This window comes from Staphylococcus sp. HMSC069E10 (assembly GCF_001809205.1).
Taxonomy (GTDB): Bacteria; Bacillota; Bacilli; order Staphylococcales; family Staphylococcaceae; genus Staphylococcus; species Staphylococcus hominis.
Genome location: NZ_KV796495.1, coordinates 73264 through 130934, shown reverse-complemented (window position 1 = coordinate 130934; position 57671 = coordinate 73264). Strand labels below are relative to the sequence as shown.

The 57671-nt window shown below is 32.6% G+C and carries 50 protein-coding genes, 2 tRNA genes, 5 pseudogenes, 1 riboswitch and 1 other annotated feature (1 of these 59 running past the window's edge); of the genes and pseudogenes, 31 read left to right on the top strand and 26 right to left on the bottom strand.

All coding sequences use genetic code 11. From position 1 onward, the window contains the following. The 14 genes from HMPREF2561_RS09925 to serS form a co-directional block, all read right to left on the bottom strand. Positions 1-604 carry the 5' portion of a YycH family regulatory protein gene (locus HMPREF2561_RS09925; protein WP_049382264.1) on the bottom strand. It extends 728 nt beyond the left edge of the window, so 604 of the gene's 1332 nt are visible here — the first part of the coding sequence; the start codon lies at positions 602-604; the stop codon falls past the left edge of the window. Continuing rightward, positions 594-2420, bottom strand: a complete 1827-nt coding sequence (gene walK, locus HMPREF2561_RS09920) for a cell wall metabolism sensor histidine kinase WalK (RefSeq protein ID WP_048679004.1) — start codon at positions 2418-2420, stop codon at positions 594-596. The genes HMPREF2561_RS09925 and walK overlap by 11 nt, the downstream gene beginning before the upstream one ends. 12 nt (positions 2421-2432) lie before the next feature. Then, positions 2433-3134: a response regulator YycF gene (yycF, locus tag HMPREF2561_RS09915; protein WP_048787705.1), complete on the bottom strand. Its 702-nt coding sequence runs from the start codon at positions 3132-3134 to the stop codon at positions 2433-2435. A 478-nt stretch (positions 3135-3612) separates the two neighbouring features. After that, positions 3613-3685 (bottom strand) — tRNA-Asp (locus HMPREF2561_RS09910). Between the two features lie 5 nt (positions 3686-3690). Beyond that, positions 3691-3765, bottom strand: a tRNA-Glu gene (locus HMPREF2561_RS09905). Between the two features lie 390 nt (positions 3766-4155). Further along, a complete protein-coding gene (locus HMPREF2561_RS09900; protein WP_017175614.1) occupies positions 4156-5439 on the bottom strand; it encodes an adenylosuccinate synthase in 1284 nt (427 codons plus the stop codon). 279 nt (positions 5440-5718) lie between these two features. Continuing rightward, entirely contained in the window at positions 5719-7119 is a 1401-nt protein-coding gene (gene dnaB / locus HMPREF2561_RS09895) for a replicative DNA helicase (protein WP_002449507.1), read from the bottom strand. Positions 7120-7227: 108 nt separating this feature from the next. Continuing rightward, the gene (gene rplI / locus HMPREF2561_RS09890) at positions 7228-7674 is read right to left on the bottom strand and encodes a 50S ribosomal protein L9 (RefSeq protein WP_002488452.1); all 447 of its coding nucleotides are present in this window, start codon (positions 7672-7674) and stop codon (positions 7228-7230) included. Continuing rightward, the gene (locus HMPREF2561_RS09885; protein WP_017175615.1) at positions 7671-9638 is read right to left on the bottom strand and encodes a DHH family phosphoesterase; all 1968 of its coding nucleotides are present in this window, start codon (positions 9636-9638) and stop codon (positions 7671-7673) included. The genes rplI and HMPREF2561_RS09885 overlap by 4 nt, the downstream gene beginning before the upstream one ends. A 27-nt stretch (positions 9639-9665) precedes the next feature. Beyond that, positions 9666-10577 (bottom strand): YybS family protein, encoded by a 912-nt coding sequence (locus tag HMPREF2561_RS09880; RefSeq protein ID WP_017175616.1) that lies wholly within the window; start codon positions 10575-10577, stop codon positions 9666-9668. A gap of 89 nt (positions 10578-10666) precedes the next feature. Next, positions 10667-11635: a homoserine O-acetyltransferase MetX gene (locus tag HMPREF2561_RS09875; RefSeq protein WP_017175617.1), complete on the bottom strand. Its 969-nt coding sequence runs from the start codon at positions 11633-11635 to the stop codon at positions 10667-10669. A gap of 71 nt (positions 11636-11706) precedes the next feature. Continuing rightward, a riboswitch (SAM riboswitch) is annotated at positions 11707-11807 on the bottom strand. Positions 11808-11892: 85 nt separating this feature from the next. Continuing rightward, on the bottom strand, positions 11893-12222 hold the full coding sequence (locus tag HMPREF2561_RS09870) for an AzlD domain-containing protein (RefSeq protein WP_048680094.1): 330 nt from the start codon (positions 12220-12222) through the stop codon (positions 11893-11895). Beyond that, positions 12219-12914 carry an AzlC family ABC transporter permease gene (locus HMPREF2561_RS09865; protein WP_017175619.1) on the bottom strand — a complete coding sequence of 232 codons (696 nt, stop codon included), beginning with the start codon at positions 12912-12914 and terminating at the stop codon, positions 12219-12221. Before HMPREF2561_RS09865 ends, HMPREF2561_RS09870 begins: the two co-directional genes overlap by 4 nt. A 286-nt stretch (positions 12915-13200) precedes the next feature. Further along, positions 13201-14484, bottom strand: a complete 1284-nt coding sequence (gene serS / locus HMPREF2561_RS09860) for a serine--tRNA ligase (protein WP_070468739.1) — start codon at positions 14482-14484, stop codon at positions 13201-13203. A gap of 75 nt (positions 14485-14559) precedes the next feature. Further along, positions 14560-14763 (bottom strand) — a binding site (T-box leader). Positions 14764-15033: 270 nt separating this feature from the next. On the opposite strand from serS, the gene HMPREF2561_RS09855 reads away from it, so the two are divergent. Beyond that, positions 15034-15846, top strand: coding sequence for an NAD(P)H-hydrate dehydratase (locus tag HMPREF2561_RS09855; RefSeq protein ID WP_002488487.1), 813 nt, complete (start codon positions 15034-15036; stop codon positions 15844-15846). Positions 15847-15894: 48 nt separating this feature from the next. Here the strand turns inward: HMPREF2561_RS09855 and gyrA are convergent, their stop codons facing one another. From gyrA to dnaA, 6 genes are all read right to left on the bottom strand, one after another. After that, the gene (gene gyrA / locus HMPREF2561_RS09850; protein ID WP_070468737.1) at positions 15895-18558 is read right to left on the bottom strand and encodes a DNA gyrase subunit A; all 2664 of its coding nucleotides are present in this window, start codon (positions 18556-18558) and stop codon (positions 15895-15897) included. Positions 18559-18599: 41 nt separating this feature from the next. Next, positions 18600-20534: a DNA topoisomerase (ATP-hydrolyzing) subunit B gene (gene gyrB / locus HMPREF2561_RS09845; protein ID WP_019834694.1), complete on the bottom strand. Its 1935-nt coding sequence runs from the start codon at positions 20532-20534 to the stop codon at positions 18600-18602. 9 nt (positions 20535-20543) lie between these two features. Beyond that, positions 20544-21659: a DNA replication/repair protein RecF gene (gene recF / locus HMPREF2561_RS09840; RefSeq protein ID WP_017175622.1), complete on the bottom strand. Its 1116-nt coding sequence runs from the start codon at positions 21657-21659 to the stop codon at positions 20544-20546. Continuing rightward, a complete protein-coding gene (yaaA, locus tag HMPREF2561_RS09835) occupies positions 21656-21898 on the bottom strand; it encodes a S4 domain-containing protein YaaA (protein ID WP_170999996.1) in 243 nt (80 codons plus the stop codon). Before yaaA ends, recF begins: the two co-directional genes overlap by 4 nt. Positions 21899-22257: 359 nt before the next feature. Then, complete coding sequence (dnaN, locus tag HMPREF2561_RS09830) at positions 22258-23391, bottom strand: DNA polymerase III subunit beta (RefSeq protein ID WP_025987126.1); 1134 nt, start codon at positions 23389-23391, stop codon at positions 22258-22260. Positions 23392-23680: 289 nt separating this feature from the next. Next, on the bottom strand, positions 23681-25033 hold the full coding sequence (gene dnaA, locus HMPREF2561_RS09825; RefSeq protein ID WP_002488122.1) for a chromosomal replication initiator protein DnaA: 1353 nt from the start codon (positions 25031-25033) through the stop codon (positions 23681-23683). Positions 25034-25724: 691 nt separating this feature from the next. On the opposite strand from dnaA, the gene rpmH reads away from it, so the two are divergent. The 9 genes from rpmH (at position 25725) to HMPREF2561_RS09780 (ending at position 32843) form a co-directional block, all read left to right on the top strand. Beyond that, positions 25725-25862 (top strand): 50S ribosomal protein L34, encoded by a 138-nt coding sequence (rpmH, locus tag HMPREF2561_RS09820; RefSeq protein WP_000240855.1) that lies wholly within the window; start codon positions 25725-25727, stop codon positions 25860-25862. Positions 25863-25960: 98 nt separating this feature from the next. After that, a complete protein-coding gene (gene rnpA / locus HMPREF2561_RS09815) occupies positions 25961-26305 on the top strand; it encodes a ribonuclease P protein component (protein WP_017175623.1) in 345 nt (114 codons plus the stop codon). Positions 26306-26445: 140 nt separating this feature from the next. Next, positions 26446-27825 (top strand): tRNA uridine-5-carboxymethylaminomethyl(34) synthesis GTPase MnmE, encoded by a 1380-nt coding sequence (mnmE, locus tag HMPREF2561_RS09810; RefSeq protein ID WP_049419852.1) that lies wholly within the window; start codon positions 26446-26448, stop codon positions 27823-27825. A gap of 70 nt (positions 27826-27895) precedes the next feature. Further along, positions 27896-29773 carry a tRNA uridine-5-carboxymethylaminomethyl(34) synthesis enzyme MnmG gene (gene mnmG / locus HMPREF2561_RS09805; RefSeq protein WP_049419851.1) on the top strand — a complete coding sequence of 626 codons (1878 nt, stop codon included), beginning with the start codon at positions 27896-27898 and terminating at the stop codon, positions 29771-29773. Beyond that, positions 29773-30495 (top strand): 16S rRNA (guanine(527)-N(7))-methyltransferase RsmG, encoded by a 723-nt coding sequence (rsmG, locus tag HMPREF2561_RS09800; RefSeq protein ID WP_049419850.1) that lies wholly within the window; start codon positions 29773-29775, stop codon positions 30493-30495. Before mnmG ends, rsmG begins: the two co-directional genes overlap by 1 nt. Positions 30496-30548: 53 nt before the next feature. Then, positions 30549-31388: a nucleoid occlusion protein gene (gene noc / locus HMPREF2561_RS09795; RefSeq protein WP_049419849.1), complete on the top strand. Its 840-nt coding sequence runs from the start codon at positions 30549-30551 to the stop codon at positions 31386-31388. A gap of 170 nt (positions 31389-31558) precedes the next feature. Further along, positions 31559-31921 carry a DUF3147 family protein gene (locus HMPREF2561_RS09790; protein WP_019834696.1) on the top strand — a complete coding sequence of 121 codons (363 nt, stop codon included), beginning with the start codon at positions 31559-31561 and terminating at the stop codon, positions 31919-31921. An 18-nt stretch (positions 31922-31939) separates the two neighbouring features. Beyond that, the gene (locus HMPREF2561_RS09785; RefSeq protein WP_017175629.1) at positions 31940-32335 is read left to right on the top strand and encodes a DUF3147 family protein; all 396 of its coding nucleotides are present in this window, start codon (positions 31940-31942) and stop codon (positions 32333-32335) included. Beyond that, positions 32301-32843: a TetR/AcrR family transcriptional regulator gene (locus HMPREF2561_RS09780; protein ID WP_017175630.1), complete on the top strand. Its 543-nt coding sequence runs from the start codon at positions 32301-32303 to the stop codon at positions 32841-32843. The genes HMPREF2561_RS09785 and HMPREF2561_RS09780 overlap by 35 nt, the downstream gene beginning before the upstream one ends. 42 nt (positions 32844-32885) lie before the next feature. On the opposite strand, the gene HMPREF2561_RS09775 is transcribed toward HMPREF2561_RS09780, so the two are convergent. From HMPREF2561_RS09775 to HMPREF2561_RS09760, 4 genes are read right to left on the bottom strand one after another with little or no spacing between them, the layout of a single operon-like run. Beyond that, entirely contained in the window at positions 32886-33077 is a 192-nt protein-coding gene (locus HMPREF2561_RS09775; protein WP_070468735.1) for a VraH family peptide resistance protein, read from the bottom strand. 26 nt (positions 33078-33103) lie between these two features. Continuing rightward, a complete protein-coding gene (locus tag HMPREF2561_RS09770; protein ID WP_070468733.1) occupies positions 33104-34984 on the bottom strand; it encodes an FtsX-like permease family protein in 1881 nt (626 codons plus the stop codon). Then, on the bottom strand, positions 34974-35732 hold the full coding sequence (locus HMPREF2561_RS09765; protein ID WP_070468731.1) for an ABC transporter ATP-binding protein: 759 nt from the start codon (positions 35730-35732) through the stop codon (positions 34974-34976). Before HMPREF2561_RS09765 ends, HMPREF2561_RS09770 begins: the two co-directional genes overlap by 11 nt. 23 nt (positions 35733-35755) lie before the next feature. Then, positions 35756-36163, bottom strand: coding sequence for a YxeA family protein (locus tag HMPREF2561_RS09760; RefSeq protein WP_070468729.1), 408 nt, complete (start codon positions 36161-36163; stop codon positions 35756-35758). A gap of 206 nt (positions 36164-36369) precedes the next feature. Here HMPREF2561_RS09760 and lepB point away from each other — a divergent pair, with 206 nt between their 5' ends. Continuing rightward, positions 36370-36942 (top strand): signal peptidase I, encoded by a 573-nt coding sequence (gene lepB / locus HMPREF2561_RS09755; RefSeq protein ID WP_070468727.1) that lies wholly within the window; start codon positions 36370-36372, stop codon positions 36940-36942. Between the two features lie 228 nt (positions 36943-37170). On the opposite strand, the gene HMPREF2561_RS09750 is transcribed toward lepB, so the two are convergent. Next, positions 37171-38745, bottom strand: coding sequence for a BCCT family transporter (locus HMPREF2561_RS09750; protein WP_070468725.1), 1575 nt, complete (start codon positions 38743-38745; stop codon positions 37171-37173). 183 nt (positions 38746-38928) lie between these two features. Here HMPREF2561_RS09750 and HMPREF2561_RS09745 point away from each other — a divergent pair. From HMPREF2561_RS09745 to HMPREF2561_RS09680, 15 genes and pseudogenes are all read left to right on the top strand, one after another. Then, positions 38929-39114: pseudogene (locus tag HMPREF2561_RS09745) on the top strand (RimJ/RimL family protein N-acetyltransferase); the annotation flags it as partial. Between the two features lie 88 nt (positions 39115-39202). After that, positions 39203-39643: pseudogene (locus tag HMPREF2561_RS09740) on the top strand (GNAT family N-acetyltransferase); the annotation flags it as partial. A 189-nt stretch (positions 39644-39832) separates the two neighbouring features. After that, positions 39833-40225, top strand: coding sequence for an Hg(II)-responsive transcriptional regulator (gene merR / locus HMPREF2561_RS09735; protein ID WP_001863748.1), 393 nt, complete (start codon positions 39833-39835; stop codon positions 40223-40225). 28 nt (positions 40226-40253) lie between these two features. Next, positions 40254-41894 (top strand): mercury(II) reductase, encoded by a 1641-nt coding sequence (merA, locus tag HMPREF2561_RS09730; RefSeq protein WP_049419736.1) that lies wholly within the window; start codon positions 40254-40256, stop codon positions 41892-41894. 159 nt (positions 41895-42053) lie between these two features. Next, positions 42054-43375: pseudogene (locus HMPREF2561_RS09725) on the top strand (ISL3 family transposase). Positions 43376-43398: 23 nt separating this feature from the next. Continuing rightward, a pseudogene (locus HMPREF2561_RS10790) lies at positions 43399-43548 on the top strand (GNAT family N-acetyltransferase); the annotation flags it as partial. 471 nt (positions 43549-44019) lie between these two features. Next, entirely contained in the window at positions 44020-44577 is a 558-nt protein-coding gene (locus HMPREF2561_RS09720; RefSeq protein WP_017175641.1) for a TetR/AcrR family transcriptional regulator, read from the top strand. A 126-nt stretch (positions 44578-44703) separates the two neighbouring features. Next, positions 44704-45588 carry a beta-keto acid cleavage family enzyme gene (locus HMPREF2561_RS09715; protein ID WP_017175642.1) on the top strand — a complete coding sequence of 295 codons (885 nt, stop codon included), beginning with the start codon at positions 44704-44706 and terminating at the stop codon, positions 45586-45588. Then, the gene (locus HMPREF2561_RS09710; RefSeq protein WP_017175643.1) at positions 45588-46553 is read left to right on the top strand and encodes a 3-hydroxyacyl-CoA dehydrogenase NAD-binding domain-containing protein; all 966 of its coding nucleotides are present in this window, start codon (positions 45588-45590) and stop codon (positions 46551-46553) included. The genes HMPREF2561_RS09715 and HMPREF2561_RS09710 overlap by 1 nt, the downstream gene beginning before the upstream one ends. Positions 46554-46557: 4 nt before the next feature. Next, positions 46558-47031 (top strand): thioesterase family protein, encoded by a 474-nt coding sequence (locus HMPREF2561_RS09705; RefSeq protein WP_017175644.1) that lies wholly within the window; start codon positions 46558-46560, stop codon positions 47029-47031. Positions 47032-47163: 132 nt separating this feature from the next. After that, the gene (locus HMPREF2561_RS09700) at positions 47164-48339 is read left to right on the top strand and encodes a betaine/proline/choline family ABC transporter ATP-binding protein (protein ID WP_017175645.1); all 1176 of its coding nucleotides are present in this window, start codon (positions 47164-47166) and stop codon (positions 48337-48339) included. Continuing rightward, positions 48336-48968 (top strand): ABC transporter permease, encoded by a 633-nt coding sequence (locus HMPREF2561_RS09695; protein ID WP_017175646.1) that lies wholly within the window; start codon positions 48336-48338, stop codon positions 48966-48968. The genes HMPREF2561_RS09700 and HMPREF2561_RS09695 overlap by 4 nt, the downstream gene beginning before the upstream one ends. An 18-nt stretch (positions 48969-48986) precedes the next feature. Continuing rightward, entirely contained in the window at positions 48987-49937 is a 951-nt protein-coding gene (locus HMPREF2561_RS09690) for an osmoprotectant ABC transporter substrate-binding protein (RefSeq protein WP_017175647.1), read from the top strand. Further along, the gene (locus HMPREF2561_RS09685; protein WP_017175648.1) at positions 49937-50596 is read left to right on the top strand and encodes an ABC transporter permease; all 660 of its coding nucleotides are present in this window, start codon (positions 49937-49939) and stop codon (positions 50594-50596) included. The genes HMPREF2561_RS09690 and HMPREF2561_RS09685 overlap by 1 nt, the downstream gene beginning before the upstream one ends. A gap of 24 nt (positions 50597-50620) precedes the next feature. After that, complete coding sequence (locus HMPREF2561_RS09680) at positions 50621-51385, top strand: alpha/beta hydrolase (protein WP_017175649.1); 765 nt, start codon at positions 50621-50623, stop codon at positions 51383-51385. A gap of 564 nt (positions 51386-51949) precedes the next feature. On the opposite strand, the gene HMPREF2561_RS09675 is transcribed toward HMPREF2561_RS09680, so the two are convergent. Beyond that, complete coding sequence (locus tag HMPREF2561_RS09675) at positions 51950-52618, bottom strand: Cthe_2314 family HEPN domain-containing protein (protein ID WP_017175650.1); 669 nt, start codon at positions 52616-52618, stop codon at positions 51950-51952. Between the two features lie 93 nt (positions 52619-52711). Here HMPREF2561_RS09675 and HMPREF2561_RS09670 point away from each other — a divergent pair, with 93 nt between their 5' ends. From HMPREF2561_RS09670 to HMPREF2561_RS10785, 5 genes and pseudogenes are all read left to right on the top strand, one after another. Then, on the top strand, positions 52712-54253 hold the full coding sequence (locus HMPREF2561_RS09670; RefSeq protein ID WP_017175651.1) for an LA2681 family HEPN domain-containing protein: 1542 nt from the start codon (positions 52712-52714) through the stop codon (positions 54251-54253). A 139-nt stretch (positions 54254-54392) separates the two neighbouring features. Then, positions 54393-55997 (top strand): N-6 DNA methylase, encoded by a 1605-nt coding sequence (locus HMPREF2561_RS09665; protein ID WP_017175652.1) that lies wholly within the window; start codon positions 54393-54395, stop codon positions 55995-55997. 2 nt (positions 55998-55999) lie between these two features. Then, entirely contained in the window at positions 56000-56539 is a 540-nt protein-coding gene (locus HMPREF2561_RS09660) for a hypothetical protein (protein ID WP_017175653.1), read from the top strand. A 24-nt stretch (positions 56540-56563) separates the two neighbouring features. After that, on the top strand, positions 56564-57406 hold the full coding sequence (locus HMPREF2561_RS09655; protein ID WP_017175654.1) for an AbiH family protein: 843 nt from the start codon (positions 56564-56566) through the stop codon (positions 57404-57406). Positions 57407-57587: 181 nt separating this feature from the next. Next, positions 57588-57671: pseudogene (locus HMPREF2561_RS10785) on the top strand (RimJ/RimL family protein N-acetyltransferase); the annotation flags it as partial.

The window sequence follows — 57671 nt, the reverse complement described above, 5'->3', positions numbered from 1 at the left end:
CTTCCGAATAGGTTTCCATATCTTTTTCTAAATGATGAATGGTTTTAGTAAATGGCGTTGCCTTAGCATCTATCGTCACTTTCATGACTTGTTGATGATGTTTACTCAGCGCATATAATTCTAAATCACCCTTAGGATTTTTATCAATTAAAATTCGATTAAAGCTAAAATGTTTAGGAATTTTAGCTGAGTTATTAAGTACTTGACCTAAATAGGTTGTTAATGGCATATCATACGTAAAATCCAATACGACAAAATCATGGTCTAATATCGGAGTTTGCAAGTTATACCCTTTTTGCATCAATTCTACTTTACTCACTTCATGATCTTTGAGTGGATCAATAACTTGAGCGAGTTGAGATCTTGATGGTGTCAATCCTTTTACTTTATCCCCTTTAACTGACACAACTTGATAAGGTGAAATCACTGTGTCCATCTTTGCAGCTAAAGGTTTACCAATGGTTTTAGTATTATTTTTTTTACTATCCGCGCTGTCTAAATTATTTAAATCTGGAGTAAAGTTCCAAATCATATACGTAAGGACAATACTCATCATGACTAAAAGAAAAAGGATAACTGATTTAATATGTTCCTTACTGTTCATCCCAATCACCGTCGTCTATCACTTCACATGGAAGTGTAATAAATATCGATGTGCCTTGTCCTTCAACACTGTTTGCCCAGATACGACCATTATGTGCTTCGACAATTTCTTTTGAAATGGCCAGTCCAAGACCCGTACCGCCCATTTTACGTGTACGTGCTTTATCTACACGGTAGAAGCGATCAAAGATTTTATCCACTTTATTAATTGGAATACCAATTCCATTATCTTTAATACGAATAGTCATTCGATTATAAAGTGCATTTTGTTTCACGTGGAACTCGACGCGTTTATCTCCACGAGAATATTTCATCGCATTCGTAATGACGTTATCAAATACTTGTGTCATCTTATCTGGATCTATTTCTGTGAAAATCGTTTCATTTGGAATTTCACGTACAAACGTTGTATCTTTCGCTGCCATTTCATGTCGATTAATAATTTTATTAATAAACATATTAAAGTCGACAATTTCTTTTGTAATTTGTTCTGTCTCATTATCCATTTTAGATAATTGAAGTAAGTCATTTACTAGTCGAATCATACGTACCGTTTCTTCACGTGTGACTGAAAGGAACGATGGCGCAAGATTTTCATCTTTCCAAGCGCCTTCTTCAAGTGCTTCAATATAACTGTTCATTGATGTTAACGGCGTACGTAATTCGTGTGATACATTGGCAACGAATTCGCGACGTTCACGTTCCACTTGTTGTTGCTCTGTAACATCGTGTAATACGGCGATATAACCATTAACAAATCCCGTATCTTGTACAATCGTGCTAAAGTTGACACGTGCAATAATACCTTCTTCTTCGTTCATATCAATTAAGATACTATCATTATTCTCTTGAATTTCTTCTAATGAAAAATCGCCTTCTATTTTTAAAACATTTAGCATGTAATAACCAATGAGATCTTCTTTCGCCATACCTAACATTTTAATCGCCATATCATTCACAATACGAATACGACCACGTCGATCCGTCGCAATGATACCATCACTCATATGTGTGATGACAGAATCGAGTCGACGTTTTTCACTTTCTGTATTCGCTTGGGCTTCTTGTACACGTTTAGAAAGATTATTAAACGCAAGCGCAAGTTCACCAATTTCGTCATTACCATAAATCTTAACACGCTGTGTATAGTTCCCTTTCGACATTTCAACTGTTTGGTTACGCATATCTGTAATCGGTCGCGTAATCGTTCGCGCAATAAAGAAACCGAGTATAACCGTGATAAATAAGGAAATAGCCGTACCAATAATAAAGATTTGGTTAATATTGTTAAGCTGGTTATATACATCATTAATATTTGACTCTATGTAAATATTACCGATCACATCATTGCTATTCTTAACTGGTAAGTTGTAAATCCAAATCCGTTCTTTACCATGACCATAGTCTTTTAAGACGTTATGACTATTTGCTTCGCCAAGAGAGATTGCTTTTTGAACAGAATTATCATTCACTTTTTGATTAATTAAGCTATGTGATGATAACTTCGCTGTAGCCATTATAATTTGATCTTTATCAATAAAGCGAATTTCTTCAATCTCTTGTCGATTAGCGTATTCATTCAGTAGCGATTGAACTTCCTTTTGTGCATTTGAAGGATTGTCTTTATAAATACGCTCAATATTGACTTCGAGTTGTGTCGCATATTGTTTAATATTCTTCATGAAATTATTTGTTAATTCTTTTTCTAAACTATTAGTGAAATACAGACCAATAATCTGCATTCCAATAATAATCAGTAAGACATAAACAATAACGAGTTTTGTGTGAAGGGATTGGAGTTGTTTCAGCCACTTCATCGTTTGCAACTCCTAATCATGTTGTTGGAGGAAGTATCCAACGCCTCGACGTGTCACAATATATTCTGGATGAGATGGATCGTCTTCAATTTTTTCTCTTAAACGACGAATGGTTACATCCACTGTACGCACGTCTCCAAAATAATCGTAGCCCCAAACCGTTTGTAATAAGTGTTCACGTGTCATAACTTGACCCATATGTTTTGAAAGATAGTGGAATAATTCAAATTCACGATGTGTTAATTCAATATCCTCACCACGTTTTTTAATTGAATAAGCATCGGGATAAACCACGATATCTTTAATCGCAATTTCATTCGTTGTACCTTCTGATTCTTGCGCAGGTTGAGAATAGTGACGTCTTAAGTTTGCTTTCACACGTGCAATTAATTCACGTGTACTAAATGGTTTCGTCACATAATCATCAGCACCTAATTCAAGGCCCAATACTTTATCAATTTCTGAGTCTTTCGCTGTTAACATAATAATTGGCATTTCGTATTTTTTACGTACTTCACGACATACTTCCATACCATCACGACCTGGTAACATAATGTCTAACAATACGATGTCTGGCTCTTCTTCATAAATTAAATCGACTGCATCATTACCATCATAAGCGCAATGAACTTCATAGCCTTCTTTTTTTAAATTAAATTCTAAAATATCCGCAATTGGCTTTTCATCATCAACTACAACAACTTTTCTAGCCATATCTATAAACCTCATTTCTCAAATTGTAGTTTAAACCTTAATGTTTATTATATTTTGAGTAAAACATTAACTGTATTATATGGCGCTATCTTACGTCTTAACGCACGTTTATCTACTATATAATTTAACATTAATATTCACTTAATTCTATTTTCATATTTAAAATTATAGAATAACATTAATTTAAAGTTTACCACTCTCGTTTTATATTACAAATAAGTTGAGCGCCTTGAATATTGGACAAAAGTCGTAGGAAGACAGAAACGGTACAATGTTACAAAATGATGATAGAGGATAATCGTTGAAAATTAAGAGTGATATATAAAAGATGTATAAAAAAAGAGAGAAATATTAAAAATATATTGCGACGTCACCTATTTGTAATACGCACATCGTTTTACTCATGATAACGTCTATATATTTATAAAAATAAAGAAGCCATATTAAAAAAAATGCCTACCCTTTTGGATAAGCAATACGGTCTCGACGGGAATCGAACCCGCGATCTCCTGCGTGACAGGCAGGCGTGTTAACCGCTACACTACGAGACCTAAAATGGTGACTCCTACGGGACTCGAACCCGTGTTACCGCCGTGAAAGGGCGGTGTCTTAACCGCTTGACCAAGGAGCCGTTCTTAAGCACAAGATAGATTATAGCATAGCTTTTATTTTAAAGACAAGAACTTTTTTACATAATTTTAATATTTTTTTATAATTCCTTAATTTTTAGAAAAAAAGAGTTGTTTTGAAGATAGATTACATAACAATATACTTTTTTTCTTTACTTTTACATTATTAATTCATATTCAAATTTAAATGATACGGTTATCATTATCTTATTTTATATATAAAAAACGTTGCTAAAGTGAGTCACTTTAACAACGTTAGATGTATACAATTAAATGTTTTATTATTAACGGGCTTCGAAACGTAATTCTCTCATCCATCATATGCTAATCTCTAAAATCAAAAACCGATTTTCGCTCTTAGCACGTTATTGCTCTAGGTTTATACGCTTTTCTTACCATAATTTTTCTAATAGGTTTGTTTGCTCACGGTCAGGGCCTACAGAGAAGATTGAAATATGAACGCCACATAATTCAGAAATACGTTCTAAGTATTTACGTGCGTTTTCAGGTAATTCTTCTAATGTACGACAACCTGTAATGTCTTCCGTCCAACCAGGTAATTCTTCGAAGATGGGTTTACAACGACGTAATTGATCTAAGTTTGCTGGATATTCTGTGATTGTTTCACCATCTAACTCATATGCTGTACAGATTTTAACTGTATCTAAACCTGTTAAAACGTCAATTGAGTTAATAGATAAGTCTGTAATACCACTTACACGACGAGAGTGACGTAATACAACTGAGTCGAACCAACCTACACGACGAGGACGTCCTGTTGTCGTTCCATATTCACGACCTACTTCTCTAATATGATGACCATCTTCATCGAATAATTCAGTAGGGAATGGGCCATCACCTACACGAGATGTATAGGATTTACATACACCAATCACTTTAGATACGAAGGTTGGACCCACGCCAGTTCCTACTGTCACGTTACCTGCAACAGGATTACTTGACGTTACGAAAGGATATGTACCATGGTCGATATCTAACATAACACCTTGTGCACCTTCAAATAAAACCTTTTCATCAGCTACGAAAGCGTCATCCAAAATTTTAGCTGTATCTGTAACGAATTCTTTTAAACGTTGACCAGCGGCATAGTATTCATCGAACATTTCATCAAAGTGTGGACAAGTTTCATTAAACATCCCTTTGAAATATGCATTTTTAATCTCAATATTTTCTTTTAAACGTCTTTCAAATGTATCTTTTTCTAATAGATCAGCCATACGAATACCAATACGTTGTGCTTTATCTACATAAGCTGGTCCAATACCTTTTTTCGTTGTACCGATTTTATTATCGCCGCGACGACGTTCTTCATATTCATCTTGTGCTAAGTGATACGGTAAGATGACTTGCGCACGGTTTGAAATACGTAGATTATCTGTAGAAATACCACGTTCATTTAAACCGTCTAATTCTTTTAATAATGCAACAGGATCTACAACCACTCCATTACCAATCACTGCTAATTTATCTTTATAAAAAATACCTGATGGTACTAAATGTAATTTGTATGTTTCTCCACCAAACTGAATGGTATGACCTGCGTTATTACCACCTGAAAAACGCGCAATCACATCTGCTTGTTCTGCTAAGAAATCTGTAATTTTACCTTTACCTTCGTCTCCCCATTGTGTCCCAACTACTACGATTGATGACATGTGAGCACCTCCAAAGTTTTCTCAATTAACCACTAAGTATTCTATCAATACGTTTCATATAATGCAAATAAAAATCGAACATTAAAAATAGCATTCACATCAGTCAAATAAATACGTATTTTTTATTAAAAAACCTTTAAAATTGCTAATTTACCAGTATCTCAAGTCAGTTTTACAAATGTTTAATACACATACTTCACTTAACTTTACTTTTTAAAAACAAAATAAAAACCGTACATTTATATTAAAAATAATAATAATGTACGGTAAAAAATATTTTTATGACATGTCTGCATGTGCATAATCAATGTCTGTAAATTTATTATATTGTTTCATAAAGTGTAACTTCACTGTGCCTGTCGGGCCGTTACGTTGTTTGGCAATAATAATTTCAATCTCACCATTATCGTCATTGGATTGAGGTTCGAACTGCGTACTATCGTCATCTTCTTCACCATCGCCTCGATTATAATAATCATCACGATACAAGAACGCAACAATATCTGCGTCTTGCTCAATTGATCCTGATTCACGAATATCACTCATCATTGGTCGTTTATCTTGACGTTGTTCTACGCCACGAGATAACTGACTCAGTGCGATAACGGGACATTCTAATTCACGAGCGATGGCTTTTAACGTACGTGAGATTTCAGAGACTTCTTGTTGTCTATTATCTGAAAAGCGTGAGCCACTCCCTTGAATAAGTTGTAGATAGTCAATGACAATCATATCAAGACCATGTTCTTGTTTAAGACGACGACACTTTGATCGTAAATCTGTAATACGAATTCCTGGTGTATCATCAATAAAAATCTTTGTTCTCGATAATTTACCTACTGCAATCGTAAATCGATTCCAGTCTTCTTCTGTCATTGTCCCTGTTCTTAAACGGTTAGAATCTACATTTCCTGAACTACAAATCATACGTGTCGCAAGTTGATCGGCACCCATTTCAAGTGAGAAAATACCTACTGTATAGTTATCTTCATGAGTGGCTACTTTTTGAGCGATATTAAGTGCGAAGGCAGTCTTACCTACAGAAGGACGGGCTGCTAAAATAATTAAATCATTTCTATTAAAGCCCGCAGTCATCTGGTCTAAATCGCGGTATCCAGTAGGAATACCCGGCGTTTGCCCACTATTTTGATCAAGTTCCTCTGCAGTCTCATATACTTGACCTAAGACATCTCTAATATCTTTAAATCCATCACTTTGACGGTTTGCTGAGAGTTCAAGAATACGTTTTTCAGCATCACTTAAAATAGCATCTAATTCAAGCTCATTATTATACCCATCATTCGCAATGCTATCAGCTGTTTGAATTAATCGACGTTTAAGCGCAAGATTAGCAACTATATTTCTATAGTATTCAATATTACGTGTCGTCGGTACATTATTCGATAATTCAGCTAAATATTGAGGGCCACCAGCCTCACTTAATGTACCTTCTTTCGTTAATTGTTCCATTAACGTGACTACATCAATCTCATGAGCATCTTCGTTTAAGTTCATCATTGCTCTAAAGATATGTTGGTGTGCACCTCTATAAAACGACTCAGGAAGTAATACCTCCTGAGTCGAACCTATTAATTCTGGATCTAAAATAATTGCACCTAAGACAGACTGTTCAGCTTCATTGTTATGGGGCATTTGTCTTTGATCATACATATTATCCATCAATCATTACACCCATCTATCTTAAAATTTTCGACATGCTAGTGCAACATTATATCTTTCTATGAATTGCTTTTAAAAGAATGGACTACCTATTTGTCCTAAATCTTTTTATTTTTCTACAGTGTGTACGCGAATTGTACCTTCAACTTCTTTGTCTAATTTAACAGGTACATTAGTATAACCTAACGCGTGAATACCGTGTGGTAAATCCATTTTACGTTTATCAATTTTAATATCGTGTTGATTTTTTAATGCGTCAGCAATTTGTTTTGTACTAATAGAACCAAACAATTTACCGCCTTCACCAGTTTTAGCACTTACTTCAACTTCGATATCTTCTAATTTTGCTTTTAATGCTTTAGCATCATCGATTTCTTGTTGTCTATCCGCTTCAGCACGTCTATTTTGTTGTTCTAATTGTTTTAAATTACCTGGTGTTGCTTCAACAGCATATTTATTTTTTAATAAAAAGTTATTTGCGTAACCTACTGGCACGTCTTTAACTTCACCTTTTTTACCTTTACCTTTAACATCTTGTGTAAATATTACTTTCATGTATCTTCACTCCTACTCATTTGTTCAGTAATTGCTTGTTGTAATTGCTCGATTGCTTCTTCTATAGTGACACCTTTTATTTGCGTTGCAGCATTTGTTAAGTGACCTCCGCCACCTAAGGCTTCCATTGTTAATTGAACATTAATACCGCCTAATGAACGTGCTGAAATACCAATAAGATTATCTTCACGTTTCGCTACAACGTAAGAAGCTTCAATGCCTTCTAAACTTAACAATTCATCCGCAGCTTGTGCAACTGTTACAGGATGATAGATTTTATCATTAGAACCGTGAGCAATCGCGACACCGTGATCTTGAACTTCAACTGTACGTATCAATTCAGAACGATTAATATACGTATCAACATCATCTTTAAGGAATTGTTGCGTTAAGATTGTATCGGCACCATGCGCACGTAAATAACTTGCCGCATCAAACGTTCTTGAACCTGTTCGTAATGTAAAATTACGTGTATCAACAATAATACCTGCATACATAATTGTAGATTCTAAACGTGATAAACGTTGTTCTGTTGGCTGATATTCTAATAACTCTGTGACAAGTTCTGCAGTTGAACTTGCATAAGGTTCCATATAAACGAGTAATGGATTTGAAATAAAGCTTTCTCCACGTCTATGATGATCAATGACTACTTTACGATTCGCTTTATTTAAAATATTTTCATCTAATACCATTTCAGGTTTATGTGTGTCTACCACAACAACCGTTGTTTTTGACGTCATCATATCCCAAGCCTCATCAGATGTCACAAATCGTTCTTTCAATTCAGGTTTTTTATCAATTTCTTCCATCACACGACTTAATGTTGGATCGATATCTTCTTCATTAAGTACCACATATGCTTCTAAATTATTCATTGACGCAAATCGAGATACTCCAATAGCTGCGCCAACCGCATCTAAGTCGGGACGTTTATGTCCCATAATAATCACTTTGTCGCCTTCAGTTAAGATATCTTTCAATGCGTGAGAGATAACACGTGCTCTAACACGTGTTCGTTTTTCCATCGGGTCAGTCTTACCTCCGTAAAAGCGGACATTACCATTCATGTTTTTAATTGCAACTTGGTCTCCTCCACGACCTAAGGCTAAATCAAGTCCTGATTGAGATAATTCACCAAGTTCAATTAAATCTTCGGTACCTTCACCAACACCAATACTTAATGTCAATTGTGCACGATAGCCTACACTTTTTTCACGTAACTGACTTAGAATATCAAAATTAGAATCTTCTATTTCTGCTAAGATTTTTTGGTTTAAATACGCTACGAATTGATCTGAACTATAACGTTTAAAATAAATGTTATATTCAGTTGCCCATCGACTAATAATACGTGTCACCATTGAGTTGATTTCAGAACGTTGTGTGTCATTCATATTTTGTGTAATTTCATCGTAGTTATCTAAAAACAACGTTGCAATGATAGGCTTTGATTCTTCATATAATTCATTTGTATGTACTTCTTCTGTAATATCGAAGAAATATAAACAACGTTCTTCTTCAGAATAACGCACATGATAATGGTACTGACCATGTTCGATTTCTATTTCTTGTATTCTTTCAAGTTGCTTAAGAATATTCGGAAAAACTTCATTGACTGGTTCTGAGATGACATTCGTTTCTAGATGTTCAGACATATATTGGTTGATCCATTCGATGTGATCGTCAGCATCAATCACAACTAAACCAATTGGCATGCGTTTAATTGCTTTATTACTTCCTGCTGAAATATGACCACTCAGATTATCCACATAATGATCCATTTTTGATAATGCTTGTTTAATCAATACCGCACTAATGACGATCATAATGATTAAAGCAATCGCCGTAAACGTTGCAATTAAAGGTTTAAATATAAACCCTACAATAACAATTGCAATTGCCGTAAGCACCATCAAAATGTAAGGAATAAGCAATGCTTTTTTAGTGGATTGACGGTTCATTCTTCCACCTCTATTCACTTTTTAAAGTCATTTTTTAATCATTCGTTTTAAGTTAATTCCTAAATCAAGTACGCCAAGTAATGATACGATATGCGTAAAGGGTGAAATCACTGTCCCCACGACCATTAATAATATAGATACCGCATCAGGTAATCGTTTGGCCTTTCCAAAGAAATGAATCAAACTCAATCCTTGGATATACATTAATAATGATAACACAACTTCGAAATTCAATACGATACTTTGGAATATACTTGGTTTCATCGCAAACATCACACATACTAGCACAATCATGTAAATCCATAATAATGTGCGATTCATCTGCCAAGCAAATAAAGGTCTAAAAATAGGTGTTGCTACTTTGAATTTGCGTAAAATTGGAAATGTAATGATGATATTAATTAAAACTAAAAGAAAGACCATAATAATGATGTAACTTGGAAGTTGAACAGCCATTTGACGAAATCCTTCTTCTAAGATGATCTTATAATCTGATTCAACGCCTGAATTTACAATCGCATTGTTCATTGCGTCTTTTGCTGGTTTAATCAATACTTCGGTATTTGGAATCTTTTTGAACGCTTGTAATAACATAAATGCAATTAACGTCACAATACTTATATACATTGTTGTAATATATAAGATGCGTTCTTTAGATGTACGTTCTTTTAATAATTGGCCAATTACAAAACTTAGTAATAAAACTAGAATCATGGCACTTAATACAAAGGTATTCCCTAATAAGGTCGTGATGACTACAGTGAGTAAAGCTCCAATTCCAAATGTAGCAATTGATTTATGCCACATGATAATCCCTGGAATGGTAGCGAATAAACATAGAATCAGACCAATTATTGGCAATACATACGTAACTAAAGCAACTGCTACAAGCACGATAGTTCCTATAATTATTGCTTTAGGATGTACTTTTGAAAACACATTCGCCACTCCTATACTTTTTTGACTATAACGTCTATTTTAACCTCTATATTCAAATTAAACAAATGTGTTAACTGTTCTCTTATCTATTATTTTCGTTTGAATTTCGAAACTTTTAAAAAGTGATACAAGTTAGGTGCCCAGTCATTAAAATTAAGTAAAAAACCATCATGGCCTACGTTGTCTGGAACAAAAAAGTGACGATGATATTTAAAACGTTCTCCTACTGCTCTAACTTGATCATCTGGATATAACAAGTCATCTGTAAAGCCCATAGTTAGTACTTTTGTATTTAAAGATTGGAAGACCTCATCCACATCATCGCGCTGACGATCAAGATGATGACTATCTAAGACATTCAACATCGTTAAGTAACACGATAAATCGTAGGATTCTTTAAACTTATTGCCTTGATAACGTTGATAATTGACTACTTCATCTGGTGTGAAACGCGCGTCATAACTTTTTGAAGAACGATATGTTAAGAATCCAAGTTGTCTTGCAATACTAAGTCCCTCTTTACCTCCAATATGAATCGCTTCACGTGCAATTTCATTGAAAGCACGACTGTATGAAGAGGTTTTATCTGTAGCTGCTAAGATGACTGCCTTATCTACTTCGAATTGATGATTATATAATAATTCCATCACTTGCATGCCACCTAAACTGCCACCAATTAAAATATCGATTTTAGTAAATCCAAGGGCCTTTATTCCCAATTCAATTGCCTTAACTATATCTCTTAATGTTATTGTTTTAGGAAAATGAGCATCGTTTAATGGGGAGCTTGAACCAAAAGGACTTCCAATAACATTAAAAGTAAGAAACTGATAATCATAGATTGGCATATAACCACCATCAATGATTTCACGCCACCATCCAGGATGTTCATCTGTACCATAAGTTAAATGATTACCAGTCAGAGCATGACAAACCACAACAAGCGGTTGTCCCGAATAACCTACGTGCTCATAACGCAATTTTAGATTCTCAATTGTTTCACCTGATTCTGTTGTAAAAGCACCTAAATGTAATGTATCTACTGTATAATTTGTCATGCTATGCCTCCTTAGAATAAAAAAATCGCTTCTACTCTTAATTTTAAAAGTGTGAAGCGATAATACTTTAGTACTTATCATTCGAGTATCTCGTTGGTTGTAGCACCGTACAATGATTTGTCGGTTGCTGAAGCTTCATAGGGCCAATTCCCTCTACTTCTCAAAATAAGAGTATCTATATATTGATTGCATTGTTTAATTTAAATTTATTTTAATACAATTGTCTAGTTAACTTCAATGCGCAGTAAATAAATGGGTTAAAAGAACCATCGTATACCTGCAATGAATATAATACCTACAATAATAGTGATGGTTAGACTACGCGTCACAATTGCGATAATGACTGTAGGAATGGTTGCTACAATGAATGGAATATTTAATTCAAAGCCCTGCATGCCTTTATGTTGAACGATAAAACTATCAATAACTAACGCAGTGAATAATGAAATTGGAATAAACGACAGCCATTTGATGACTGTTTCTGACAGTTGAATACGTGAAATCATTAAAAAAGGTACGACACGTACAATTAATGTCACTAATCCACATAAAACGATGAGTAAAAGCATATGTCCAGTTATCGTCATCGATCCATCACCACCCCAAGTGTTGCAGCACAAATTGATGTAACAAGAATGGCCACATAAGAGGGCATCAACCAACTTAAAATGAACATCATTACAATAACGAACGCAATTAATACGATATATATACTTATTTTGGAACGTGTAATCGTTTCAAATTGAGCCATAGCCAAGAAAATAAACATAGCTGTAATCGCAAAGTCTAATCCTAACATTTCAGGATGAGAGATGTATTTCCCAAAGACTGCTCCTAACACACAAGCGATTGCCCAAAATGAATAAGCAGTAATATTTAATCCATGTAACCATCGGTCATTAATTGTTTCCCCTTTTAAGTGTGGCGTTATAGCAACCCCAAAGGTCTCGTCAGTAAGAAGAGAAGACAAAGCTAAACGATTCCATATACCATAATCTTTATAATTAGGTGATAATGTCATAGACAATAAAAAGAAGCGGGAATTCACAATTAACGTTGTTAACACGATTGCTGATATAGGTGTACCAGTAATAACTAAAGCACAAATAATAAATTGTGCTGCGCCTGCATAAACCAATAAACATAACAGAAGAATTTCTAGAACACTAAAATCCTGAGAAGCTGCCACAATGCCAAATGATAGTCCTATACCGATGTATCCTAGTAGTGTTGGAATACATTCTTTGACTCCTTGTTGAAATGTTACATGTGACGTCATGTTAGCTCCCCCTTTATATATGTATTTTCAAATTGACTATATATTTTAATTAAATTTAGTCTAATATAATCTAATAGACGCTTCAATATCTTTAGACGTCCGTTTGAGTGAGGTTAGAGAGAAGGGCGTTTAGAAATATTGATACTTCAATGTTTTAAAAATATCAGAAATTTTCGATATTTTTAAATTTACCTTTCTCAGGGCAGTCTTATTTAATATAAAAATAAATAAAGCGATAGAGGACTATGTCACTCTATCACTTTATGAGTTGAATTCTATTTAATGATTAGTTGACTGGACGAATTTCTGTTTTGCCGCCCATAAATGGTACAAGTGCTTCTGGAATTGTAATTGAACCATCTTCGTTTTGGTAGTTTTCTACGATAGCTGCAAATGTACGACCTACTGCAAGTCCACTACCATTTAATGTGTGTACTAATTCTGGTTTAGAAGAAGCATCACGTTTGAAACGAATGTTAGCACGACGAGCTTGGAAATCAGTACAGTTTGAGCAAGAACTAATTTCTTTGTAGTCATTGTAACTTGGTAACCATACTTCTAAGTCATATGTTTTACTTGCGCTGAAACCAATATCTCCAGTACATAAGATCACGCGACGATATGGTAATTTTAATTCTTCTAAAATTGCTTCGGCATTTTGAGTCATATCTTCTAATGCATCCCAAGAATCTTCAGGTTTTTCAAAACGTACCATTTCAACTTTATCGAATTGATGTAAACGAATTAAACCTCTTGTATCTCTACCAGCTGATCCCGCTTCACTACGGAAACATGCAGTTTGACCAGTGAATTTTTCTGGTAACACATCCGGTTGGATAATTTCATTTCTATAGAAGTTTGTTAATGGCACTTCTGCAGTTGGAATTGTATATAAGCCTTCTTTTTCAACTTTGAATAAATCTTCTTCAAATTTAGGTAATTGGCCTGTACCAAACATTGTATCTGCATTTACCAATTGAGGTGTCATCATTTCTGTATAACCATGTTGTGTTGTATGTTTTGTTAACATATAGTTCATTAATGCACGTTCTAATAAAGCACCATCTTTAGTTAAATAAACGAAGCGCGCACCTGATACTTTTGCAGCACGTTCGAAATCAGCCATTTTTAATTCTTCTACTAAATCCCAGTGCGCTTTTGGTTCAAAATCAAATTCACGAGGCGTACCCCATTTTTTTAATTCAACATTTTCAGTGTCGTCAGCACCTTGTGGTACGTCATCTGCAATTAAGTTTGGAATACGAATTAAGATATCACGAATTTTGTTATCTACTTCATTTAATTTTGCATCATTTTCTTTAATTTCATCGCCTAATTCACGCATTTCTTTAATGACGTCATCTGCATCTTCTTTATTACGTTTTTTTTCAGCGATTTGATCACTTACTTTGTTACGACGTGCTTTCATTTCTTCTGTTTTACCAATTAAATCACGACGTTGATTATCTAATTCTAATACTTCATCAACAACCTTTGAATCATCTACTCGTAATTCAATTTTGCTCTTAACTTTGTCCGTTTCGTCTCTGAATTGCTTGATGTCTAACATATAATATTCATCCTTCCAAAAAATTTATATTGAGTGACCATAGCGATTTAAAATAAAAAAAGACCACGTCCCCATACAAGGGACGTGGTCTACGCGTTGCCACCCTATTTAACAATTTAATTAAATAAACTAAATTGCACTCCACTATCGATAACGGTTAAAACCGATTGTTCAATATAAGTAGGTAGATTCGCATAAAAATTAATTACTTGTTTACACTAACCACAAGCTCTCTGAAATTAATACCCTTATGTTACTTAGCCTACGAACAATACTTTATTAAGTTAATTTTAATATAGCAAAGTCATATATAATTTTCAAGCAGTTACCTCAACCAAATATAACAAACTACATACGTTAAAATTCTGTCAATTTTAGCATTTATAAATTTATTTAAAATAGTGTTGACGAAACGCTTAAGCAGGTATAATATTTTCTATTGTATTTAAAATGCACATGATATTTTCGCTTGTCTTAATAACTCATCATTTCATTGATTTAATATATAGAAGTTATGACTTTCGAATCTAAATAGGGAGGATTCATCATATGGAAACATTAACTAATGTGACAATTCCTAAACGTAATGACGAAACGCATAAAGGTGATTATGGAAAAATTCTTTTAATTGGTGGTAGTGCAAATTTAGGCGGAGCAATCATGTTAGCTGCCCGTGCATGTCTTTTTAGTGGAAGTGGTTTAATTACTGTAGCCACACATCCTACTAATCATGCAGCCATTCATTCACGTTGTCCTGAAGCAATGGTAATAGATATTAATGATACTAAAATGTTAACAAAAATGATTGAGAATACAGATAGTATTTTAATTGGACCAGGTCTTGGCGTTGATTTTAAAGGAAATAATGCGATTACTTTCTTACTACAAAATATTCAACCCCACCAAAACTTAATTGTAGATGGTGATGCAATTACAATATTTTGTAAACTTAAACCTGATATTCCTACATGTCGTGTTATCTTTACACCACATCAAAAAGAATGGGAACGTCTAAGTGGTATTCCTATTGAAGAACAAACGTATGAAAGAAATAGAGAAGCTGTGGATAAATTAGGTGCTACTGTAGTACTAAAAAAACACGGTACAGAAATCTTCTTTAAAGATAAAGAATACAAATTACCAATTGGCACACCTGCAATGGCTACAGGTGGTATGGGTGATACATTAGCTGGTATGATTACAAGTTTTGTAGGTCAATTTGATAGCTTACAAGATGCCGTTACGAGCGCAACTTATATTCACAGTTATATTGGTGAAAAACTTTCTGAAAAAATGTACGTTGTGCCCCCTTCAAAATTAATTAATCAAATTCCTTATGTAATGAAAGAATTAGAACGATAAATAATAAAAATAAGACTTCCCTATATGTGGGAAGTCTTATTTTTATATTTAATTCTGATCTGAATCATTCTCAATATCTTCATTTACACGATCCATGAAATCTTGTCTTACTTCGATGCGTTCATCATCTTCATCATCTTCATCAGATTCAGTATGCAAAGCGTTACCAGGTGTCGTATCATCTATCACTTGTTCATTTGCACTTTCTGTAGTTTGGGCACTCACATTTTCTGTTTGTTGTGCCGCTTCAGTTGCAGCTTCATCTTCAGTTTTATCAATGACTTTCGCAACGGTTGATACGGCTTGATTATCGCCTAATTTCATTAATCGCACACCTTGTGTGGCACGGCCATTTTGAGAAATATCTTCAACTTGTAGACGAATAATAATACCACCATCTGTTACAATCATTAAATCTTCTTGACCGCTTACCGTTGTAATACATACAACATTACCATTACGTTCTGTAATTTTAGCTGTTTTTATACCTTTACCGCCACGATTAGATAAACGATATTCACTTACAGGTGTTCGTTTACCATAACCTTTTTCAGTAACGACTAGAACTTCATCTTCACTTTCAGCATAGGCTACGTCTAAACCTACGACTACGTCATTTTCTCTTAGAGAAATACCTCTCACACCTGAAGCTGTACGACCTAGTGGGCGTAAACTATTTTCAGGGAATCGAATTAATGAGGCATGTGCTGTACCAAGTAAAATATCTTGTTTACCATCAGTAAGACGAACTGCGATTAATTCATCATCTTCTTTAAAGCCAATCGCAATTTTACCATTCTTATTAATATGAGAGAAGTTACTTAATGCAGAACGTTTAACAATACCTTTTTTAGTAGCAAAGACTAAGAAACTGTTCTCATCTTCTAAATCTCTTACGGCAATCATCGTACTAATCACTTCATCATTTTCAAGCTCAATCGCATTAATGACTGGAATACCTTTAGATTGACGAGATAATTCAGGTACTTCGTATCCTTTCAACTTATAAACACGGCCTTTATTCGTAAAGAATAAAACATTATCATGTGTACTTAATGTTACAAGTTGACTGACAAAGTCTTCTTCTAAGGTATTCATACCTTGTACACCTCGTCCACCTCTGTTTTGTGAACGATATGTAGATACAGGTAAACGTTTAATATAGTTGTTATGACTTAAAGTGATGACAATTTGTTCTTCAGGGATTAAGTCTTCATCTTCTAAGTGATCTAAACCACCCAATTGAATTTCAGTACGACGTTCGTCACCGAAACGTTCTTTAATTTCTGTAAGCTCATCACGAACAAGTTGAAGTAATACATCTTCATTTGCTAAAATCTCTTCTAATTCTGCAATATAACTTAATAATTCATTATACTCATTTTCAATTTTATCGCGCTCTAACCCAGTTAAACGACGTAAACGCATATCTAAAATGGCTTGAGCTTGACGTTCAGACAATTTAAAACGTTCTTGCAATGTTTCCATCGCCACTTTATCTGTGTCAGACTCACGAATAATAGAAATAATTTCATCAATATGATCCAGCGCAATTCTTAAACCTTCTAAGATATGTGCACGATCTTTCGCTTTTTTCAAATTGTATTCTGTACGACGACGTACAACTGTTTTTTGATGTTCTAAATATTCAACAAGCGCTTCTTTTAAGTTAATTAATTTAGGTCGACCATTCACAAGGGCAATCATATTTACACCAAATGATGTTTGTAATGGTGTATGTTTATATAAATTATTTAAAATAACATTTGCATTGGCATCTTTACGTACATCAATAACAACTCTTACCCCTGTACGTAAACTTGTTTCGTCACGAAGATCTGTGATACCTTCAATTCTTTTCTCACGCGCTAATTCTGCAATTTTCTCAATCATTCTTGCTTTATTCACTTGATATGGAATTTCAGTCACAACAATACGCTGACGACCACCGCCACGTTCTTCTATTGATGCACGTGCACGCATTTGAATTGATCCACGACCAGTTTCATAGGCACGTCTAATGCCACTTTTACCTAAAATTAAGCCAGAAGTTGGAAAATCAGGACCTTGAATATCTTCCATCAATTCTGAGATTGTGATATCAGGATTTTGACTTAAACGTAAGACTCCGTCAATGACTTCTGTTAAATTGTGTGGTGGAATATTTGTAGCCATACCAACCGCAATACCTGAAGCACCATTCACTAAAAGGTTAGGGAAACGAGAAGGTAAGACTTCGGGCTCTCTTTCTGTACCATCATAGTTATCTAAGAAATCAATAGTATCTTTATTGATATCACGTAACAGTTCTAATGTGATTTTGGTCATTTTTGCTTCGGTATAACGCATTGCCGCAGCACCGTCACCATCCATTGAACCAAAGTTACCTTGACCATCAACAAGAGGATAACGATAGCTAAAGGTTTGTGCCATTCTTACCATAGCATCATAAATTGAAGAGTCGCCGTGTGGATGATATTTCCCCATAACGTCCCCAACAATACGTGCTGATTTTTTATAAGGTTTGTCTGGAGTCATTCCTTGTTCATTTAGACCATATAAAATACGACGATGTACAGGTTTTAAACCATCACGTACATCTGGTAATGCACGTGAAACGATAACGCTCATCGCATAGTCTAAAAATGATTCGCGCATTTCGTTGGTTATATTTCTTTCATTAATTCTTGATTGTGGTAGAGAATCAGCCATCAAGATATCCTCCTTTTATAGTCAGTTCACATTAAGTTAAATTAGAAATCTAAATTAGCATAAACTGCATTATCTTCGATAAATTGTCTACGATTTTCAACAACGTCACCCATTAACATTTCAAATGTTTGATCCGCTTCTACTGCATCTTCAAGTTTTACTTGTAACATCATACGATTTTCAGGATTCATTGTTGTTTCCCATAATTGATCGGCATTCATTTCACCTAAACCTTTGTAACGAGAAATTTGCCATTTTGGAGTAGGATTTAGTTCAGCTTTTAATTTATCCAATTCACGATCGTTAAAGACGTAATATTTTTGTTTACCTTGTGTTAGCTTATACAATGGTGGTTGAGCGATGTATACATACCCAGCCTCAATTAATGGACGCATAAATCTGTAGAAGAATGTAAGTAATAATGTACGAATATGCGCACCATCTACATCAGCATCTGTCATGATAACAATCTTATGATAACGGGCTTTAGAAATATCAAATTCGCCACCTATGCCTGTACCAAATGCTGTAATCATTTGACGGATTTCATTGTTATTTAAAATACGATCTAAACGTGCTTTTTCCACATTTAATATTTTACCTCTCAACGGTAAAATCGCTTGTGTTTTTGAGTCACGACCTTCTTTTGTAGACCCCCCGGCAGAGTCACCCTCAACTAAGAAAATTTCACTTTCATCAGGATTTTTACTTGAACAGTCTGCCAGTTTACCAGGTAAACTTGAAATTTCTAATGCTGATTTACGACGTGTCACTTCACGCGCTTTTTTAGCTGCTACACGTGCTCTTGACGCCATGATTCCTTTTTCAACAATGATTCTTGCAACATTTGGATTCTCATATAAAAAGCGTTCAAAGTGTTCTGAAAATAATCGATCAACGATTTGACGTACTTCAGAGTTACCTAATTTCGTCTTCGTTTGACCTTCGAATTGTGGATTACCATGTTTTATAGAGACAACTGCTGTTAAACCTTCACGTGTATCTTCACCTGAAAGACGTTCTTTATCATCTTTAATAATCTTACTTTGAGTCCCATAACTGTTTAAGACACGTGTAAGTGCACGTTTAAAGCCATCTTCATGTGTACCACCTTCATATGTGTGGATATTATTCGCATAGGATAATAAGTTTGTAGCATAACCGCTATTGTATTGTATTGCAATTTCTACTTCGATATCATCTTTTGACTGATGAATATAAATAGGTTCGTCATGAATAGGTTCTTTATTTTCGTTCAGTAATTCAACGTAAGATTTAATACCACCTTCATAATGATACGTGTCTTCACGTTGTTCTTCATCTTCACGTTCGTCTCTTAGTGTAATTGAAATACCTTTATTTAAGAATGCTAATTCTCTAATACGTTTTTGAAGTGTTTCATAATTATAAACTGTTGTTTCTGAAAAGATTTCACTATCTGCTTTAAAGCGAATCACTGTACCTGTTTTATCCGTACTACCTATTTCTTTAAGATCAAATTGAGGCACGCCTTTTTTGTATGCTTGATGATAAATTGTTTCATTACGGTGTACATACACTTCTAAATCTTGTGATAACGCATTTACTACAGATGAACCTACACCATGTAGTCCACCAGATACTTTGTATCCGCCACCACCGAATTTACCTCCGGCATGAAGTACAGTAAGAATAACTTCTACTGCGGGACGTCCCATTTTTTCTTGAATATCGACAGGAATACCACGACCATTGTCAGTCACTTTAATCCAGTTGTCATTCTCAATCACTACTTCAATTTGATTAGCATATCCAGCTAGCGCTTCGTCAATACTGTTATCAACGATTTCCCATACCAAATGATGCAAACCTCTTTCTGAAGTTGAGCCAATATACATACCAGGGCGTTTACGTACCGCTTCAAGTCCTTCTAATACCTGTATTTGTCCAGCACCATAATTATCTGTGTTGTTTACATCTGACAATGTATTCACCATCACTTTCTATTACTTAATAATTTCACCTTGATTAATTCGGTAAAGTTTCGCATTATTCATGATTTCATGATCAATACCGTCTACCGATGTAGTTGTTACGAAGGTTTGTACTTTATGTTGAATTGTACTGAGTAAATGCGTCTGACGAGAATCATCAAGTTCACTTAAGACATCGTCTAATAATAAAATCGGATATTCTCCGACTTCAATGTTCATTAATTCTATTTCTGCTAGTTTAATTGATAAAGCGGTTGTTCTTTGTTGACCTTGAGATCCATAGGTTTGAGCATCCATGTCATTCACATTAAATCCTAAGTCATCTCTATGTGGACCGTATAAACATACTGCTCTATCCATTTCACGTTGTTGATATTCATTCAATAACGTGATGACTTCATCTAATAATTCACTCTTATTTTTACTTGTATCGCTAAGTTTAATACTTGGTAAATATTTTAGAGATAATGTTTCACGTTGGTTCGTAATACCAGCGTGGATAGGCTGTGCTAAAGCCTCTAATTCTTCAATAAATTGCTCACGTCTTAAAGTGACATTAAGCGCATATTGTGCAAATTGTTGATTTAAAACCTCTAGCATCGTTTTATCTGTTTTTTGACCAAGTTGTAACTGCTTAAGATAATTATTTTTTTGTTTGAGAATACGTTGATATTGAGCTAAATCGTTGAGATATACTGCAGAAATTTGCCCTAATTCCATATCTATAAATCGTCTTCTAATTTGAGGAGAACCTTTAACAATATTTAAGTCTTCAGGTGCAAAAAGAACCACATTTAGATGTCCAACATACTGTGTTAGTCGACTTTGTTCCAAGTGGTTCACTTTAACTTGTTTACCTTTTTTAGTTATATACATCGTTAATGGCATGGTTCCGTGTCTATAACTTAGCTCACCCTCTATTTTAGCATACTCAGAGTTAAACCGTATAAGTTCCTTGTCATTGGAGGTTCGGTGACTTTTAGCTAAAGCAAGGACGTAAATTGATTCAAGTAAATTTGTCTTTCCCTGTGCATTTTCTCCAATAAGAATATTCACTTCAGGATGACAATTTAACGTAACCGCTTCATAGTTACGATAGTTTTCTAATTGGAGTGTTTTAAGCTTCATTGCTCACCTTGATGAATAATAATAAATGAATCGATATCTGGAATATCAGGGAAGTCGATACGATCTTGGTCAGCTAGCTTTTTTCCACGACGTGTTTCACGTTCGCCATTTAATAAAACATCGTAATCTTGTAAGAACCATTTTGCTTGTCCACCTGATTCGATGATACCTTCTGTTTTAAGAAATTGACCTAACGTAATCTCGCCTTCAACTATTACTTCTTGAACCAAAATAATCACTCCATTTCTTTATATATCATTACTATATTATACCTTTTTTAGGAATAAATTTCATTTAAAATGAAGTGTGAAACCGTTTACTTTTAAATAAGTTTTTGTTATTTTAAATTGTTATGTAAAAAATAGATGATTTTTTGAAATTATGACAAAAATAATCAGAGACAATATCTCAATTTTTAATTTTAAGGCCTATTTCAGCGAATATAATGAGTTGTAGATAAAAACCACGTTTTACTAAATTTAGCTTCACTATGAACCTCTGAGATAGTTTAAAATTACTGTTTTAATCAATAAAAAAGTAGAACAGTAATTCAATAAGAACTCTGTTCTACTTTAACTTTTTAATTAATCTTTAATGACTAGTATGTTCTGATTGGTAAAATGAGTTGAGTGACTGAATCATCTGCTTTTGGTTTTAAGATAAATGGTTTCATCGTACCAAAGAATTCTACTTCAACTTCATCATTATCAATTGCTTTTAATGCGTCCATCATATATTTTGAGTTGAATGAAATTTTCAAATTGCCACCTTCAACATCAGTTGCTGTAACTTCTTCTTTTACTGTACCGATTTCTGGTGATGTAGATGATAATTCTACAACCTCATTTCCAGTACTTAATTTAATTACGTTATTTCCGCCTTCACGTGCAAGTAATGACGCACGATCTATCGCATGATAGAATTCTCCGTTATCTAATCCTAATTTGATTTCATAGTTTTCAGGGAAAAGACGTGTTGTATCAGGATAATGACCTTCTAATAAACGTGAAATAAAGTTTACGTTACCGACCTTGAACAATACTTGATTAGATGCAAAGAAGATATCGATGTCTTCATCATTATCACTCATAATTTTATTTAATTCAGATAATGCTTTACCTGGAATAATAACATTTTTATTTTCCGATTCATCTTCAAGCTTTAATTTTCTTACAGCCAAGCGGTGTGAATCCGTAGCAGTGCATATTAATTCATTATCTTGTATAAGCCAGTTCACACCAGTTAAAACTGGGCGTGTTTCTGAGGTGGACACTGCAAAGTTTGTTTGCGCAATAATGTTTTTAAGTACTTTTACAGATAATTGAATTGCATCATCACGTGATACTTGCGGTAATAATGGATATTGTTCAGGATCTAAACCACTTAAATTAAATTCTGAATGTCCTGATGTGATAAGGGTTTGAAACTGTTCATTTGTTGATAATTTAACATCTTTGCCTGGTAATTTTTTAATGATGTCAACAAAGAAACGACCAGGAAGAACCACAGATCCAGTTTCAGTAATATCAACAATATCTTCTCCATCTACTTGTTTAGGAATCGTGATTTCAATTGAAATTTCTGAATCAGAACCAGTTAAAATAACATTATTATCTTTAGCATCAATTTTGATACCTGTTAAAATTGGTAAAGTTGTTCTTGGTGAGATTGCCTTTAATGTATCATTCAATTGTGTGATAAAGTAATCTCTTTTTATTGTAAATTCCATTATTAATTTAAACTCCTTCCAGTCGTTTATACTTAAATTATATAGGTTTTAAAATCATAGTAATAGTAGTAGGGCTTGTGGATTAGTGGATATCTCATGAAACGCCTTTTATATCAAAGTTATACACATGTGGATAAGTTGTTAATGATGTGTATTACTTCTTCACATTATCCACAATTTAACCTTTTCTAGATTCTTGCTATATTTATAAAATTATTTAGAAGCACAATCATCTTTGATATTGAATGTCATATTTTAGCAATGCTGTTATATAACAGATTCATATTTCCTATTACTGTTTACGTATTTCTTTTTCTAAATCTTCGACTTCTTGTTTGAAAATTGGATCCGCCTTAATATCATTCGAAATTTTTTCGTGTGCGTGAATAACTGTAGTATGATCGCGTCCTCCAAATTCCTCACCAATTTTTGGTAATGAAAAATCAGTTAATTCTCTAGATAGATACATTGCGATTTGTCGTGGATATGCAATCGACTTTGTTCTTTTCTTAGCACTAAAATCTTCGATGCGTACATTGTAATAATGCCCAACTACTTTTTGAATATCTTGAATCGAGATTTTTTTAGATTTGGGAACTTGAATAATATCTTTTAATGCTTCAGCAGCAAGTTCTGTTGTAATCGGTTTACCTTGTAATTTTGAATAAGCAAGTAAACGCGTTAAAGCTCCTTCAAGTTCACGAATATTTGATTGAATTTGATTTGCAATATAATTCAATGCTTCTGCTGGAATTTCTAAGTTCTCTTCTTCGATTTTTTTCTGCAAGATGGCCATACGTGTTTCATAATCTGGTGGCGTGATATCAACAATGAGACCCCATTCAAATCGAGAACGTAAGCGATCTTCAAGTTTTGCTATTTCTTTAGGTGGACGATCACTTGAAATAACAATTTGTTTTTTATTTTGATGTAATTCATTAAATGTGTGGAAAAATTCTTCTTGTGTTTGTTCTTTATTTTGAATGAATTGAATATCATCAATTAATAATACATCGATATTTCTATATTTTTCTCTAAATGCTTCAGGTTCATTGTTACGAATGGATTTAATAAAATCATTTGTAAACTTTTCGCTTGAAGTATAAAGCACTTTGGCATTCGGTTTATTACTTAGTACGTGATGACCAATGGCATGCATTAAATGCGTTTTCCCTAATCCTACGCCTCCATAGATAAATAATGGATTATAAGCTTGTGCAGGTGCTTCAGCTACAGCTAAGCTTGCTGCATGTGGGAAGCGGTTGCCAGGACCAATCACAAATGTATCAAACGTATTATGCGTATTAAATTGATCGATATCATCATGGCTATCATCAATGGCAGACGTTTTGTTTACAGTATTTGATTGTTTACGACTCGTTTCATCAAGTTCAGCGAGTTGTTCAGCAGTGTAAAATTTTGGATCAACTTCATAACCAATGATGTCTTTCATAATTGTTTGAATTACATCTTTATAATTTGAGTTTAACCAATCAGCATAAAACTCATGAATAACAAAGATGTAAGCAACATTGTCGCGAATTTCTTTAAGTTCAGTGTCTTTTAAAAACGTATTAAACGTTGTTTTCGAAATCTCTGACTCAGCTACTTCTAATACCTTTTTCCAAATTTCTTGTTCCGACATATATAAACTCCATCTTTCTATAAATTTAAGACTTATACACAGTTTTTATAAGCGTGGATAAAAATAATCACAGCATGTTAATAATTATCCACAAGTTAATCACATTCGGTGGATAACTTTATATATGCTATGATTTATACACAGTAAAAACACGTATAGAATTTATAAAAAAATCCTATAAGATAAATGATTCAGACGACTTATCCACACAATTATACTTTTTAACTGCAATAGATGTCAAATGGCTGTGAATATGTTTGTAAATTTGGTATAAATCTGTGAATATGCTATTGATTATCCACAAAAAATTAAATACTATATGTGAATAAGTGGATAAAAAATGATACCATAATTCAATGTACTATAACAGGTTTGGGAAATAATTTATAAACGTGTATTAAATATGTATAAAATTGAGAAGCTACTGAATCAATGAAATGTATAAATATTAAAAATGAAAATGATATAACTAAAAGACCGTCTTGAAATTCATTAATTGGTTTCAAAAGCTGCTTGCTTTATAAATGGTAATTTGTTATATTGTAGTAGTTGCTTGAATTATGACTAGATAAAATCGAATTAAATCAAAATGATTTGATATTAACAATTATCATTTATCTATTAAAATAGTCAGGTTCATTAGAAGTAGATTTAGTGAACGAGATATAATATGTAGATGGAGGTGTTTTGCATGGTAAAACGTACTTATCAACCAAATAAACGTAAACATAGTAAAGTTCATGGTTTCAGAAAACGTATGAGCACTAAAAATGGCCGTAAAGTTTTAGCGCGTCGTCGTCGTAAAGGCCGTAAAGTTTTATCAGCATAAGATCACTGACTTCTCAGTGGTCTTTTTTTTCGTTTTAAACCCACACATTTTAATAGATGAATGTAACATAAAGAACAATGTAAGCGAGTGATTTAAGCGTGGAGAAAGCTTATCGTATAAAAAGGAATAGTGAGTTCCAAAAAATTTATAAAAAGGGAAAATCTGTAGCCAATAGACAATTTGTTGTGTATACATTAAACAATGAGTATGAACATTTTCGCTTAGGCATTAGCGTTTCTAAGAAAATCGGAAATGCTGTAACTCGAAATCGTATTAAGCGTGCCATTAGAGAAAATTTTAAAGTGCATAAGCAAGATATGATTTCAAAAGATATTATTGTAATAGCGAGACAACCTGCTAAAAACATGTCAACTTTAGAGATTCAAGGCAGTTTAGAACATGTATTGAAAATAGCAAAGGTATTTAATAAGAGAATTAAATAAATTTAGACTGACGGAAGTCTAATGTTAGACAAACCGAAGACTAACCAGTAGATTATAAAACAATATATTCGCAATTTAATTAGAAACTTATTACAATATTATATTGAAATTTTACTTAACTAGGGAGGCGAGAATGGATAATGGATTTTGATACAATTACAAGTATTTCAACTCCAATGGGAGAAGGTGCAATTGGTATTGTACGGTTGTCTGGTCCAGAAGCGGTTGAAATAGGCGATAAGTTATATAAAGGAAAGAAACAATTAAAAGATGTTCCATCACACACTATTAATTACGGCCATATTATAGATCCTGAGACAGATGAAGTTGTAGAAGAAGTGATGATTTCAGTTTTACGTGCACCAAAAACCTTTACACGTGAAGATATTATTGAAATTAATTGTCATGGGGGTATTTTGACAATTAATCGCATACTAGAACTTACCATGACACATGGCGCTAGAATGGCGGAACCTGGCGAATATACTAAGCGTGCGTTTTTAAATGGCCGAATTGACTTATCTCAAGCAGAAGCAGTCATGGACTTCATTCGTTCTAAAACGGATAGAGCCTCTAAAGTTGCAATGAATCAAATTGAAGGTCGTTTGAGTGATTTAATTAAACAACAACGTCAATCGATATTAGAAATTCTTGCCCAAGTTGAAGTGAACATTGATTATCCAGAATATGATGATGTTGAAGATGCAACAACGGAATTTTTACTTGCGCAGTCTAAAAAAATTAAAAATGAAATTGATCAATTATTAGAAACGGGAACTCAAGGTAAGATTATGAGAGAAGGATTATCTACAGTGATTGTCGGTAAACCGAATGTAGGTAAATCTTCAATGCTAAATAATCTTATTCAAGATAATAAAGCCATTGTCACTGAAGTAGCTGGAACAACTCGAGATGTATTAGAAGAATACGTTAATGTACGTGGTGTCCCATTAAGACTTGTTGATACAGCAGGTATTCGTGATACTGAAGATATTGTAGAAAAAATAGGCGTAGAGCGCTCACGTAAAGCATTAAGTGAAGCGGATTTAATTCTTTTTGTATTAAATAATAACGAGCCTTTAACTGAAGAAGATCGTACATTATATGAAGTCATAAAAAATGAAGATGCTATTGTTATCGTTAATAAAACAGATTTAGAACGTCGATTAGATATTGAAGAAGTTAAAACTATGATAGGGGACACACCACTTATTCAAACATCAATGTTAAAACAAGAAGGTATCGACGAATTAGAATTACAAATCAGAGATTTGTTCTTTGGTGGAGAAGTACAAAATCAAGATATGACTTATGTTTCAAACTCTAGACATATCTCACTTTTAAAACAAGCAAGACAAACAATTCAAGATGCCATTGATGCAGCTGAAGCTGGTATTCCTATGGATATGGTTCAAATTGATTTAACTCGTACATGGGAAATATTAGGAGAAATTATTGGAGAATCAGCAAGTGATGAATTAATTAATCAGCTATTTAGTCAATTCTGTTTAGGTAAATGATAAAAATTAAGACGGTCAGTAGTCTAAAATGAATAATAATAATTAAGGAAAAAATAGGGAGGACAATTCAATGGTTCAAGAATATGACGTAATTGTTATTGGTGCCGGTCACGCTGGAATTGAAGCGGGATTAGCTTCAGCAAGACGTGGTGCTAAAACGTTAATGTTAACCATTAACTTAGATAATATCGCCTTTATGCCATGTAACCCATCAGTCGGTGGCCCAGCAAAAGGAATAGTAGTACGTGAAATCGACGCATTAGGTGGCCAAATGGCTAAAGCAATTGATAAAACACACATTCAAATGCGCATGCTTAATACTGGTAAAGGTCCAGCAGTTCGTGCATTACGTGCTCAAGCTGATAAAGTGCTTTATCAACAAGAAATGAAACGTGTCATTGAAGATGAAGATAACTTAGATATCATGCAAGGTATGGTAGACGAATTATTGATTGAAAATGATGAAGTTAAAGGTGTACGTACGAATATAGGTACAGAGTATCATGCGAAAGCTGTAGTCATCACGACAGGTACATTTTTACGTGGAGAAATCATTTTAGGTAATATGAAATATTCAAGTGGTCCAAACCATCAACTTCCATCTATTTCATTAGCTGATAACTTAAGAGAACTTGGGTTTGAAGTTGTGCGTTTTAAAACAGGTACACCGCCACGTGTGAATTCTAAGACAATCGACTATTCTAAAACTGAGATTCAACCTGGCGATGACGTTGGTCGTGCGTTTAGTTTTGAAACTACCGAATATATTTTAGACCAACTACCTTGTTGGCTCACGTATACAAATGATCGTACACATAAAGTCATTGATGATAATTTACATTTATCAGCTATGTACTCAGGTATGATTAAAGGTACAGGCCCACGTTATTGTCCATCTATTGAAGATAAATTTGTACGTTTCAATGACAAACCACGTCATCAACTTTTCTTAGAACCAGAAGGACGTAATACGAATGAAGTTTATGTGCAAGGCTTATCAACTAGTCTTCCTGAACATGTTCAACGCCAAATGTTAGCTACTATTCCGGGTCTTGAAAAAGCAGATATGATGCGTGCAGGTTACGCGATTGAATATGATGCGATTGTGCCAACACAATTATGGCCAACATTAGAAACTAAAATGATTAAAAACTTATACACTGCAGGGCAAATTAATGGTACGTCTGGTTATGAAGAAGCAGCAGGTCAAGGCATTATGGCAGGTATTAACGCTGCAGGTAAAGTATTAGGTACAGGCGAAAAAATTCTAAGTCGTTCAGATGCTTATATTGGTGTCTTAATTGATGATTTAGTAACAAAAGGAACGAATGAGCCTTATCGTTTATTGACTTCTCGTGCTGAATATCGCTTATTATTACGTCATGATAATGCCGACTTACGTTTAACTGATATTGGTTATGACTTAGGCATGATTTCTGAAGAACGTTATGCACGTTTTAATGATAAACGTCAACAAATTCAAGATGAAATTGACCGTTTATCAAATATCCGTATTAAACCAAATGAACATACGCAATCTGTGATTGAAGCTCATGGTGGTTCACGCTTAAAAGATGGTATCTTAGCCATTGATTTATTGCGTCGTCCTGAAATGACGTATGATACAATTTTAGAGATATTAGAAGAAACACATCAGTTACCAGAAGCGGTAGAAGAACAAGTTGAAATTCAAACGAAATATGAAGGTTACATCAATAAATCATTACAACAAGTTGAAAAAGTTAAACGTATGGAAGAAAAGAAAATTCCAGAAGACTTAGATTATAGTAAAGTGGATAGTTTAGCTACTGAAGCACGAGAAAAATTAGCAGAGGTTAAACCATTAAATATTGCGCAAGCATCACGTATTTCAGGTGTTAATCCTGCAGATATTTCTATCTTACTTGTATATTTAGAACAAGGTAAATTACAAAGGGTGAAAAATTAATGAGTGGCATCGAATGGTTAACAAAAGCGTTAAGTGAGCAAGGGATTGAATTAACAGAACAACAACAACAACAATTTCAAACCTATTATCGTTTGCTTGTTGAATGGAATGAAAAAATGAATTTAACAAGTATTACTGATGAGCATGAAGTTTACTTGAAACATTTCTATGATTCTATTACAGCTGGATTTTACTATGATTTTAATCAACCACTAACACTTTGTGATGTAGGGGCTGGTGCTGGATTTCCAAGTATTCCTTTAAAAATTGTTTTTCCAGAATTGAAGGTAACCATTGTCGATTCATTAAATAAACGTATTCAGTTTTTAAATCATTTAGCTGTTGAACTTGGATTAACACAAGTAAGTTTTGTTCATGATCGAGCAGAAACATTTGGTAAAGGTGTCAATAGAGAAATATATGATGTGGTAACAGCACGTGCAGTGGCAAGACTTACTGTTCTAAGTGAGTTATGTTTGCCGTTAGTTAAAAAAGGCGGACAGTTTATTGCATTAAAGTCTGCAAAAGGTGAAGAAGAATTAGCAGAAGCACAATTTGGTATAAGCATCTTAGGTGGAGAGTTTAGTGATTCTTACACATTTGATTTACCAGAAGATGCAGGTGAAAGACAAATGATTATAGTTGATAAGCGCCGTCAAACGCCTAAAAAATATCCTAGAAAACCTGGTACACCTAATAAAGCTCCTTTATTAGAAAATTAATCAATTTTTCGGTTACTCATGTTAAAATTGATTTTAAGAGGAGTGAATGGACAATGAAAAAACCTTTTTCTAAACTATTTGGTTTAAAAAATAAAGAAGACATCGTTGATTATATTGAAGAAAATCGTCATTCAAGTGTGGAATCCATTCAAATAGAGCGTATCGTACCTAACCGTTATCAACCGCGCCAAGTGTTTGATTCAAGTAAAATTACAGAACTTGCTGAGTCGATAGAAGAACATGGGTTATTACAACCCATTGTCGTTCGACCTATAGAAGAGAATATGTATGAAATTATTGCAGGTGAACGACGATTTAGAGCATTACAATCCTTGCATCAATCTAAAGCAGACGTCATTATTCGTCATATGAATGATGAAGAAACTGCTGTAGTGGCCCTTATTGAGAATATCCAACGTGAAAATTTATCTGCAATAGAAGAAGCCGAAGCTTATAAAAAGTTACTTGAAATTGGACAAACCACTCAAAGTGAGTTAGCGCAAAGTCTTGGAAAAAGCCAAAGTTTTATAGCTAATAAATTACGCTTACTTAAATTAGCACCAAAAGTAATTGTACGATTACGTGAAGGTAAAATTACAGAACGCCATGCACGCGCAGTATTATCCTTAAAAGAAGCGGATCAAGAACAATTGATTGAACAAGTTATTGCTCAGAAATTGAATGTCAAACAGACAGAAGCTCGTGTGAAACAAAAATTAGGCCCTGAAAAAGTAAAAGCAAAAACATTCCAATTTTCTAAAGATTTGACACAAGCACGTGATGAAGTTGGTAAGAGTATTCAAGCCATTGAAGACTCGGGTATTCATGTTGAGCATCGTGATAAAGATTACGAGGATTATTATGAAATTAAAATAAAAATATATAAACGTTAATGACTAAAAGAACAGGTAGAATGAATGTTGCATTCAGTATCCTGTTCTTTTTTTGTCACCTATTTTATAATAATGGATTCTTTATTTCATATTTACATAGTTTAAAAATAGAATTACAATATTATTAAACGAAACGTATCGTTTAATAATTAAGGTAAGAAGGGTTTCATGTGTTCGGAATATCAATTTCAAGTGCGATACTTCATTTTGTGATTGGAGGGATCGCTGTTGCCTTTGCATCGATTATGGCTGAGAAAGTAGGAGGAAAAATGGGTGGCATTATTGCGACTATGCCGGCAGTCTACCTAGCAGCTATTATTGCTTTAGCCATAGATCATCGAGGAGAACAGCTGATTCAAATGTCGATACATCTTAGTTCAGGAGCTATAATAGGTATTATTTCTTGCATCATTACAGTATTTATTACGTCGATTTATATAAATAAACGAGATTATAAAAAAGGTACAGCGTTTGCATTTATTTGTTGGTTAGTCATTTCAATTGCTATTTTTGCGGTACGACACATTTCTTAATATTTGGAGGATTTTTTAATGAAATTAACTTTTATCAAATTTCTCGTGGGTGGTTTAGCTGTTATGTTAAGTTATATTATTTCAGTTATGCTACCTTGGAAAGAATTAGGTGGCGTTTTTGCAACATTACCTGCAGTATTTCTTGTTTCTTTATTTATTACTGGTATGCAACATGGAGATGTCGTTGCCAAACATGTTAGTAGAGGTGCAGTTTTTGGTATGACAGGTGTATTATGTAGTATCTTAGCAACATGGGCAATGTTATATTCTACACATGAGTGGTTACTTAGTATTTTGGTTGGTTTTGTTGTATGGTTTATTAGTGCAGTAATTATCTTTGAAATTGTAGAATTTATTTCACGTTTAAGAAGGAGAAAAGATGGCTGGAAGACCGAAAGATCCAACAATCAATGAAAAAATATTTAAAGAAATTGATCAGTTATTAGAAACGACTTATTTTAGAGATATGACAATAGATCAAATTTCTGAAAATACAGGTGTTTCTAAAGCGACGATTTATAGACGTTGGAAAGATAAATCATCTATTATTGTCGATATGTTTGTCAGTCGAATCCACGTTTTTGAAAATGATTATAAAACGATGTACGATGAATTGTATCATTTTCTAATAAGAGTTATGAATATTTATCAAACTCATTTAGGTCGTGCTGTGATTGAAATATTAATTAGTTATCAACAATCTGAAGCACGTGACATATTTATGAAAGGTTATTTTGATAGCAATCGTAAAATATTGAAGACCATTATTTCTAAATATATTGACGAAGCGGACCAAGATTTATTTATTGATTTAATTTTTTCACCGATTTATTTCAATATATTGATTAAACCTAACGTCCTTAATGAAGCTTATATTAAAAAGTTATTAAAAGTGATTTTAGATGCATATAATGTTGAATAAAAAAAAAGAAGCTCAATTCATTTTGAGCTTCTTTTTTTAATTCTAATGTTTATTTTCTTCGTATCTTTTCAAAATATAGCCACCGCCAAGTAAGCCTACCGGCACACCAATAAATGGCGTTGTAATACTACTAGCAACTAATACTATCAGAGCTAACATGATACCATTAAACCCATTTACTTTTAAACTTAATAAGTCGTCATATGCGTGTTGAATAATTTCTTTAATAGTCATTTTAACATTTCCTTTCAATCTATTATTTAAATGGCGTCTTTAATGATGCGTTCTGAATGAATGAACGAAATAACTGCAAATATCAGATATACAAGTGAATAGATAACCATGACAATGAAGATAGGTGTCAATGTATAATTACCTATTAACATCATAAATGCGTTTGCTGCAAAAAAGGCATGGAGTAAAGAAACCACTAATGGTAAACCGAAATTGAATATAATCTTTAAAGCTAGTCCTTTTATCATATCTGTATTCGTAAAACCAATACGTCGCAGAATACGATAATTATTTATTTCATCTTCAGTTTCATCCATTTGTTTAATATAAATAATGCAACCAGCTGCTACTAAAAATGCAAGACCTAAGAAAGAAGTGACAAATATAAGAATGCCATTACTTTCATCAATTGCTTTTTTGTTTTCACTTTTTAAAACTACATTTTGTTTTCCTTTTTTAGCTAATGTTTCAGCTTTTGAAAGATCGCTATGATGCTTAATATTAAAACCATAATGATGTGTAAGTTGATTTTTTGTTTTTAAAGCATTATAGTTATCTGCGCTGATTTTAAGTACTGGTCCACCCAATGAAGCATCCATTGGAATGATTTCATTTAAATCTTTTTTATCTACATAAAATGTCTTTACTTGTTGCCCTTTTAGTTTTAAATCTTTATGGATTTGAACATTAAACATCATTGAAAGTGGACCTTGTAAATTTGTAATTGTAGCGTGATTACCTTTGATATGAGGATCAGCCATAATCGATATACTTTCATTTTGCATTGCGTTACCCGTTTTACTTTTAATGACATCATTTTCAATAATATGGGTATTGGCATTTTCATACGTTTTTTTTGTATATGGTATACCGTGTTGGTTAAGTTGATGTTCAAATTGTTGGGCCATCTTTACTTTAGTAAAGTTAATATCTTGAGGTGACGATGATTGAATATTAAAGTCAGCATTTGCTTTACTAATTGCTCCGAAACACAAGATTGTTACTGTAACTGCTGAAATGACTGTAATAATAGTTAAAGACATCGCATTTTTCTTCATTCTATACATAATCGAAGATGTAAAGACGACATCAGTGATAGAGACACGACCATGTTTTGATTTTTTTAAAGATTTAAAAATAATTGAAACTGAACTTCTGAAAAACAAATATGCGCCTGCTACAGTTAAGAATAAAATAATAAACGGCGTTAATAAGGCCATTGTTAATTCTTGAAATTTACCAAACATTTCTGTAGACATATAATAACCTAACATAATCATTATGAGCCCGAGAATACCAGCAATACATTCTGGCGTGGTGATTTTCGCTTTTACTGCCTCTGTTTTCATACTGTCTTTCATCATAGAAAGTATGGTTCTTCGTTTTAAAAAGATAGCATCTTCTAACATAATTAGAATAAACGCTAACATTAGCATGATTATTGTTTGAATTAAAGCAGCTACTTCAAATCCTATAGATGCATGAATGTGTAAATGCATCAGTTTTATTAATATTGAAAGCAATAATTTTGAACCTAAAATACCAATAATAACGCCAATAATGCCTGTACTAATAAATAAAGTGATTTGTTCGATAGCAAGCATTCTAAGAATGTTACCACGTGTTAGTCCAATGAGTTCGAATAATGCAAATTCGCGTGTGCGACGTTTAATAAATAGATGGTTCGCATACATTAAGAAAATGATAATCGTAATGAATAAAAAAACTGAACCAACTTTTGCACCTTGATTGATTATTTTTGATGAACCATTATTTAAGCTATGTGTGTATTGTAATGTGACAAAACTAAAATATAAGATGATACTTAAGATTAATGAAAAAAGATATAATACATAATGTTTGATATTACTTTTTAAATTCTTTAATGTAATTTGATTAAACGTCATTTGCCACACCACCTAGGGCTGATTGTAATTGAATGATTTCATTATAAAATTTAGATTTTGTTTTACTTTGTTGAAGAATTTCTGAATGAATATCGCCATCTTTTAACATAATGACGCGTTGTGCAAAACTTGCTGCTGAAGGATCATGAGTAACCATAATAATCGTACTATTAAATTGTTTGTTCATATCTTCTAAGCGATGAAGTAAATCTTGTGCACTTTTTGAATCAAGTGCACCTGTGGGTTCATCTGCAAAAATAATTGATGGTTGATGTACAAAAGCACGTGCAGCAGCTGTACGTTGTTGTTGACCTCCAGAAATTTCACTAGGATATTTATCACTTAAATCATAAATACCAAGTGCCTTTGTGATGTCTTGATAGTTTTTTTCCATTTCATCTTTTTTCATTTTTTGGACAGATAATGGTAACATAATATTTTCTTTGACTGTTAATGTAGGTAAAACGCTATAATCTTGGAAAATAAAACCAAGTTCTTTCTTACGAAATTGTGCTAATTTTTTATTAGACAACTGGTTTATTTCATTGCCACTGATGTCTACAGTACCGTCTGAAATGCTATCAATTGAACTGATAACATTAAGAAGGGTTGTCTTACCTGAACCAGATGGTCCCATAATGGCAACGAATTCTCCTTTATCGACTGAAAAGTTAATATCGTGTAGTGCTTTAAATTTTTGTTTCGTTCCATAAATTTTTGATACATGATTAACGTTTAAAATAGGCATGATTATCATACTCCTTGTAAGTTTTATAATTTTTCTTTCGCTTTAGTTGGAATGTCTGATTGTTTTACTTCTGTATATGATGTAATGGTGTGAGATTTTTCGCTTACAACTAAGTAATGATGTTGTTTTAATTTTTTAGACGCTGTATAATCAATGTTTTTAGCTTTACCATCTTTGGTGTAACCTGTTTGATTGTAATGGTAGATATAGAAGTCTTTTTCCTTATCAACGACTTCCACTTTTGATGGTTTTTGAGTCTTAACATAATACTCATGCGTTGGCGCTAAGGGATTTAATTTATTCCAATCATTGATAGAACGATTATTAGGATGTTGGTCTGAATATGCGTTTAATCCAAATAAACCACCTATAATGACTACAATAATTACAAGAATAGTTAATATAATTCGTAATAATAATTTCAATCTCATCACTCCTTATCTCTATTACACTTCTTATTTTAAAAGGGTGAATGAAGCGGTGCCTTTATCTAACCTTACAAAGTAAGAGGGGTATCTTACGAATGTGAAAGATTCAAATAAAAATCAGTCGTAAGAAGAATGAAACGTGTTTGAAAAGTATGTATGATAGAGTAGAAGTAATTGAGAATAAGAAAAGATGATAGGCGGGATGAAATGTGAAAAGAGAAATCATAGAGTGGGTTATATCCATTGTAGTGGGGCTACTGGTTGTTATTGTAGTAACAAAGTTTATTGGCGTCTCCTATACAGTATCTGGATCTTCAATGTATCCAACGTTTCAAGATCGCAATAAAGTGATTATAAGTAAAATTTCTAAATCTATGAATCACATTGATAATGGTGATGTCGTTGTATTTCATGAAGATTCAAAACGTGATTTTATTAAACGTGTGATTGGTACACCAGGGGATACAGTAGAATATAAGGGAGACCAATTATATGTAAATAATAAAAAAGTGTCTGAACCGTATTTAGATTACAATAAGAAACATAAACAAGGTCAATATTTAACAGGCTCATTTAAATCAAGTCAAATTAAAGGTTCAAATGATGAAATGAAACTTCCTAAAGATAAATATTTAGTTTTAGGAGATAATAGACAAAATAGTATAGATAGCCGAGTTGATGTTGTAGGTCTAGTAGATAAAAAACAACTTGTAGGTAAAGTCGTTTGGAGATATTGGCCATTTAATAAATGGAAAACTAATTTCAATCCAGGAACATTTTAAAAATAAAGTCACAACGAATGTCTTCAATTCGTTGTGACCTTTTATTTTATAGTAAAGTTTTAGAAGATATCTTATATAAACTACAAGAGTAGATAGAATTTATTTTGAATGTGTCGTTCCCAAAAAAGAGGACTAAGGTTGAAAAAAGCTTGCGACAAATGCATGTTCAATTCAATCATCGGCTATCAATAAAAAACTGAGACATTTAATGATGTCTCAGATTCTGTCCTATTTGATTTTAGATTGTTGAGTTGTGTTATTTTTAATATAGTCCTTTTTACGTTGATGATCAGGTTGTAGAGTTAAACCTAAGAATTTTCTTTCTTGATTTGCATCTTTGAAAAATGAAATCATCATTAAAATAACAACAAAACTAAATGGTAATGCTGAAATAATAGCAGCTGATTGCAGAGCATCTAGACCTGTCGATCCACCAGATAGTAAAAGTACGTAGGCAATCGCTGATAACATGACGCCCCAAACAATCTTAACAAAACCGGATGGATTTAAACGACCAAATGATGTTTGCATACCTAATACAAATGTAGCTGAGTCTGCGGATGTAATAAAGAATGAGCCTACTAAGATAATAGCGATAAACGATAAAATTGCACCCATAGGCATCTCATTGAAAATACCAAATAATTGTGTTTCAGGTGGCATACTAAAGATATGTTTAGATTGCTTACCAATTTCAATACCAGTAATACCGAAGGCTGTAAACCATAGCATACTAATAATTGTAGGAACGCCTAATACTGCGATAACGAATTCACGAATCGAACGACCTTTTGAAATACGTGCAATGAAGATACCTACAAATGGTGACCAACTCATCCACCAGCCCCAATAATAAATAGTCCATGACTGTAACCATTCATGTTTTTGTGAGTTAAGTGGAGCAACATCAAAGCTATTAAAAATAAGTGTATTCAAATATTCACCAATTGAGGATGTAAACATATTCATAATTAAAATTGTAGGACCTACAATTAGAATAATAATAAGTAACATCGCAGCTAAAAGCATATTTAAATTACTTAAATACTGAATACCTTTGCTTAAACCACTCCAAGCACTAATTAAGAATAAAACTGTAACAATAAGAATAATAATGCCTTGAATAAGTTTATTGTTTGGCACTCCAAATAAATAATTTAAACCACCGTTAATTTGCATGGCGCCAACACCAAGTGACACTGCAACCCCAATAATAGTAGCAAAAACGGCTAAAACATCTACAACAGTACCTAATGGACCTTCTACTTTATTTCCGAAAATAGGACGTAATGTACGAGAAATGAGTCCTAATTCATTTTTTCTAAACTGTGTATATGCAAGAGCTAATGCAACAATACCGTAAACTGCCCAAGGATGTAGTCCATAATGTAAGAAACTTGAACGCATGGCTTCAGCTAGAGCAGCTTCTGTTTCTTTACTCGCTGTTGGTGGCGATAGATAATGTGAAATGGGCTCAGAAGATCCATAGAATACAAGTCCAATACCCATACCTGCACTAAATAGCATTGTTAACCATGAAATAGTATTAAATTCTGGTTTATCATCAGGTTTTCCTAACTTAAGCTTTCCAATTGGATGAAAAATAAGAGTGATACAAAATATCAGAATAATACTAATAAGTAACATATAGTACCAACCGAATGTTTCTGTAATAAAACTTCCGATTGCTCCAGAAATTGAACCAAATTGATTAGGGAAGATGGCTCCAATAATTACCAGTAACCCTACAATAACTGAAGCAAAAATAAATACATTTGAAAACTGTTTAGATTTGTTTTCCATGTATTTAACTCCTTTCAAATTTAATAAAACAGATGTATAAAAGCTTAACATATATCGTTAAAAGAATAATGAATAAGTTTAAAATTTTACAAATATTTAATAAGTTTATGTTTTTAATGTATGTAATTATGTTATTATACTTATAATTTATCGAATATTTTGAAAATATAGGAGGTTTTAATTATGTTTGGATATCAAATTAATGACCACTTAAAATTAAAAATATTAGAAGAACGAGAAGCGGATCAACTTTTTAAATTAGTAGATAGTAATCGTGAGTATCTAGCGGAGTTCTTGCCATTTGTAGCATACACAACTGAGGTTGAACACAGTAAGAAGTTTATTCAGTCGGCCTTACAACAATTTGCGCGTGGAGATGGATTTCCATATCCTCTTTAGTAGCGGTTTTTTTCTTTAAGGTTCATTAATAATTATATAAGCGGGTGGGATAGTTATGATCTTTGGTTATCAAATAGATAAAGATATTAAATTAAAGATATTAGAAGAACGAGAAGCAGGGCAGTTATTTAAATTAGTAGATAGTAACCGCAAATATCTAGCGGAATTTTTACCTTTTGTTGAACATACAAAGAGGGTAGAAGATAGTCAACACTTTATCCACTCAGCTTTACAACAATTTATCGATGGTAATGGGTTTCATTGTGGAATATGGAGTGATAAAAAACTGATTGGTGTTATTGGATTACATTATTTAGACTTAGTTAATAAACGTACCTCAATTGGTTATTATTTAGCTGAAGATTTCCAGAAGAAAGGCATCATGACTAGATGCACTAAAGCACTTATTCAATATGTATATGAAGAATATGATATTAATCGAATCGAAATACAAATGTCTATTAAAAATAAGGGGTCTTCGGAATATATAGTGGAATTACTTTCTTAATAGTTTAAAAACAACTGGTGTTTAAATCGGATTTTCTGGCGGGATGTTAGGATAATCAATAGTATTATATAAAAGTATCAATCACATACGAGTGATACTTTGGGAAAAAAATAAAATAGTCCAATTTACTTGACCGTGTACTATGGTACACGGTTTATAATATTCATGGGGTGAAATAAGATGATTTATCGCATTAGTGAGTTTGCAGATAAATGTGGAGTTAATAAAGAAACGATCAGATATTACGAGCGAAAAAATTTATTACAAGAACCTCACCGAACGGAAGCTGGTTATCGGATATATTCGTATGATGACGTTAAGCGTGTTGGGTTTATTAAACGAATACAGGAACTTGGTTTTTCTTTAAGCGAGATTTATAAATTACTTGGTGTTGTAGATAAAGATGAAGTTCGTTGTCAAGATATGTTCGAATTTGTTTCTAAAAAACAAAAGGAAGTGCAAAAACAAATAGAGGATTTAAAACGAATTGAAACTATGTTAGACGACTTAAAACAACGATGTCCAGATGAAAAGCAATTACATTCGTGTCCAATAATAGAAACATTAACATGAGAGATTAATTAACGAAAGGAGCTTTTTTATGAATAAATTTAAGGTAAACATTTCAGGAATGACTTGTACGGGTTGTGAAAAACACGTAGAATCAGCACTTGAAAAGATAGGTGCTAAAAATATTGAGTCTAGTTATCGTCGTGGTGAAGCAGTATTTGAACTGCCCGATGATATTGAGGTTGAAAGTGCAATAAAGGCGATTGATGAAGCAAATTACCAAGCCGGAGAAATTGAAGAAGTATCATCACTAGAAAACGTGGCGTTAATTAATGAAGACAATTATGACCTTCTTATTATTGGTTCTGGTGCTGCTGCCTTTTCTTCGGCAATTAAAGCTATAGAATACGGTGCAAAAGTTGGAATGATTGAGCGTGGAACGGTTGGGGGAACCTGTGTGAATATTGGCTGTGTTCCGTCAAAAACTCTTCTTAGGGCAGGGGAAATCAATCATTTATCAAAAGACAATCCGTTTATAGGTTTACAAACATTCGCTGGAGAAGTGGATTTAGCTAGTTTAATCACGCAAAAGGATAAATTGGTGAGCGAACTTCGGAATCAAAAATATATGGATTTAATTGATGAATACAATTTTGATTTAATTAAAGGTGAAGCAAAATTCGTTGATGCTAGTACGGTTGAGGTCAATGGGGCAAAGTTATCTGCAAAACGCTTTTTAATTGCAACAGGTGCATCGCCTTCGTTGCCCCAAATTTCGGGACTTGAAAAAATGGACTATTTAACTAGTACAACACTTCTTGAGTTAAAGAAAATACCAAAACGATTAACTGTAATTGGTTCAGGATACATTGGAATGGAGCTTGGACAACTATTTCATCATTTAGGTTCAGAAATAACGCTTATGCAAAGAAGTGAGCGACTTTTAAAGGAGTATGATCCTGAGATTTCAGAGTCAGTTGAAAAAGCGTTAATTGAACAGGGTATAAACCTTGTCAAAGGGGCAACTTTTGAGTGTGTTGAACAAAGTGGAGAGATAAAAAGGGTTTACGTAACAGTAAATGGCAGTAGAGAAGTCATTGAATCAGATCAGTTACTTGTTGCCACTGGAAGAAAACCAAATACGGATTCTTTAAATTTAAGTGCAGCAGGTGTTGAAACTGGAAAAAATAATGAAATCCTGATCAATGATTTTGGTCAAACAAGTAATGAAAAGATTTATGCAGCAGGAGATGTGACTTTAGGACCACAATTTGTATATGTAGCAGCCTATGAAGGTGGAATTATTACTGATAATGCTATTGGTGGATTAAACAAAAAAATAGATTTATCGGTAGTTCCTGCTGTTACGTTTACGAATCCGACGGTTGCAACGGTTGGTTTAACAGAAGAACAAGCAAAAGAGAAAGGGTATGATGTGAAGACATCTGTATTACCTTTAGATGCTGTTCCAAGAGCAATTGTAAACCGTGAAACAACCGGTGTATTTAAACTAGTAGCAGATGCAGAAACACTAAAAGTATTAGGGGTTCATATTGTATCTGAGAATGCAGGAGATGTCATCTATGCTGCATCATTAGCTGTTAAATTTGGCTTAACGATAGAAGATTTAACAGAAACCCTAGCACCATATTTAACAATGGCTGAAGGGCTAAAATTAGCTGCACTTACGTTCGATAAAGATATTTCGAAATTATCTTGTTGTGCAGGCTAAGGGAACTTTTTTACAACTCCCTATTCAAGTGAACCAGCTAATGCTTTAAGGGATTTTCTAAGTGCATTTGTGGTCACAAAAATAATTTAACACTGATGATTTCGACATCAAATCTATAATTGATACCTTAACACCGCAGAGTAATAAAGGATGAATAATATGTCAGACTTATTATCCCCCCCAGACATTAAAACAATAGAACCGCCACAAGAAAATGAAACCGATATGATGTTTAAAGTTGAAGCAGTCGGACCACCTGAACGTTGTCCTGAATGTGGTTTTGACAAGTTGTACAAACACAGTTCAAGAAATCAACTAATTATGGATTTGCCCATTCGTTTAAAGCGAGTGGGCTTACAATTGAACCGTAGACGATACAAGTGTCGTGAATGCGGATCTACCTTCTGGGAACGCCTAATATCTGTAGATGAAAAGCGTAGTATGACCAAAAGGCTTTTAAAGTCCATTCAAGAGCAATCCATGTCTAAGACCTTTGTAGAAGTCGCAGAAAGCGTTGGTGTTGACGAGAAAACCATTAGGAACGTTTTTAAGGACTATGTGGCACTCAAAGAACGTGAATACCAGTTTGAAACTCCTAAGTGGCTTGGGATAGACGAGATACATATTATCCGTAGACCTCGGCTTGTATTGACTAATATTGAACGCAGGACTATTTATGACATCAAGCCTAACCGTAACAAGGAAACATTCATCCAACGTCTTTCAGAAATCAGTGACAGGACTTACATTGAGTACGTCACAATGGATATGTGGAAGCCTTACAAAGACGCAGTGAACACTATCCTTCCACACGCTAAAGTTGTCGTAGATAAGTTTCATGTAGTTAGAATGGCTAATCAAGCCTTAGATAACGTCAGAAAGTCTTTGAAAGCCCATATGAGCCAAAAAGAAAGACGTACCCTTATGCGTGAAAGGTTTATCCTTCTAAAGCGTAAACACGATCTAAATGAACGTGAATCATTCCTCTTAGATACTTGGTTAGGTAATCTTCCTGCTTTAAAAGAAGCCTATGAACTCAAAGAAGAGTTTTACTGGATATGGGATACTCCTGATCCAGATGAAGGTCATCTTCGTTATAGTCAATGGAGACACCGTTGTATGTCCAGCAACTCTAAAGACGCATATAAAGACCTCGTGAGAGCCGTAGACAACTGGCATGTCGAAATATTCAACTACTTTGATAAAAGGCTCACTAATGCTTATACGGAGTCAATTAACAGCATTATTAGGCAGGTAGAGCGAATGGGTAGAGGTTACTCGTTTGATGCCTTACGAGCCAAAATCCTTTTCAATGAGAAGCTCCATAAAAAGCGTAAGCCACGATTTAATTCAAGTGCTTTCAATAAAGCTATGTTATACGATACTTTCAATTGGTATGAAGTGAATGACCACGACATTACAGACAACTTTGGTGTCGATTTTCCACACTTATTAAGAATTTGGAGAAGGGTGATTTATAAGCCCTTTTCCACCATAAAATCCGAATACCCAAAATAAGAAAAGCCGAGCTATACCAATAAGACTTGGATTCACACAAGAGGGTATATTGAGAAGTGATGAATGTTTACAAGGGGAATTCTCAGATAGTTATGTGTATAGCTTGTTGAGAAAAGAATATGAAAGTCAAATTTAAAGATGAGAAATTATTTAAAATTAATAATAGCTTTTAATTATTTAATTATCTACTTGACAGAAAGCGTTTTAAATGAGCGTTTCTTATATTTTAATACAAAGGTAATCAATAATTAAAATGGAAAAATACACTTATATTAAGTTTTCGCTTCTACTCTTATACAATCAATACAAAAGGTTAAAAATTTAAGTTCAATTTGATTTAAGTTCTGGAACTAAAACTTTCATAAAGGAGGTTTACATTCAATATAAATTAGGTTATATACATAGTTGAGATAGAAAGAAGAAAGCATTTTGAATTCTTTATCTTACTCTTAACTTTATACATTTTTTAAGTGTAATCATTTTGAATATAGTTAAAGAGATTAGAACGTAAAACTTTTTTTAAAATAATTTATATAATATAATAATTTCTATCTATTTAAGAGTAATATGTAAACAATATTGATTTTAATTGAAAGAAGGTGAATTGGTGGCAAGGAAATCTAAGAAACAGTATATTTTAGAATCTGCAGCTAATATAGTAAATAGACAAGGTACTGACTATTTAACATTAGATGCAGTAGCAAAAGAAGCAGGTATAAGCAAGGGTGGTTTGCTTTATCATGTTAAAAATAGAGAAGGTTTAATAAAAGAGCTTGTCAATTATGCTAATGAATTATATCGAGAAAATGTAAATAGCCATATTGATAATACACATTGTAAACAAGGACAATGGTTAAATGCGTTTATTGAAGCAACGAAAGAACATCGTGTTGAAAATGCGCCTATTACTTCTGCAATGCTTGCTGCACAAGGTTCAAATAAAGCGCTACTCTTACCATTAAAATCTTTATATGAAGATTGGCAATCTCAAATTGTTAATGACGGTCTAGATGAAGTAGATGCAACAATCATTAGGTTAGCCGTTGATGGTTTATGGTTATCAGAAGTTTTTGGAATAAGTGCAGTTGACGAAGCAATGCGTGAAAAAGTAATAAATCGGTTAAAAGAAAAAGTAGAAGTAGGTATTAATAAAGAAAAAAAATAAATTTTCAGGTTTTAAGCTGTTAGGTGAGAATGAAACTTTTCAGCTTATTTTTTATGTCATGGTTGAAACTTTACCGACCAGTTGGTATAGTTTATAACGTATTTAAAATATAAAGGAGTGCTTACCTTGAAAAAAGTGGTATTAACTGCAGCAATTACAGGCGCTGGAGATACAATTGACAAAAATGAAAATGTTCCAGTAACACCTCAAGAACTTGCTGATTCAGCAATTAAGTGTGCAAAAGCTGGAGCAACAGTAGCACATATTCATGTTAGAGACCCTAAAACAGGTGGGGTGAGTCATGATCCAGAACTATATAGTGAAACCGTAAGACTCATTAGAGAGGCAGACGAAGATATTATTATTAATGTAACAGCTGGTGGCGGTGGCGACTTTATCCCAAGTCAACAACACCCAGAAACAGGCGGTGAAGGAACCTGGATTCAAACACCAAAAGAGCGTCATAGACCAGTAGGAGACACATTACCAGAAATGTGTACGCTTGATTGTGGCAGCGTTAATATGGGAGATTCGATATATATTAGTCCCGCTTCATGGCTGAGAGAACAAGCACAAATGATTAAAGATGCAGGTGTACAACCTGAGCTTGAATGTTTTGATACAGGTCATGTCAGTTTTGCAAAGCAACTTGTTGATGAAGGTTTAGTCGAACAACCTATGTTCCAGTTTTGTTTAGGTATACCTTGGGGTGCTGAAAATGATGCTCAGACGTTAGACTATCTTATTTCAAGAATCCCTGAAGGTGCGCAATGGTCTGCATTTGGTATTGGTAGAATGCAATTACCAACAGTTAGAGAAGTTGCTAAACGTGGTGGAAATATTCGTGTTGGTCTTGAAGATAACCTGTATATTTCAAAAGGTGTTAAAGCAACAAATGAAGCATTAGTTGAAGAAGCTAAAAAAATAATGAAAGAATATGATTTAATACCATTAACACCTGCAGAAGCAAGAGAAAAATTTAATCTTAAAAATAATAAAGGAGATAAATAATGAAGTTTGCAGTAGTTGGAACAGGCGTGATTGGTAGCGGATGGATAACAAGAATACTCGCCCACGGCCACGAAGTTATTGCTACAGATCCTAGTGATGGTGCCTATGAAAGAATGCTAACACAAGTTAAACAAAACTGGCCTTATGCTAAAGAAATGGGATTATCTGAGGGAGCATCGTTGGATAATTTAAGCTTTACTACTGATTTAAAATCGGCAGTTAAGGATGCAGATCTTATTCAAGAAAACGTTCCTGAAGTAGAATCGATTAAAGATGCTGTTTTAAAAGAAATCGATTTTTATGCGAAACCGTCTGCCATTATCGGTTCAAGTACCTCTGGTATTATGCCAACTGAGTTACAAAAGAATTTAAAACACCCTGAACGTTTAGTAGTAGCACATCCTTTTCACCCAGTATATATTTTACCTCTTGTTGAAATTGTACCAGGTCAAAACACCTCAGAAGAGACAGTTATTAAGGCTGAAGAAGTTTATGAGAGTATTGGTATGGATGTGCTTCATGTGCGAAATGAAATTGAAGGACATATTGCAGATCGTCTAATGGAAGCATTATGGAGAGAATCATTACATATTGTTAATGATGGTATTGCAACAACAGAAGAAGTAGATAAAGCATTTACGCATGCAGCTGGTTTACGTTATGCTCAATATGGACCATTTATGACATTCCATCTTGCAGGTGGAGAAGGTGGCATGAGACATATGCTTAAACAATTTGGTCCTGCATTGAAAAAACCATGGACTAAGTTAGTTGCACCCGAATTGACAGAGGATCTTTATGAAAAAGTGGTACGCGGTAGTGAAGCGACTTCACAAGGATATACAATGTCAGAACTTGATCGAAAACGTAATGAATTCCTTATTAAAGTAAAACAACTCGCAGAAGAATACTGGCCTAAAGATACAGCATCAATGAAAAAATCTAAGCAACATCAGAAGGTGTAAAGCTATGACAGCTCAGTTTGTTTATCATACTGATGTAAAATCATCTTGGGTTGATTACAATGGACACATGAATGATGCTGAATATAATCGTGTGTTTAGTGATGCAACTGATGCTTGGTTAGCATACATTGGACTTGATCAAGAAGGAATTCAATCGTTACACTATACCATTTTTACATTAGAAAATCATATAACATTTTTGAAAGAAATGAAGAAATATGAACCTATTGAAGTAAGAGTGAGTTTATATGATTATGATAGTAAGAGACTTCATATCTTTATGGAAATGTTAAATGATGACATGGTATGTAGCGCAGTATATGAAGTTATGCTAATGGGAATAGATACAGTCACAAACCGACCGGCTCCATTTCCTAAAAGTATTACAGAATCTATAGTAGCGTATTTTAACCAAACTTCTGATGTAAATGTGCCTAAACAATTAGGCCATCAAATCGGAATTAGTAGAAACAAATAAAGTTTGTATTGATAATCGAATGCTTGAAATATTGAGGACTTAATGTGCCTTGTTTTTACTTAGTAAACTTTGTATAACATTCACTTTAAGTTCTCTTTTTTAATAAATGATAGATAGAGAGGAATTGGACATATGTTAAGCATTAGAAACTTATCAAAAGTCTATGCAGGTGGTAAGAAAGCGGTAGATAATATGAATATTGATATTGAATCAGGAGACTTTATCGCTTTTATTGGAACGAGTGGTAGTGGAAAAACAACTGCATTAAGAATGATCAATCGAATGATTGAATCATCAGAGGGCGAAATTACAATTAATGGCAAAAATATTAAAGATATCAATGCAGTAGAATTGAGAAGAAGCATTGGTTATGTAATTCAACAAATTGGTTTAATGCCTCATATGACAATTAAAGAGAATATTGTACTCGTACCTAAATTATTAAAATGGTCGCAAGAAAAAAAAGATAAAAAAGCAAAAGAACTAATTAAACTTGTTGATTTACCTGAAGAGTATTTAGAACGATATCCTTCACAGTTATCTGGTGGGCAACAACAACGTATTGGCGTGATTCGTGCACTAGCAGCTGAACAAGATATTATTTTAATGGATGAGCCGTTTGGTGCTTTGGATCCTATCACAAGAGATACATTACAAGATTTAGTAAAAAAATTACAACAACAATTAGGAAAAACATTTATTTTTGTAACGCATGACATGGACGAAGCCATTAAATTAGCAGATAAAATTTGTATTATGACGAACGGTAAAGTAGTGCAATATGATACACCAGATAATATTTTACGTTATCCCGCTAATGATTTTGTTAAAGACTTCATTGGACAAAATCGCTTGATTCAAGATAGACCAAATATTAGAACTGTAGAAGACGCAATGATTAAGCCGATAACTGTACATGTTGACGAATCATTAAATGATGCAGTTAATATTATGAGAAAATATCGTATAGATACCATTTTTGTCGTTGACAATCAACATCATTTACTTGGTTATTTAGATATTGAAGATATCAACCAAGGATTACGTAGTAAAAAAGAATTAATTGATACGATGCAACGTGATATTTATCGCGTTAAGGTAGATAGTAAATTACAAGATACAGTACGTACCATTCTTAAGCGTAATGTAAGAAATGTTCCTGTTGTTGATACGGACGGACATACTTTAATTGGACTTGTAACACGTTCTAACCTAGTTGATATCGTATATGATACACTTTGGGGTGGAACGACTACTGAAAATCAAGGTATTGTGGATCCTAAAGAAATTGGGGCTGATAACGTATGAATTATTTAGTAGAAAATAGTGGTATGTTACTGAATAAAACGTTAGAGCATCTTTACATTTCTATCATGGCTCTCATACTTGCTATGATTGTTGCCATTCCTTTAGGTATTTTGTTGTCAAAGAAAGAAAAGCTATCAAAGGTGTCGTTAACTATAGCTGGTATTTTACAAACGATTCCTACACTAGCGATTTTAGCTTTAATGATTCCCTTATTTGGTGTAGGTAAAGTAACGGCAATTATTGCGTTATTTATATATGTTTTACTACCTATATTAAATAATACAATTGTGGGTGTTCAAAATATAGATCGTAATATTGTAGAAGCTGGCCGCAGTATGGGAATGACTAATTTTCAATTAATGAAAGATATTGAATTACCTTTAGCATTACCAATGGTTCTAAGTGGGATTCGTTTGTCGTCAGTCTATGTGATTAGTTGGGCAGCACTTGCGAGTTATGTTGGCGCTGGTGGTTTAGGTGACTTAATCTTTAATGGTTTAGCATTATATGAACCAGAAATGATTATCGTAGGTACGATTTTGGTAACGTTGTTAGCATTAATCGTTGATTTAATTTTAGCTCAAATTGAAAAATGGATTATACCAAAAGGACTTAAAATTTCCAGATAAACAATAAAGGAGGACATTATGAAATATTGTAAAAAGTATATTGTTGTTTTAGTGCTATGTCTAACTGTGTTATCTGGATGTAGCTTGCCAGGTTTAAAAAATAGTAGTTCAGATGATGAGGTTAGAATTACATCTCTAGGAACAAGTGAATCTCAAATTATTTCACATATGTTAAGACTACTCATTGAACATGATACAGATGGAAAGATTAAACCAACTTTAATCAATAACTTAGGGTCTAGTGTAATTCAACACAATGCTATTACGAGTGGCCAAGCTAATATGTCAGGTACGCGATATACAGGTACGGATTTAACTGGTGCATTAGGCGAAGATCCAATTAAAGATCCTGATAGAGCAATGAAAGTGACACAAAAAGGATTTGAAGAAAAGTTTAATCAGACTTTCTTTAATTCATATGGTTTTGAAAATACATATGCACTAATGGTAACAAAAGAAACAGCACAAAAATATAATTTAGAAACAGTTTCTGATTTAAAGAAACATGCTAAAGATTTGAGAGTAGGAATGGATAGTTCATGGCAAAATCGTAAGGGTGATGGATATCCTGGATTTAAACAAGAATACGGTATCCATTTTGGTACTGTTAGACCAATGCAAATTGGTTTAGTATACGACGCATTACATTCAGGTAACTTAGATGTCGCTGTAGGCTACTCAACTGATGGTCGTATCGCGGCTTATGATTTAAAAGTACTGAAAGATGACAAGCAGTTCTTTCCACCTTATGATGCTAGTCCTTTAGCAACAGATAAACTATTAAAAGAAAAACCACAATTAAAACCAATTATTGAAAAATTAGAAGGTAAGATTTCAACTGAACAGATGCAAGAATTAAATTATCAAGCAGATGGAAAAGGTAAAGAGCCAGCAACAGTAGCAGAAGATTTCTTGAAAAAACATGATTATTTTGAAAATGATGCAAAACAGAAAGGCGGTCGAAATTAATGAATGGTAATTTATTTGAACAACTTATTTCTTACTATCAAACAAATTCAGGCTACCTTTTTGAATTGTTTATTAATCATTTCCTAATGTCAGTGTATGGTGTATTATTTGCGTCAATTATAGGTATTCCTTTAGGCATCATTATTGCACGATTTGGAAAATTATCAGGCGTTATCATTACTTTAGCGAATATCATACAGACTGTTCCTGTCATTGCGATGTTAGCGATGCTTATGTTAGTAATAGGATTAGGCATCAATACGGTTATTTTTACAGTATTCTTGTATGCTTTACTTCCAATTATAAAAAATACTTATACCGGTATTAAAGAAGTAGATATTAATATTAAAGATGCTGGAAAAGGAATGGGAATGACACGTAATCAAGTCTTACGTATGATTGAGTTACCACTTTCTTTATCAGTAATTATTGGTGGCATACGTATTGCACTCGTAGTTGCAATAGGTGTTGTTGCTGTTGGTTCGTTCATTGGAGCGCCTTCACTTGGTGATGTCGTTATTCGTGGTACGAATGCTACTGATGGTACACTATTTATCTTGGCTGGTGCATTACCAATTGTTGTGATAGTAGTTCTTATAGATATTGTTTTACGTCTAGTAGAGAAAAAATTAGATCCAGCTACACAAACGAATAATTAATAAAGTATTTAAGGAGTAGATAATATGGCTTTAATCCAGATGAATTACTTATCAAAAACACTTGGAATGCATCAATCTTTAAATATTATTTTACCTGAAGATGACAGTTACTTTGATCCATCGAACGAGACAAAAAAACTTAAAACAATGTTGTTATTTCATGGACTATCTAGCGACACTCACTCGTATATAAGATATACAAGTATAGAACGATATGCTAATGAATATCAATTAGCGATTATAATGCCTAATGCAGATCACAGTTTTTATACGAATATGGCTTTCGGACACAGTTATTATGATTACATTTTAGAAGTTTACAATTATGTACACCAGATTTTACCGTTGTCTAGAAAAAGAGAAGATAATTTTATTGCAGGGCATTCAATGGGAGGATATGGAACAATTAAATTTGCACTAACACAAAGTCAATTGTTCTCTAAAGCTGCTCCTTTATCTGCCGCATTCGACGTTTCCATGCTTAAAAATTACAAATGGTATGATTTTTCACCAGAATCTATAGTCGGAACGAATAAAGAAATAGTTGGTAGTAATTTTGATCCTTATTATCTTGTTGATAAAGCTATAGAGAAAAATATTGATTTACCAGAGTTATTAATTATGTGTGGTACAGAAGATGAACTTTATAAAGGTAACTTAGATTTTATTAACTATTTAGATAAAAAAAATGTACAGTATGACTTTATAAAGAGCCCAGGAAAACATGATTATGCATTTTGGGATAAAGCTATTGAGAAAGTAATTAAAATATTTACAAATAATATATAAAATAATAAGACCATTAGTCTAACAATTTTGACTAGTGGTCTTATTATTTTATTCTTATATAGAAAGATTTAATATTGATTATTCATTTACAAGTTAATTTAAAAATCAATATATATTATTTAAGGCAATAGCAACAATTGAGTTTTATTAAAAAGGATATTTTGTTATTAAACAAATAATTCAATAATTTTATAGATTATATGTAACTAATAAAGAAATTGATAAATAAATTATTACAAATATAAATGAGGGGAGAAGATATAAAAATTTTATTATTAAAAAGAAATTATGAAATAATTATTCATATCTTCCCAAAGTTTTGTAATTTTAATGCTTTTTTTCGTGCTTAGTAAGCCATGTAATTTTGAAGTATAGAAAAATGTAATTTTACTTCTTTTATATTTTGTTGATAGCAACTCTATTAGTCATATTTTCTAATCTTCTTTTGTTTCTAATTTTTCTAGACGAGACAAAGGAGTATCAAACATTACTATAGCTTTAATAGCGGTTTTGATTAATCCAAAGCCTTATTAATAGATACTTTTTTATTTATTTATACGAAGCTTAATCATTAGTTAAACCTACTACTTGCTTAATATTCTTAGCTCTTTTTTTTAGTTTTTTTAAATCAGATTCAATATCGTCCACTAAACTATTTAAACTTGTTATCATGGTAGAATAGCCTCGAAACATAGTAATGCCATTTTCTACAGTTGGGTTACTATTGGGTCTGTAAGGCATTATATTATGTGTGTATTCATCTCTATATCTCATAGTACGTATAGGAACATCTTTATTAAGGATATTGCCGATTTGTCTATGTGTGTCGTTATTTGAAGCTATCAAATTTTCTACTAAATTTCGTTTAAAACCTATATCTTTTTTTACTTCATAATGTGAAGTATATTCTTGAGCTAATGAATATAATAAATCATTTAATGTATGTAGAAAATGTAAAGTAATATTATGAAAATAAAAAACCCAATAATAGTTTCTTTCTTCTTCGTTAACAGTTTCAATTAAATTTATTGAATATTTTAAATTTACAAAAGAATTACAGAAATATTCACAGGTATCATGTATAGAATTAATAGTAGAAACTATATTTGAGCCTAACCTATCCAAACCATTAATCAAATCATTAAATTTAGAAAAGTCGAATATATCTAATTCTTTAAGTAGCTGATCGTATTCATATTCAAAATAATTTTCATCAATAAAAAATGGTTTCATTGATTTTAGTTCCCTTCATTTTTGAGTATAATTATTTTAATATATTTTGAACAATAGGTAAAAGCTTACAAAAAACTAAAAGAGGTAAAGTGAATGAAGTGGTATAAAAATGAACAATTATTGAATTACGCGAAGAAAGCTGATGAAGCTTTAGATAAAAAGGATCCCAATTCATTATATGAAATTAGTGAGAAATTGGAAAAATTATCAACCGATTATGTTGAATCTAAGATGATGTATGCTTATTATTTGTACATTAGTTTTACTAGTTTAAATAATTACATTGATATAAAAGTTAATAACAAAGAAACCGTAGAATGGGAAAAACTAATTGAAAAAAGCTTGTTTTTAGCTAGAACTGCGATTAATTCAATGGACGAATATTTAAAAGATACTGAAATTGATGAGATAGAATACATATATTTAAATGGTATATATAATAGTGTAAAAACCAATTATTGTAATCTACTTATTTCTATAGGGAAATATTCATCTGCAATATTTGAGATGAGAAAATTAGCAACTTCTCAGTTTGGTATGGCAATTGGAAATTTAGGGACAGAAATTTTTGATTATGCTTGTTTTGATTATACAGATAATAAAGAGTCTCTTTATAAATACGCTTATCAATTGTTAGATACGGCTTTAACTTATGAGGATAGTATAGTACATCCTAATGCAAAAGCTTTTTATCAAAGTAAAATTGATATTCTCGATGAAATCGATAATTTTAATCCGTATGATACAGAGTACAATGTGGAATCTATATTAAAAAAAGATAGATTAGATGATCATAACTTTACAAATAATATTACTAATGAAGACTACTGGGATTGGGTGGCAGAAAATAGTTTAGCATTGAACACAATAAATGATATAGATTATATGACTAAAAATAATCAAGACACTCTTCATTTGCCAAATATATTAACGTCAATTAATGATCATTCATCATTTTATGGAATTTTTAATCAAATTAAACAAGAGTATTGTTCTGCCAGATATATACTTTATGAAGGGATGTATAATAACAAGAATCATTTTTCAGATGAAAATGTATATTTAGTAAATACAATTGACTATCCTAAATATGGTTTAAATATAGAAAGAGTAAAGGCAGCATATAGAAGTGCTTATGCATTGTTTGATAGAATTGGATATTTTTTAAATAAATATTTCAAATTAGGATTGAAAGATCGTGAAGTTTCTTTTAAAAGAATTTGGCAAAGTGCTAATAATGAAATATATGAGGTGTTTAAAAATAATATTGCCTTAAAAGGCATGTATTGGACGTATAAAGATTTATTCGCTAAAACTAAATCAAAGAATTTGGATTGTATAGATAAAAAGTTAAGACGTACTTATACGATAAGAAATATAATGGAACATAGGTATTTAAAGGTATTAGATAGTAATTTTATAGATCAAGCCACTAGTGATTATGATAACTTATCATATACTATTACATCAGATGAATTAAATGAGTTAGGGATTAATTTAATTAGAATATGTAGAGAATTAATTATATTATTATGCTTTACAGTAAATATAAATGAAAATAATATAAATAAAGATGAAAAAGATAAATTTGTAATTATGGCGCTCCGCGAATTTAGTGACGAATGGAAAATTTAAAATAAAGTAGATTTATAAGCTAGCGATAAAATCAAGTCGCTAGTTTTTTCAGTTTAAAAATTAAAAGGTTAAATTTAACCGTTGACAATTAAAGGGTAGTGCTATATACTTAGGTTAACGTTAACCGAGGGAGGAAATTATGTTGGATTTATTGAAACAAGTAAACACATTAAGGGGTTCAATGACATTAGAAGAATTACAGGAATTAGTAATTAAAAAAATTAGCAAACAAGAAATTGACAATGAGTTTAAGGATAATTCGACTAAAGAAATAATCAAACAATTAGAAAATAAGACAGTTCAAGAATTACAAAGTATTTATTATGACTTGCAAATTATGAATCGTCATTCAGTATCAACTTATACTGAGTCTATCGAATCGCTATCTTTAGAGATTTTCAAAACTTATAGTAATCAAAATTCACTATTAGATTTAGGTTCGGGAACAGGACATATGCTATGGAGAGCGAATAAGGAAGGTCATTTTAAATACTTAAGGGGTGAAGAAATTAATCATAACGTAGCTGAAATTAGCGAACAGCTTCTATCTCAATCAGAAACGAATATAGAAATTAAAAAAATTGATTCTACTTTAAATTTTGGAAGCAATGATAAATTTGAATGTATTTATTCAGATGCATTATTTTTAAATGCAGATAATAAACGTTTAAAACAAATTGAAGATTCCGCTTCTAACAGTTATCTAAAGACAAGAAGTAAATTCTCTGAATGGATATTTACAAATCGTATTTTAAATAATTTAGAGGATAAGGGTGTAGGAACTATTGTAGTAAGAAACGCTGCTACATTTACTGAAATGGCTAAAGATATACGTAAAGAGTTGATAGAGAAGAATTTAATAAAAGCAGTTATTCAACTTCCTTCGAACTTGATTACTAATACGGCTATACCTACAACTTTATTAATTTTGCAAAAAGACAATAGCGATAAGATTACATTTATTGATGCTTCAGAAATTTATACTCAAAAGGGCAGAATGCAGAATACTTTTGAAGATGAAAATATTACAACTATTATGAAAGCGCTAGAAGAAGAAACTGAAATTTCTGTAAAAGTGAATAAACAAGAAGTCAAAGATAATGACTATAATTTATCTCCTATTCGTTATTTAGTTAATATTGAAGATCGTCTTGTAAGTCCTACCGAGTTAACTAACATCGTAGAAACGATTCGTGGAAAAGATGTATCTAAAAAAAGATTAGATGAGGAAGAAAGTAAAGATAAATCAGGTTACTTACTTAATTTATCTGATGTAAAAGATTATAAAATTGATACTCCTAAACAACAAATCAGTCAAGATATACTCGATGAATATGAGAGATATCTATTAAAACCTAAGGATATTGTATTAAGTACAAGAAGTTCGGATTTAAAAATAGCTATTGTTACCGAAAGTTTAGCTAAAGATAATCTAATTATTTCTTCTAATTTTAATATTTTAAGAATTAAAGACGATAAAGTGAGTCCTTACTATTTATTTGCATTTTTAACAAGTGAAATAGGTGTTGAACAGTTAAAACAACTAATGACAGGAACTGTGATTAATGTTATTTCACAAAAATCTTTGCAAGAATATAAGGTGTCTATGCTAGATGAAGAAACTCAAGAAGACATCGCCTTTAAAATGGAAGAAGAATTACTCGAATATTATAGTTATCTGAAAAAAGTCAAAAACTTTAAAGAAAAATTACCACAACTTTTTAATGAAAACGGAGGGGAATAGGATTGGGTAAATTAAGTATCGAAGAACTAAATGATTTTTTAGAAGAATTGTTCGAGAGATTAAAACAAGAAGCAAGGCTATACAATCAACAAAGTGAATTTGATACTTTCTTAGAACGTTATCAATTTGAGAAAAATGATAGTAATCAAGGTCATCTTTATAATGACAATGCTAAAGTTCTCATTTTAGGGGTAAGAAACGGGGGCTTAAAAGCTAAAGATATTAACGGCATATTTAAAAAAGCGAGTTTAAAAGATAGATATGAAATTGTTGAATATGATGATTTAACAAATTTTGATATTTCTACTTTAGAAAATTCAACACAATACACGGATGTATTTATTGGTGCTGTCCCTCACAAAATGAGAGGGATAGGTGACACCGATAATCCAGTCCAAACGATTATGGATGGATCAGAAACGATTTATCCTAAAATACATAAACTAATGACAAGTTCAGGCTTAAAAATAACTAAAACAAATCTAACAGATGCTATAGCTAGTTCAGTAATATTTGATAATACGAGAGTAATTACTAGTTAGAACATAAACTAAGGGGGAACAAAAATGAATTTATACGTAATTGGGAATGGCTTTGACATAGACCATCACATTGCTTCAGCTTATACAAACTTTAAAGAATCTTTAGCTGATTCAGATGATGATAATGCGAAATTATTGCTTGAAATAATTGAAATAGCTCATCAAGAAAATCAAGAAAATTTATGGAAAGATTTAGAAGAAAGTATAGGTAGACTAGATTTAGATTACGTTGTTAAAAAGAGCGATAAGTATATAAATCCAGCTATTACTTTTTCTACAAGTTTTAGCTTTTTTTTTAAAAAGTGGATAGAAAAATTAAAAAATGATAAAATTTCTGAAGCAACTCCTAAAAAAGATTTGAAATATTTATTTAATAAAAATGAAGATATATTTTTAAGTTTGAATTATACCCCTACTTTGGAAATGCTTTACAACATTAATAAGAATAATATTAAATATATTCATGTAGTTAAAGATGGCGTAGGTTATGAATTTGGACATAAAAAAGTAGAAAATATTCATTCAATAGGCCATTCAGCCTTTGGTTTTAATAACTACCTAAAACATCAGTTAATAAAAGATACTTCTAGAATATATAAAGATAATCAAAATTGGTTTGAAGATTTATCCGACAAAAAAATTGAAAATATATATTTTTATGGTTTTAGTTTTGCGGATATCGATTTAATATATATAAAAGGTATTTTTAATAATATTAATAAAAACGAATTAGAAAATATCTATTTATATAATTATAAAACTCAAAAAGAACAAGAATACGAAGAGCAAAAGAGTATATTAAATAGTTTAATAGACGAAGCTGAATTAAATAAAAAAGTAAAAAGATTTCTAATATTAGAGGATTAAAAGAAAGTATCCCTCATTTTGAAGGGATGCTTTTTATTTACAAATTAAAGTAAAAGGAAATATAAATAAATTCAAACTCAAAATTTAATGTAAATTATACTATTACAATATATATATCTATGCTATTATGACTTTAATTTACTGAATAATTAGGAATTTTTACTGAAGGGGGATCGGGATGATGTTTGGGTACGAGGTCAATGAACATGTTAAGTTGAAAATTTTGGAAGAACGTGAAGCGGATCAACTTTTTAAATTAGTAGAT

Bases quoted from the DNA above. Each gene is read 5' to 3' on its own strand.
- walK (WP_048679004.1), bottom strand. From the start codon at position 2,420: ATGAAGTGGCTGAAACAACTCCAATCCCTTCACACAAAACTCGTTATT.
- yycF (WP_048787705.1), bottom strand. From the start codon at position 3,134: ATGGCTAGAAAAGTTGTTGTAGTTGATGATGAAAAGCCAATTGCGGAT.
- HMPREF2561_RS09900 (WP_017175614.1), bottom strand. From the start codon at position 5,439: ATGTCATCAATCGTAGTAGTTGGGACACAATGGGGAGACGAAGGTAAA.
- dnaB (WP_002449507.1), bottom strand. From the start codon at position 7,119: ATGGATAATATGTATGATCAAAGACAAATGCCCCATAACAATGAAGCT.
- rplI (WP_002488452.1), bottom strand. From the start codon at position 7,674: ATGAAAGTAATATTTACACAAGATGTTAAAGGTAAAGGTAAAAAAGGT.
- HMPREF2561_RS09885 (WP_017175615.1), bottom strand. From the start codon at position 9,638: ATGAACCGTCAATCCACTAAAAAAGCATTGCTTATTCCTTACATTTTG.
- HMPREF2561_RS09875 (WP_017175617.1), bottom strand. From the start codon at position 11,635: ATGACAAATTATACAGTAGATACATTACATTTAGGTGCTTTTACAACA.
- HMPREF2561_RS09870 (WP_048680094.1), bottom strand. From the start codon at position 12,222: ATGACGATAACTGGACATATGCTTTTACTCATCGTTTTATGTGGATTA.
- HMPREF2561_RS09865 (WP_017175619.1), bottom strand. From the start codon at position 12,914: ATGACGTCACATGTAACATTTCAACAAGGAGTCAAAGAATGTATTCCA.
- serS (WP_070468739.1), bottom strand. From the start codon at position 14,484: ATGTTAGACATCAAGCAATTCAGAGACGAAACGGACAAAGTTAAGAGC.
- HMPREF2561_RS09855 (WP_002488487.1), top strand. From the start codon at position 15,034: ATGGAAACATTAACTAATGTGACAATTCCTAAACGTAATGACGAAACG.
- gyrA (WP_070468737.1), bottom strand. From the start codon at position 18,558: ATGGCTGATTCTCTACCACAATCAAGAATTAATGAAAGAAATATAACC.
- gyrB (WP_019834694.1), bottom strand. From the start codon at position 20,534: ATGGTGAATACATTGTCAGATGTAAACAACACAGATAATTATGGTGCT.
- recF (WP_017175622.1), bottom strand. From the start codon at position 21,659: ATGAAGCTTAAAACACTCCAATTAGAAAACTATCGTAACTATGAAGCG.
- dnaA (WP_002488122.1), bottom strand. From the start codon at position 25,033: ATGTCGGAACAAGAAATTTGGAAAAAGGTATTAGAAGTAGCTGAGTCA.
- rpmH (WP_000240855.1), top strand. From the start codon at position 25,725: ATGGTAAAACGTACTTATCAACCAAATAAACGTAAACATAGTAAAGTT.
- mnmE (WP_049419852.1), top strand. From the start codon at position 26,446: ATGGATTTTGATACAATTACAAGTATTTCAACTCCAATGGGAGAAGGT.
- mnmG (WP_049419851.1), top strand. From the start codon at position 27,896: ATGGTTCAAGAATATGACGTAATTGTTATTGGTGCCGGTCACGCTGGA.
- rsmG (WP_049419850.1), top strand. From the start codon at position 29,773: ATGAGTGGCATCGAATGGTTAACAAAAGCGTTAAGTGAGCAAGGGATT.
- noc (WP_049419849.1), top strand. From the start codon at position 30,549: ATGAAAAAACCTTTTTCTAAACTATTTGGTTTAAAAAATAAAGAAGAC.
- HMPREF2561_RS09785 (WP_017175629.1), top strand. From the start codon at position 31,940: ATGAAATTAACTTTTATCAAATTTCTCGTGGGTGGTTTAGCTGTTATG.
- HMPREF2561_RS09780 (WP_017175630.1), top strand. From the start codon at position 32,301: ATGGCTGGAAGACCGAAAGATCCAACAATCAATGAAAAAATATTTAAA.
- HMPREF2561_RS09775 (WP_070468735.1), bottom strand. From the start codon at position 33,077: ATGACTATTAAAGAAATTATTCAACACGCATATGACGACTTATTAAGT.
- HMPREF2561_RS09770 (WP_070468733.1), bottom strand. From the start codon at position 34,984: ATGACGTTTAATCAAATTACATTAAAGAATTTAAAAAGTAATATCAAA.
- HMPREF2561_RS09765 (WP_070468731.1), bottom strand. From the start codon at position 35,732: ATGCCTATTTTAAACGTTAATCATGTATCAAAAATTTATGGAACGAAA.
- HMPREF2561_RS09760 (WP_070468729.1), bottom strand. From the start codon at position 36,163: ATGAGATTGAAATTATTATTACGAATTATATTAACTATTCTTGTAATT.
- HMPREF2561_RS09750 (WP_070468725.1), bottom strand. From the start codon at position 38,745: ATGGAAAACAAATCTAAACAGTTTTCAAATGTATTTATTTTTGCTTCA.
- merR (WP_001863748.1), top strand. From the start codon at position 39,833: ATGATTTATCGCATTAGTGAGTTTGCAGATAAATGTGGAGTTAATAAA.
- merA (WP_049419736.1), top strand. From the start codon at position 40,254: ATGAATAAATTTAAGGTAAACATTTCAGGAATGACTTGTACGGGTTGT.
- HMPREF2561_RS09710 (WP_017175643.1), top strand. From the start codon at position 45,588: ATGAAGTTTGCAGTAGTTGGAACAGGCGTGATTGGTAGCGGATGGATA.
- HMPREF2561_RS09705 (WP_017175644.1), top strand. From the start codon at position 46,558: ATGACAGCTCAGTTTGTTTATCATACTGATGTAAAATCATCTTGGGTT.
- HMPREF2561_RS09700 (WP_017175645.1), top strand. From the start codon at position 47,164: ATGTTAAGCATTAGAAACTTATCAAAAGTCTATGCAGGTGGTAAGAAA.
- HMPREF2561_RS09695 (WP_017175646.1), top strand. From the start codon at position 48,336: ATGAATTATTTAGTAGAAAATAGTGGTATGTTACTGAATAAAACGTTA.
- HMPREF2561_RS09690 (WP_017175647.1), top strand. From the start codon at position 48,987: ATGAAATATTGTAAAAAGTATATTGTTGTTTTAGTGCTATGTCTAACT.
- HMPREF2561_RS09685 (WP_017175648.1), top strand. From the start codon at position 49,937: ATGAATGGTAATTTATTTGAACAACTTATTTCTTACTATCAAACAAAT.
- HMPREF2561_RS09680 (WP_017175649.1), top strand. From the start codon at position 50,621: ATGGCTTTAATCCAGATGAATTACTTATCAAAAACACTTGGAATGCAT.
- HMPREF2561_RS09675 (WP_017175650.1), bottom strand. From the start codon at position 52,618: ATGAAACCATTTTTTATTGATGAAAATTATTTTGAATATGAATACGAT.
- HMPREF2561_RS09670 (WP_017175651.1), top strand. From the start codon at position 52,712: ATGAAGTGGTATAAAAATGAACAATTATTGAATTACGCGAAGAAAGCT.
- HMPREF2561_RS09665 (WP_017175652.1), top strand. From the start codon at position 54,393: ATGTTGGATTTATTGAAACAAGTAAACACATTAAGGGGTTCAATGACA.
- HMPREF2561_RS09655 (WP_017175654.1), top strand. From the start codon at position 56,564: ATGAATTTATACGTAATTGGGAATGGCTTTGACATAGACCATCACATT.